A 57,671-nucleotide genomic window follows, 5' to 3' on the forward strand; every position below is an offset into this window, starting at 1 on the left:
TTACAAATGCCTTTTAAAATTTATGTGAACTAACAAAAATCAGTTAAAAATAAAGTCCCTAACCGTTACCTTTGTTAACAAACAAAGAATTATCATAATGGAATACAGAATAGAGAAAGACACCATGGGAGAAGTGAAGGTACCAGCAGACAAGTACTGGGGTGCCCAAACAGAGCGTTCTCGAAATAATTTTAAAATAGGCGCAGCTGCTTCCATGCCTTTAGAAGTTGTTTATGGTTTTGCTTATCTTAAAAAAGCTGCCGCTTACACCAATTGCGAATTAGGAGTGTTAGACCAATCTAAAAGAGATTTGATTGCTCAAGTTTGCGATGAAATTCTAGCAGGTCAGCACGATGACCAATTTCCTTTAGTGGTATGGCAAACAGGTTCTGGAACCCAAAGCAATATGAATGTTAATGAGGTAGTTGCGAATAGAGCTCATGAAATTGCCGGTAAAAAAATTGGTGAGGGCGATAAAACCATTCAACCTAATGATGATGTAAACAAATCTCAGTCTTCCAATGACACTTTCCCTACGGGAATGCATATTGCTGCCTACAAAAAGATTGTAGAAACTACCATCCCTGGGGTACAGCAATTGCGGGACACTTTACACAAAAAAGCAACTGAGTTTAAGGATGTAGTAAAAATTGGTAGAACCCATTTAATGGATGCTACTCCCCTAACCTTGGGTCAGGAATTTTCTGGTTACGTTTCTCAATTAGACCATGGATTAAAGGCGCTCAAAAACACGCTGCCACATTTAGCAGAATTAGCATTGGGCGGCACTGCTGTGGGGACTGGATTAAATACTCCTAAAGGATATGATGTATTAGTAGCAAAATATATAGCAGAGTTTACCGGGCTTCCTTTTATTACCGCAGAAAATAAGTTTGAAGCTTTGGCGGCCCATGATGCCATTGTAGAAAGTCATGGTGCGTTAAAACAGTTAGCTGTAAGTTTGAATAAAATTGCAAATGATATTCGTTTAATGGCTTCTGGCCCACGTTCTGGTATTGGAGAAATTATAATCCCTGCTAATGAACCAGGGAGTTCTATTATGCCTGGTAAAGTTAACCCTACACAATGTGAGGCATTAACAATGGTTTGTGCTCAGGTAATGGGGAATGATGTAGCCATAGCAGTTGGTGGCACACAAGGACATTATGAACTTAATGTTTTTAAACCATTAATGGCTGCCAACATTTTACAATCTGCACAACTTATTGGTGATGCGTGTGTAAGTTTTGAAGAAAATTGTGCATCAGGTATTGAACCTAACCATACCACAATTAAAAAATTACTAAATAATTCTTTAATGCTTGTCACTGCTTTAAATACTAAAATTGGATATTACAAGGCTGCTGAAATAGCAAATACTGCACACGAAAATGGTACTACTTTAAAAGAAGAAGCTATTAATTTAGGTTATGTCACAGCAGAAGAATATGATGCTTGGGTAAAACCAGAAGATATGGTTGGTAGCCTAAAGTAACATTATAACATTGTCAAAAATAAAAAGGGCATCGAATTTCGATGCCCTTTTTTAGTTAAGTAATAGTGGATAGTGCTGTTTATTTTAACTCAAACTTTGAAGTTCCTAATAGTTTTAAACCATCATCATACACATTCACCATATAATTTCCTTTTTGGAAATCGCCCGCTGGCTTATTTATATAATCACATACATCTAAAGAACCATTCTCATAGTAAAAACTAGTCCCTTTACTGTATGTAATACTTGCTCCCTTGTCATTGCTTTTAGTAAAGCTTTCTCCTAAAACATTGCCTTGTGGGTCCAATACTTCTATATAGAACTCACGGTCACCTGCTTGTGCAATAGCATTATCGGCAACTGTAAAACATACTTTAAATTTATCCGTTGCTTTTGCTCTAGATGTAGATACTAATTTACCGCTATTTCTTTCTTTTACTGCATCTACCTTAAATGTAGACAAGTTTAACGCAGAACCTCTTTCTACAGCGTCTGCTAATTGCGTATTCTGTACTACCAAAGAATCATTAAAAACGGTTTGTTTCTCTAACTCTGAATACGTACTATCCCTTTGCATTGCTAATAATGAGTTGCTTTGTGTTAAGCTATCTACCTGCTTTAAAAGTTGTTCTCTCTCTGCCTTTAATACACTAACCTGTCTTCTGTATCTAGACAAGGTAGATATATCCGCTTTCATAGCCTTTACAGAATCAATATACTTAGCAATATTATCACGTGCAGCAATTAACTCTTCATTAGTTGCATTACTTTCTAAAATTGCCTTATCGTATTCAGATTTAAGGCTATTTAAATCCTCAACTACCATATCTTTCTCCTGTGTTAATGCAGTGGTAGTTTTTTGTTTGTCTTGGTATAAGCTTACGGTATAAATAAGTGTTGCTACTAAGATAACACCCAATAGACCTGCTATTACCTTTAAACTGTTGTTGCTTTTTGTTTCACTCATAATCTTAAGTTTTAAAACGCTTTAAACAAATATACATTTGTTAGTGTCTTTTGTATATACGTTGCGGTTTAACATTTAGATCTTTTAATACATTAAAAACGTTAATTTATTTTTTATTAGTTACTATCTTAGAAAAGAAAAAACAAAAACAAAGAACTATTATGAATTGTAAATCAAGTTTTTACCTCATATTCATAGTGATGATTTTTTTATCCTACAGCGATAAAAAAAATGAAAAAAAAGTAGTAGAAAATAAGAATTCTGCTGTGACTGAAACTAAAATCATAGAAGAATCGGAAGCAATTAACATAATTCCCATAGAACATGCCAGTATGATTTTAGAGAAAAATAATGTGGTTATTTATGTTGACCCTGTTGGGGGTAGCACCAGATATAATGAACAACCTACAGCTACTATAGTGCTTGTAACAGATATACATGGTGACCATTTAAATATAGAAACCTTAGAAGGCGTGGTAAAAAAACAGACGCAACTATTAGTCCCAATGGCTGTAGCTGCTCAACTACCCGAAGCATTAAAAAACAAAGCAACGATAATTAATAACGATGAAACCAAAACGTTACTAGAAAATGTATCGGTAGAGGCAATACCAATGTATAATTTAAGAGAAGAAGCGCTAAAATTTCATGAAAAAGGAAGAGGTAATGGCTACGTAATAAATTGGGATAATGAGCGAATCTATATTTCTGGAGATACTGAAGACATTCCTGAAATGCGAGCTTTAAAAAATATAGATAAAGCATTTGTTTGTATGAATTTGCCCTATACAATGACAGTAGAGAGCGCCGCATCTGCTGTATTAGATTTTAAACCTAAACTAGTTTATCCTTATCATTATCGTGGCCCGAAAGGTTTAAGTGATATAGAGCATTTTAAAAATATTGTCAATAAGGGTGATGAAGCTATAGAGGTAACATTTTTAGATTGGTATCCCAAACCATAACGAAAAAGAAAGCCAGCAAAACTGCTGGCTTTCTTTGTTAATATGTAAGTCACTACAACCTAGCGCACTAATTTCTTGTATTTGATGCGCTTTGGCATTAAATCGCCTCCCAAACGTTTCTTTTTATTTTCTTCATAATCAGAGAAGGATCCTTCAAAGAAATAAACCTGAGAATCTCCCTCAAAAGCCAAGATATGCGTACAAATTCTATCTAAAAACCATCTGTCGTGAGATATAATTACCGCACAGCCCGCAAAATTTTCTAAACCTTCTTCTAAGGCACGTAGTGTATTTACATCCAAATCATTCGTCGGCTCATCTAATAACAAAACGTTACCTTCTTCTTTTAAAGTCATTGCTAAATGCAAACGGTTACGTTCCCCTCCAGAAAGCATATTTACCTTTTTATTCTGCTCGCTACCAGAGAAATTAAAACGACTTAAATAAGCTCTTGAATTAACCTGTTTACCCCCCATCATTACCAATTCTTGACTATCACTAAAGTTTTCCCAAATTGTTTTTTCTGGGTCTATGTTACTGTGATTTTGGTCTACGTAGGCAATTTTAGCTGTTTCCCCTACTACAAATTCTCCTTTATCTGGGGTTTCTTCACCCATTATCATTCTAAAAATGGTGGTTTTACCTGCACCGTTAGGACCAATAATCCCCACTATACCTGCTTGTGGTAGGTTAAAGTTCAATTCTTCGTATAGTAATTTATCCCCATAGGCTTTACTTACGCCTTTAGCTTCAATTACGTTAGTACCCAATCTTGGGCCGTTAGGTATATATATTTCTAGTTTCTCTTCTAACTGTTTCTGGTCTTGACTTGCTAGTTTATCGTAATTTTTTAAACGTGCTTTCTGCTTAGCTTGTCTACCTTTAGCCCCCTGTCTAACCCAATCTAACTCTCGCTCTAGAGTTTTTTGACGTTTGGAAGCTTGTTTACTTTCTTGTGCTAAACGTTTTGCCTTTTGGTCTAACCATCCAGAGTAATTTCCTTTCCACGGAATCCCTTCACCTCTATCTAACTCTAAAATCCAACCTGCAACATTATCTAAGAAATAACGGTCATGCGTTACCGCTATAACCGTCCCTTTGTATTGCGCTAAGTGATGCTCTAACCAGTGTACAGACTCTGCATCTAAGTGGTTGGTAGGCTCATCTAATAACAAGACATCTGGCTCCTTAAGTAATAATCTACACAGCGCTACTCTTCTTCTTTCTCCTCCGGACAATACACCAATTTTCTTATCTGCATCTGGTGTTCGTAACGCATCCATAGCAATCTCCAATTTAGTATCTAATTCCCAAGCATTACTGGCATCTATTTGATCTTGTAATTTAGCTTGCTGATCCATTAGCTTTTGCATCTTATCTGCATCTTCATAAACTTCTGGAAGGCCAAACATGTCATTAATCTTATTGTATTCATCTAGAATAGCAACCGTTTCTGCCACACCCTCTTTAACCACCTCTAAGACTGTTTTATCCTCGTCTAATTGTGGCTCTTGCTCCAAATAACCAACCGTGTACCCAGGAGAAAAAACAACATCTCCTTGAAAATTTTTATCAACCCCAGCAATAATTTTTAACAAGGTAGATTTACCAGAGCCATTAAGACCTAAAATGCCAATTTTGGCACCATAAAAGAAACTCAGGTAAATATTTTTTAAGACCGGCGTATTTGCATTTTTATAGGTCTTTGTGACCCCGGACATGGAAAAAATTACTTTTTTATCGTCTGACATGTTTGTATGTTGATTAATTTAAAACTACTTATTGCTACACTCTTCCTTTTAAAGCATTGAAAACCCATGCTACTGCAAAAAAACCGATTCCTACGGCAGCAAAACCATATCCTGCTACTTCATCATACTTAAAAACTCCAAGGGCTATCATCCCTAGACCTACTACAATCATTATTATGGTGGCTATCGCCAACACTTTATTCTTATCCATCATTATTCTAATTCTTTAAAAAGTCGACAAATATCCGAATTTATGACATTTTACTCAAAAGGAAATTTAACCCCAATGATTTTTCTTATTTTATCTAATAGTTCTAACAAATCTTCTGTATTTGTTAAACTCCATTGCGCACTCTCTAATTTACCTGCCCTTAAACACTCATGCACCTCTATAATTTCGTGTACGTAGCCTAATCCCTTTAGGGGTAATTTAAAAGTTTCTTTGTTTTGATCAAGCTCCATAAAATATCCTTCTGCTTTATGCCAAGACGGCAACAAGCCAATACAGCCTTTAGGACCAACAACTTTTGCACTTGCTTGTAAATCTGATGAAAAGTCGGAATGTAAAACTGCTTGCGCGTCTGGATAATCAAAAATTATGGATACCTGTTTCTCTGCTCCCGTTTTATAAAAATTGGCCGTAGCAATTATTTTAGAAGGTTTTCCTAATAATAAATAGGCAAAAAATACAGGATAAAGCCCAATATCTAATAACGAACCGCCTGCTAAATTAGGATTTAAAAGGCGTTTATTATCCCCTCTATCCAAAGCATAAAATGTAAAATCTGCATTTACGTAACTAGGTTTGCCAATTTTATTATCCTTTACTAGGCTTAGCAATTTATTTAAGGAAGGATTAAAACGTGTCCATAGGGCTTCCATTAAAAATCGGTTGTTTTCACGAGCTACTTTACGCATCGTTTTAAATTCGCTCATATTTATGGCCATTGGTTTTTCGCACAGCACATGTTTACCCGCTTGCATTGCCTTAATACTTAGTTCTGCGTGTAAATTATGAGGTGTTGCTATGTAAACTACAAAAACATCGGGGTCCTTAAACAATTCGTCATAAGAGCCATAACTAGTTTTTAAATCGTACTTACTAGCAAAATTTTGAGCGCGTTCATTACTAGTAGAAGCAACAGCAACCAAAGTTGCGTCTGGAACTAAACTTAAATCGTTCGCGAATTTATTCGCAATATTTCCAAGGCCTATTATACCCCATTTAATTTTCTCCATGTTTAGTATTTACAGACTTAAAGTTACTCAATAATCCTCCTTATCTTTACGAAGCTTATAAAAGATTTAGCACTGAATGGACATTAACTTTAATAAAAACGAGGACTATAACAAGCTTTTACTATCTGACCTAAGACGCAAATTAGCTAAGGTAAAATTAGGTGGTGGTCAAAAACGAATTGAAAAACATAAAGCAAAAGGTAAATTAACTGCAAGAGAACGCATAGATTATCTATTAGATGATGATGAGCAGGCTATAGAAATCGGCGCATTTGCAGGGGACGGTATGTACGCAGAACATGGTGGTTGTCCTTCTGGTGGTGTCGTAGTTAAAATTGGCCATGTACAAGGCAAGCAGTGTATTATTGTCGCCAATGATGCTACGGTAAAAGCTGGGGCGTGGTTTCCTATTACAGGGAAAAAAAATTTAAGAGCACAAGAAATAGCTATAGAGAATAGATTACCTATTATATATCTAGTAGATAGTGCTGGTGTTTATTTACCCATGCAAGACGAAATTTTCCCAGACAAGGAGCATTTTGGACGTATATTTAGGAATAACGCTGTCATGAGCAGTAAGGGTATTGTGCAAATAGCGGCTGTTATGGGGAGTTGTGTGGCTGGTGGTGCCTACTTACCTATTATGAGTGATGAAGCACTAATTGTAGATAAAACTGCAAGTATTTTTTTAGCAGGCAGTTATTTGGTAAAAGCAGCAATTGGGGAATCTATAGATAACGAAACCTTAGGTGGAGCTACTACACATTGTGAAATAAGTGGAGTTACAGACTATAAGGCAAAGGATGATAAAGATGCTCTAGACAAAATTAAAAACCTAATGGATAAAATTGGGGATTTTGACAAAGCAGGCTTTAATAGAAAAGAAGCAAAACTACCTAAAGAAAATCCAGAGGATATTTTTGGCATACTTCCAAAATCCAGAGGAGACCAATACAACATGCTGGATATTATCCACCGGTTAGTAGATAATTCTGAGTTTGAACAATACAAAGAAGATTACGGTAAAACCTTACTAACAGGCTATGCAAGAATTGATGGTTGGGCCGTTGGTATTATTGCTAATCAGCGTAAAGTGGTAAAAACCGGCAAAGGCGAAATGCAATTTGGAGGGGTAATTTATTCCGATTCCGCAGATAAAGCCACACGATTTATTGCTAATTGCAACCAAAAGAAAATTCCGTTGGTTTTTTTACAAGATGTTACGGGTTTTATGGTTGGCAGTAAAAGTGAACATGGCGGCATCATTAAAGATGGTGCTAAAATGGTAAATGCAGTTAGTAATTCTGTTGTGCCAAAATTTACCATAGTTATTGGCAATAGTTACGGTGCAGGTAATTATGCCATGTGCGGTAAAGCATACGACCCTAGATTAATAGTTGCATGGCCCAGTGCAGAACTTGCAGTTATGAGTGGTAACTCGGCTGCAAAAGTACTCTTGCAGATAGAAAAAGCCTCCTTAGAAAAACAAGGAGAATCCTTTGATGCCAATAAAGAAAAAGCGTTGTATGATAAAATTAAGGCACGTTATGATAATCAAATTTCTCCCTATTATGCTGCCGCAAGAATATGGACGGATGCGGTAATAAACCCTTTAGATACTCGTAAATGGATTTCTACAGGGATTGAAGCAGCTAATCATGCGCCGATAGAAAAGCAATTTAATATGGGGGTGCTACAAGTGTAACACCCTTTTATATTAATTACCCTGATGCGTTTTAACTCTAGGTATAAGTAATAATTCCGTTTGTCTACCGTTAACGTATCTATGGCCATTTTCTCCGTAGAAACCAGCTTCCTCTAGCATTATACGAATATCTCTATTCCATTCTGGAATAGTCACCGTTGTATTTAACTCTATAGCGTAAACTGTATTAGTGTTAAGCGGATAATTTTCTCCATCGTCTTTAAATACCCCACCTTGAGAATCCCACATACCTATAGTAGTACCCGCGGAGTGTCCGTAGCTACCCAGTGGATGGGTGTAAATGGCAGGCCTTAATCCTGCAGCTTTAGCATCTGCTAGAGATTTAGAAAGAATTTCATTCCCTGTTCTACCCTTCACCATGTTGCTAGTTAGAAAATCTTGTACTCTATTTCCATCCTTTAAAGCATCTACCAAAAATTTGGGAGCCACTCTTTCATTTGGTTTAAGGACGTAGGCTAATTCCTGACAATCCGTATTTAGACGCAAGTAGGTAATACCAAAATCGCAATGCACCAAATCACCAGGCATTATTACACTATCTTCTGGTTTACCCGAAAAAGAGTAAAACTTAGTATCAGAATTTTCACTACTACGTTGCACATCTACCGTTGGATGAAACCATGTTTCTAATCCCATATCAGTAACTTTTTGTCGCATCCACCAAACAACGTCTGCAGTAGTTGTATAACCAGGAGTTATTACTTTTTCTGAAAAAGCTTCCGCAATAATATCATGAGTTACATCTACCAGTTGGTTGTAAATTACCATTTCGCGCTCGGTTCTAGTTTCTATCCAACGCACAGCTAATTGTTCTGCAGAACTTATTTTAGAGTGATATTTTTTAGGTAACGCTGCTAGTAATTCGTCATAATCAGTTTTAACCAATCCATCTGCGATATTATGGTCCGTAGAATAATTTAGAGCAATAGTTTTAGGATTACGTTCTTCTATAAGCTCTACCAAGCGTTGCCATTGGTTAGGCTGCTTTTCTTTATCCCATGCAGACTCAATGCTTTTACCTATGTTGTACCGTGCAACAGCCAATTTTTCGATAGAATTTTTAGCCTTGTCTCTAAAGAAAAGTAATATGGTTCTTCTTCTAGCATTGAGCCATGTTGCGGGCAGCATAGTTTTTATTACAGGGTCTTCATTGTACTCCCTAGAAATAACCAGCCACATGTCTATATTGGTTTGGTCCATTAATTTTGGTAAGAGCACATTAAAGCGTTCTTCTAAAATTTCATCCAATAGCTCTGCGCGTTCACGTTCCGGTAAAATTTGTTGCCCTATTACAATAATAGGTACAACTAAAAGCAATGCAAATAGTTTGATTTTCATATGTAAAAGTTGGTTTTAGCGAAAGATACAAAATACCCTTAACTCAGAACCAATTCTAAAGTTCTACCTCTATTTATCTTTCCCGTCTCTGTTTCAATAAATTGAGGTGTAAAGAAAATCTTTTTGGGGTACTCCAATTTTTCAAGAGATTGAAGCGAATTTAACTTGGCTACAATTTCTTCTTCCATTGTGGGGTTCCCCTCCAATAACAATACCAGTTGGTTGCCAAAGGTATCATCGGGTAAACCCGCTACAAAAAAACGACGGCTAAGTACTTCGGCATATTTTTTTTCGATACGTTCTGGAATTAATTTAACTCCGCCAGAATTTATCACATTATCCCACCTTCCTAGCCATTTAAATTTGTATTGATTTACTAGCTCTACTATATCATTGGTGACAATAGGTGTGTCTGCAACTTTTGGGACGTTTATTACTAAACATCCTCTATCATCTTTACTTACGCTTACTTGCGGTAAACAAGTAAAATAATCTTGATTAATTTTTTTTAGGGCGATGTGTGTTATCGTTTCCGTCATACCGTAACTTTCATAGCTTTCTACAGGAAGACTTACTAGTTTTTTTCTAAGCGACTCGGAAACTGCTGCACCACCAATTAAAACCGATTCCACCCGGTGTAATTCTTTCAAAGATTGTTCTACTTGTGCAGGAATCATAGCAACAAAATCAAACCTGCCTTCCAGCGCAGCTAATGGCGTTAAACTAGGAGATACCATGCTTATATTCCACCCCAGTACCAAGGCTCTTACCAACATCATCTTACCGGCAATATATTGTGCAGGTAAACATAGTAGCGTTCTGCTATTAGGTCCTAAATTAAAATAAGCTCCTGTTGCCATGGCAGAATTTACCATATGTTTTTTTTGCAAACGGATTAACTTAGGAGCGCCTGTAGAACCAGAGGTTTGTACCTCAATAGTTGTAGAATCTGCTAACCATTGCATTAAAAAATCACCGATGTCCCTCCTATAGTCAATTTCTGAAGTTCTATAATTCTTTGCCAAGGCAAGTAAACCTTTAGCATCGTATGCAATTTCGTCTAATTTAAAGTTGGGATGAATCTCCATTTTCTAAAGCAAGAAATTCTTGTTCGCTAAGCACGCGGCCAAATAGTTTTTCTTTCCAATTCTGCCATTTGTATTTTTTACTGAATACAAAAAGCAAGAAAGGAAAAACTACAAAAACCGGAATCATTACGTCCCATCCTAGAATAGGTTCTGAAACGTCTGTATAAATTGAATCGGTCTGAAAAGCCGTCCACTCCGCGGTTACTAGTAACGCTGTGATTAAATTATTAGCAGCATGAAAACCTAATGCCAATTCTAAACCTTCATCCATGAGCGTCATAATTCCCAAGAAGAAACCTGTACCTATGTAATAAACCATAATACCAAATCCTAGTTTTTCAACTTCCGGATTAGCTATATGCATTAAGCCAAATAGTGTAGAAGTTACTATTAAAGGTACCCACCTATTTTTTGCAAATAGGCCTAAGCCTTGCATCATATGCCCTCTAAATAAATACTCCTCAAAACTCGTTTGTAGTGGTACCAGGGCAATTGCTATAATTGCCAATGGGATAAACTTTTTTAGCTCAAACGTAAGTTTGTAATCTTCTGGTGAGGCATAAACATCTACCATGGTTAATACAATAGTTATTAGACCCCAGAGGCCAAATGCAAAAAATATACGTTTCCAATCAATCTTTTTTCTAGAGGTCGTTAAGGATGTTAGGGATTGCCCATGAACAAGCCATGTCCACCCAAGAACCACAAAAAGACCAACAACCAATGGCAATAAAAGCACAATTAACACTAGGTTTTTTCCTAGTTGATTTATCATTGTTGCCATGGCATCATCCACATTAATATCCGAATTGATGGTTACAATGTAATTGAAAATCATAAAACCAATAAAACCTGCTGGTATGATAATATACTTCCACAAACCAGGAAGCTTGCTTTTATACCCTTGTTCTATGTACATAAATTATTTATTAAGTCTGCCTGCCAAGTTAACTCTTTTCTATAAAACAACTTACCATTACTTACTTCTAGAGGAGATTTAAAATTATTGGTAAACAAACTCCCTGTACCCAATCCTTGAGGCATAGTTGAGTTTAATGTAGCGGTCCACTGTGCAATAGCATTAAGCCCAATATTACTTTCTAGAGCACTGGTAATCCACCAGCCAATGTTTAATTTATTGGCTAGTTGTATCCACTCCAAACTTCCTTTAAAACCACCTATTAAACTGGGTTTTAAAATAATATACTGCGGTCTTACAGTTTGCAATAATTCTTCCTTTTTTGTTTCGTCAAAGACACCTATAAGTTCCTCGTCCAGTGCTATAGGTATTGGAGTATCCTTGCATAACGATGTCATGTTTTGCCATTGACCTTGTTTTATAGGCTGTTCTATAGAGTGTAAATTAAATACAGCTAATTTTTTTAATTTACCTATAGCCTCTTCAGGAGCAAAAGCACCATTAGCATCTACGCGTAATTCAATGGTATTAGCATCGTAAACGCTACGTATTCCTTTTAAAATGGCTAGTTCTGAATCAAAATCTATAGCGCCAATTTTCATTTTAATACATTTGAAGCCAGACTTTAACTTTTCTTCTACTTGCTGTAGCATAAAATCTGTGTCTCCCATCCAAATAAGACCATTAATAGGGATTGGGACTTCTTTCTGCGTAAAATCAGACTTAAAAAGCAAAAATGGGTCACTAGAATGGACTGACAAAAAAGCTTGTTCTAAACCAAATTGTATGGATGGAAAAGCGGTTAATTCTGCCAGCAGACTGTCTAATCCTAATTGGATATTTGCGCATACCCATTTCAACTTTTCTTCATAGTCTGGGCGGTCATCAATACTTAATCCTCTTAATAATCCGCATTCACCAATACCAATTTTAGTATCGTTTTGCAACAGGATAAACCAAGTTTCTTTTTGTGTTAGAACACCCCTAGAAGTTCCGCTAGGTCTCTTAAAATCTAAAATGTATTTTTTATAGGTAGCTTTCATAGCAAGAGCAAATTTAACTATATTCTGCAGCAAAATTGTACCATGAATAGAATTGACGGTAAAGTAGTTTGGCTAACTGGGGCATCTTCCGGAATTGGAAAAGCACTTGCACTACATTTAAGTGCTAAGAATTGTAAACTTATCTTATCTGCTCGGAATACTAATAATTTAGAGCAGGTGCGCTTAAGCTGTAGTAATCCAGACAAGATTGTTGTATTACCTTTAGATTTAGAACAAGTAGCTACTTTTCCTATAATGGCGGAAAAGGCATTATCTTTTTTTGGTAAGATTGATGTTTTGATTAATAATGCTGGCATTAGCCAACGCTCTCTTATTTTAGAGACCGAACTAAGCGTGTATAAAAAGCTTATGGATATTAATTACTTAGGTACTATAGCATTAAGCAAAGCACTACTCCCCTATTTTGTACAACAAGGATTTGGCCAATTTGCTGTAATAACTAGTTTGATGGGTAAATTTGCCTCTCCCTATAGGTCTGGGTATTGTGGTGCGAAGCATGCGCTACACGGTTTTTTCGATGCATTACGAATGGAACATGAAAAAGATGGTATACAGGTATGCTTAGTATGCCCAGGATTTGTAGCTACCGAAATTGCTAAGAATGCGGTTGTTGGTGATGGTTCTAAACAAGGTAAAAATGACGACGCAACAGCAAATGGAATGCCACCCAATAGCTTTGCAACACAAATGGTACGTGCTTTAGAAAAACAAAAATTCGAGGTATATATAGGAGGAAAAGAAACAAAAGGAATTTTCCTAAAACGTTTCTTTCCCAAGCTGTTACACAGAATAGTTTTAAAAAGTGCAGTACGTTGAACCTTTAATAAAAATTGAACCAATAACGTACCCCTTGCGTAGTACGGTCTACATTTAATTTAGATTTAAGCTGATTTACCAGACGGTTCATCAATCTAAAGCCCATAGATGAGTTACTACGCTCGTCCATGTCTTCTGGTAAGCCAATTCCATTATCTGAATATTCAAAATAGCCTTGATCCCCTTCTTTTCTAAGGTGGATATAAATTTTACCATTGTCATCTCCTTCTGGAAAAGCGTATTTGAACGTGTTAGAAACCAATTCATTTAAAATTAATCCAAACGGAATAGCACGGTCTATATCTAGCTCTGTTCCCTCTGCATCTACAGTAATGTTTATGTTATGCCCTCCTTTTTTGTAGACCGACTGTACACTATTAATCAAGCTCTCTATATAGCCTTGCATTTCAATGTATGAAAGGTCTTCATTCTGATAAAGTTTTTGGTGAATCAGGGCCATAGCCTTCACCCTACTTTTACCTTCTTCCAAAGCCTCTATAGCAGCTTTGCTTTTGGTGTTTCTAGTTTGCAAACTCAATAAGCTAGAAACCATTTGTAGATTATTTTTAACTCTATGGTGTATTTCTCTAAGTAGGGATTCTTTCTCTTTCAAAGAATCTTCTATAAAATGCTTTTGCTCTGCAATTAATCTTTGGTTTTTTATACTTTTTGCATAAGCATATACCAATCCTATCAATCCTAAAACAGTAAATACCAAGGATATAAGAACCAAATAAATACGCTCATCCTTTGCTTTAAGGTCGTTTCTAATTTTTTCGTTGGCAACTTTTTGCTCGTTAATCAGTTTTCTAGAATTTTCTAAATCAGAAGTCCCAACTATGGCCACCAACTGCTGTTTTAAAATAGATACTTCTGTAGCTTTTAATGAATCTTTTATAAAAGCATTTCGTTTATAAAATTGTGCCGCACTTTTATAGTTTTCTATCTTGTCATAATATGCAGCCAAAAGTCTATTTCTTTTGATTTGCTGCTCTACATTAATAACTTCAAACTCTTCTTCTAAAAGTTTTTTTGCTGTTTTGTTATTATCTAATTGAAGATGTGCTTCTGCCAGATTTAAAGTATTTTCTATAATCGCAGGGCTAAATTCTCCCTGATTAAACTCTTTAAAGGTTTTAATACTACTATTTAAGTTAGGTATTGCCTCTATATATTGTTTTAACAGTACTTGACTCTTCCCTATATTTCCTTCTACTTCTGCGCGTAATGCTTCCGCTTTAAATATCTCACCTTCAGATTTCTGAATTGAGATATCATTTACATATAAATTTAAAAACGATATAGATTTATTAAACTCATTTAAAGCGGTAGGTGCACTTTTATCTTGATATAAATAGTACCCAACTTTATTATAAAACTCTGCAAATGCATAATAATCATTATCCGGAATGGTAGGTTTAACATCCATTATATATTGCTTCATGGCTTGTCTATACAGACCCATACTAGCATAAATATCATAGAACGCTACATTTTCTGTGAGGCCTAATCCCTTTTTTAGTTCTCTAATCTCTATCTGCTTATCGTACATCTGCAGCTTATGGTAATTCTCATCCATAAGCTCTAATAATAAGGTCATCTTATTTAAATCGACCGTATCAGTTTTATTGTACAATTCTTTTGCTATCGCGATACTTTTATCATTATCCCCAATATCACTATACAACTTGGCCTCCATAAGTTTATATGCCATTATACCCGTGCTATCATTGGTTTTTTCTGAAGTGTTTAAGGAAACACGTACAGATTCTAACCAATCATAAGCAGAACTTTGTGTATATCTATTAGGAGTTTTAAAAAAGTAATCTAGTTTCTCCTCTGGACTAGTAAACTCTTGAAATTGATCTAGTGGATTTTCTGTTTTGTTGGTCGTTTGCGCACAAAGCAGATATCCTCCAAAAATTAAAGAGAAGAAGAAGGTTAATACTGTTTGTTTCTTTGGTTTCATATAATAGTCTACGTAATTCTGTGTTCAATTATTGTCAATTGGCATAAAAACTTGCGATAAAACGTTCACTTTTATCATTTTAAATGCCAATACATAGCTTTAGAGGGAAAATTTGCGCAAAATTAACATCCTGACGTCTATTTTAAAGCCAAAAAGTCCTTAAAAAAAGACTGTGCATGCAAGATGCACAGTCTGCCATTCAATTAATATTTAAAGATAAGATTTGGGTGTTCCTTAAGAACAGTATCAAAAGTAGGCCTATTTAGAAAGGCATCCTTTAATATGTTGTGAAAGAGAGTTATTTTGTTGTGAAAGGTAACAGCACAGAATTAGTCTTGCTTTTGGTCGGTTTTCAACGCTATAAAAAGAGCTTTTGTTTGTAATTAAAAAACAGAAAGGTCTCGCTTTACCAACGAGACCTTTCTTACGAGAACACTATATGAAAATGAAAAAATTATACTTGTTTTTAGAATTTTAATTACACTCCAAAAGTACCTACACATACCATTTTAAAATAATATATGTTGCAAAGGAATGGTAAGTTGTGGTGTAGCTTATAAAAGTTGATTTTTAAATAAAAAAAGCACCTAATTACTTAGGTGCTTTTTATACTTTTTAAGTGGTATTAGTTTACGAATTCATACTAGAGATAATGAATTCTTTAAATTCTTTGGAAATTGGGATCAATTGATTATTAATCATTATGTCTTTAGAATTAATAGCATCAATGTGGTCTACATTTACAATGTAAGACTTATGCGCTCTAAAAAACTTATCCTTTGGTAGTTTCTCTAAATAATCTTTTAGAGGCGAACGTACTAAAAACTTTTTATCTACCGTATTTACTTCTAAATAGACATTATCCGCCTTTATAAATTGAATATCGCCAAACTGAATTCTATAGTATAAATGTTGTTTCTTAACGAAAATAGAATCCTTAAGTACAGAATTAGAAGTAAATCCTTCTTCTCCTGCCTTGTTTTCTAAATCAGTTTTTTCTGCAGCCTTTTGGGCATAATTAAAATTAGATAATGCTATTTCTATAGAAGTATATAAATCTTGTTGCTCAAAAGGTTTAACCAAGTAGCCGTCTGGTTTAACCGTCTTAGCATTTTCTACGGTTGCTTTATCAGAGTTAGAGGTTACAAAAATGAATGGTATGTTATAGTTCTTACGTATATGCTTCCCTAAATCAATACCAGTTTTATCTGATGCTAAAATGATATCTATCAATACAAGATCTACGTGATTGTTCTTAAGCACTTCAACTGCTTGCTCATATACAATTACATTGTCCACAACCTCATATCCAATCTCTTCTAACATTGATTGCATATCATCTGCGATGATTACATTATCCTCTACAATAAGTATCTTTATAGGATGTTCCAAAATAGGATGGTTTTAGATATGTTTAACATCAAAATTACAAAAAATAATTCATAGCAAAATAAATTAACATTGCAAGACTAAAGGTACTCAATGCTAATTTTTTAAGCTCTGGATCTAAATCCTTAGGTGCAGCAGTTCGCCAGACTTTGCTAAGGTGCAAGCCTATAACTATATAGGGTATAAAAATCCAAAGAATTGCTACAGAATTTAAACTTAAATACCAATAGATTAGCAAACAAACAAGACTAATAAACACGAGTAAAGAATGGTAAATTTTACCGTTCCTATATCCCATTTTTACAACCAAGGTTTGTTTACCACTATTAGTATCTGAGTTTACATCTCTAAGATTATTTAAGTTGAGTACGCCAACACACAAAAATCCTATGGTTATGGCTGGTAAAACAGCAGCCCAATCTATCCCTTTTTCATACAAAAAAATGGTCCCCAATACAGCCAACAAGCCGAAGAATAAAAAAACAAATACATCGCCCATTCCTCTATAGCCATATGCATTATCTCCTACTGTATATTTAATTGCCGCCCAAACCGATGCCATACCAAGAAATAGAAAGAGTAAAACAAAAAGGAGTTCGTTTAAATTAAAGGCGCATAAAATTAAACTTACGGCTAAGACAAGACTAATTATTGCCGTTGTAATAATACCTTTTTTCAATTCCTTATCCGTCAACAAACCACTTTGTAAAGCCCTAGCTGGACCTAAACGCTCCTCATTATCCGTACCTTTTACGCCATCACCATAGTCATTGGCAAAGTTTGATAATATTTGAAATGCTATTGTAGTGAGCAAACAAAGTGTAAAAAGTAAATTGTCCTGAAAACCCTTATAATTAGCAATGGCTGTGCCAACTATTATTCCAGATACGGATAAAGGCAGCGTACGAAGGCGCGCTGCACTTAACCAAGCCTTAACTTTTTTCAATTCTAGTAGGGGTCTTCTATTTGTAATCTTTTACCATCTTGATAGGATGCCACAAAGGCATCATTAAAGCCTAAATCTACTAGTTCTTTTCTAAACTTTTGAGCTTCTTCTAGTGTTTCAAAAGTACCCAAAGAATAGGCATAAAATGGATTGGTCTTAACAAAAAGGGTGTTAGTTAATGCTTCTGATGCTAAAGTAGCGTTGTTTTCTACAAAAGACTTTATTTGAACCGAATAAATTTTTTCCTTTTCTAAGTATTGCTTGGCTAAATAAAATTCGTTAACCAAACTCAATTCTTGGTTTTGCTCTTTAAGATTATCTATTCTGGCTTTAATTGCATCTAAACTGTCTATGGAAACCAATAGGTTGTTTTGATTTCTGTTAGATTTGCTTATTCCTAAGCCAGCAGAAAAAGAAGTTATACCAATTAATCCCAAGACAAAAAGTGTAGTAATACCCACAAGAATATTACGTTGAATTCGGATTTTCTTTAAATCTTTATTCTTGAACTTAATTTGATCAAGTAATCTTTCATTTATAATTTGAGACTTTTCTATATCCTTATGTAAGTCTAATAAATCATTTTCTTCTATAAAAGGCATGTTGTTCTGGGGGTTATTCGTTCTACTCCTCTTCGCTCTCTAATATTTTATATTACAACAGCATTATGTTGCAAAATTAGAATTTTTAAGAAAAGTTAAAAAATATACTAGTCTATTTCTAAAATAATAGGTATGAATTAATTATGCAAACAAACTTAATCTTCTGCTAAAAGACGAATGCCATCTTCTTCCAAAACTATTAAACGCTTTTTATATAAAATTCCCACTCCCTTTTTAAAAGCTTTTTTACTAAGCTCCAACTCCCTTTTTATTTCATCTGGAGAAGATTTATCATGCAGTGGCAAAAAACCGTGTCCTTGCTTTAATTTAGATAATATGGTATCTGCAGCAGCATCTAAAAGCTGAACCCCAGTCGGTTGCAAACTCACATCTACCTTTTGATCCTCTCTTATTTGTTTTATATAGCCTGTTAGGCGGTCACCTACGGCAATTTGTTTAAAGACTTCATTTGCAAATATTAAACCTTGGTGTTTATCATTTATGGCTACAGACCAGCCTAATTCTGTTTTTTTATAAACCAAAATAGCTACTTCTTGCCCTATTTCTAGATTCATTTCAGCATTGTCTAAGAACCTATCAATTTTAGTACTACCTACCAGACGAAAGCTTTTTTCGTCCATAAAACAATGTACTATGTACTTTTTACCTTCCTCAACCTTGGTTTGTTGCTCTCTATAAGGGATTAATAATTGTTTTTCTAAACCCCAATCTGCAAATGCTCCAATATTATTTATTTCTACTACCTCTAATAAAGAAAAATCGCCACGCTTTATATAAGGATTTAAGGTTGTTGCAATGGGCCGTTCCATATGGTCTAAATAACAAAAAACGTTAAGCATTTGCCCTTGTTCTATGTTTTCTGGCACATATTTATTGGGCAACAGAATTTCTGTACCCTCTTCATCACCTAAAAAAATACCCACACTGGTACTTCTTAAAACCTCTAATGTATTGTAATCACCTATTTTTATCATATTTCTAAAAAAAAACCGTGCCCTTGGGCACGGTTCCAAAATTATGTAAAGTCTTTCTTAGTTGTAGATAGACTCTTTACCAAAATGCTTTGCTAATTGATAATATACTACAGCTCTGTGTTTGCTCTTTACAGATTTACCATATTTTTCTATCACTGAGTGGATTGCATCCATCAGTTCTGGGCTATCTGCAAGACCTAATTTTTTCATTAAAAAGTTCTTCTTTACCGTCTCTAGCTCCTTATCATCACTACCAGAAACTTTAGAGGCGTCATTATTATAGATAGCTGGTCCTAAACCTATTGCAACTTTAGTTAATAAGTCCATATCTGGAGTTTCTCCAAATTTCTCCTTAATGTCTGCAGCGTACTTTTCTATTAATTCGTCTCTTTTACTCATGATTGTTAGTGTTTTTAAATGTTTATCAATGCTTCTAAGATATGAAATCAAAATAATCAAGCAAAATTTTGTTGTTTTCTTCTGTAGGTGTGAAAATTTCTAACAATGCGGGTGAATTTTCCCAATCTAAAAACGAATCTATGTTATTCAACAAGGTTGTTTCATCTGCAGCACTAAAATATTCCAAACCATAATGTGCGCATAGATGCGTTGCCGCGTACTTATGTTGTGTTTCAAAATAAGTGGAAAATGTTTCAGAACCATCAAACCCTGGTAAAATTCTAAAAATACCGCCACCACCATTATTGATTACTATTACCTTAAAATCCTTCCTTAGATAATGATTCCAAAATGCATTACTATCATATAAAAAACTTAAGTCTCCAGTAATAAGTAGCGTTGGTTTTTGGGCAAATACTGCGGCACCAACTGCAGTGCTAGAACTACCATCTATACCACTTGTTCCTCTATTGCAATAGACCTCTAAATCCTTATGTACTGGAAAAAGCTGTGCATACCGTACTGTAGAACTATTAGATAAATGCACCTGTTTTGGACTGTTTAGATGTGAAAAAATGATACTGAAAGCTTTAAAATCTGAAAACGGGATTTTTTTTAGATAAGTGGTTCTTTTTTGTTGATATGCTTGCCTTTTAAGAGACCAAAATGGGTAATATTCACTTGTTGAGTACTTTGTATTAGATATCAATTGATTCAATAAACTATTAACATTCCCTTTTAAATGCCTAGTTAAGCAAAAAAAAGTATCATTAGCCTTTACACCGCCCAGATGCCAATGTTTTTTAGGTTGATATTCTCTTAAAAAAGCTTTGATTTTTTTTGAAACGACCAGCCCGCCAAAAGTGATAAGGATATCTGGTTGAAGCATTTCAGAAAGTTCAGTTCTATTACTTGATTTTTCAATTGGAAATAAAATGCTATCAATACTGTAAAAACAATTTGGATGATGCAGGTTACTCGTGGTTTCCGTAAATATGACCACAGAAGGGTCTTTTGCCAATTTATCTATCCATTCCTGTTCCACGGCATTAGGAGCATTTACCCCTACCAACACCATCTTTTTTTGACTTTTGGACCAATATGCTACATCGTCTTTAGAAAAAACTTCTGTCTCCGGAGGCTTAACTAATGATATTGATGGCACATCCTTAGTTTCTAGGGTTGTAATTCCGTATAAAGGTTCTTCAAAAGGAATATTTATATGTACAGGTAGTTTTTGTTTAAACAGCACAGAAAAAGCCTTTGCCGTTTCTTGTCTGTTATAATCCTCTACTTGCTCTTGTGTTTGTTGTAAATAGTTAGGTGCATATCTTTGCAATCGGTCTGTAGCATGGTCTACGTCTATTTTTAGATTTGCAGAGTACCCAATATGTCTATGAAAAACGTGGTCTTGTCTAATGGTTTGACCATCCCCTACGTCAATTTTATATGGAGGCCTATCCGCAGTCAACGCTAGAATAGGAACTTCACTATAAAAAGCTTCTGCTATTGCAGGATAGTAATTTAATAAAGCACTGCCAGAGGTACAAAGAATAGCCACAGGTTTAACTAATTGCTGCGCCATCCCTAAGGCAAAAAATGCTGCACTACGTTCATCTACAATACTAAAACAGGTAAAATAATTGTCTTTGGTAAAGCTAATAGTAAGCGGAGCGTTCCTTGAACCTGGAGAAATAACAATATGTTCTATTCCGTAAAACTTACAAGCTTTTACTAAGGCTTGTGCGGAAGGGATGTTAGATATTTTCATGCCATACAAAAATACAACCTACTTACTGCTTTTACTAGTAGTTTTTAGGAAAGTAATGCCCCCATTGTTTTGGACTTTGCCTGTGTTTCTTCCCATTCATTTTCTGGTATAGAGTCTTTAGTAATACCACCACCAACATAAATAGTAGCATCCGTTGCAGACAGCTGCATACAACGTAAATTCACAAAAATTTCTGTTTCTCCATGCAAAGAATTTACTGGACCTAAATAACCCGTATAGTAGGTTCTAGAATAGCCTTCATTTTGTAAAATGTATTTTTTAGCATCCATTTTTGGAATGCCGCAAACCGCAGGTGTAGGATGCAGGTCTTGCACCACTTGTAAAAGAGATTGGGAGGTTAGCAATTGCCCTTCTATATTGGTTTTTAAATGCCATAAGTTCCCTGCTTTTACGGACTGCACTTTAGAAACAGAAACAGATTTTGAAAAAGGTTTTAATGCGGCTATAATGTAATCTGTAACCATTTGCTGTTCTTCCAGTTCCTTTTGCCCCCAATTTGGCAGAGAAGAATTCTCCGCAACCCATGTGCCTGCTAAAGAAGCTGTTTTTATGGTATTGCCCTTTAACTTACATAAACGCTCTGGGGTGGCCCCTAACCAAGTGCCAACTCTCGGGTGATAAAACAAATAACAAAAAGCATTAGTATAGCTGTCTAAACAAGATTTATAGTGTGTTGTTGCATCTTTATTTAGCTGTGCTTGTATGGATCTAGATAAAACTATTTTTTGGTAGCCTCCCCCTTTAATTGCTGTTACCGCTTTTTTAATTCGATTGAGATAAGAGGTCTTATCGGATTCTAGAAAATCTGTCGTTGTGTTGCTTCGCTTTGGTTCTTCTATTTTATATTCAAAACTTAAAGTAGCATCTTTAGTTAAGAAAATAGTAGGTAATTCGGTAGTATCAAAGGGAGCAAAAACAAAGCCTTCTTTATCAAAATCTTTTAAAATGTTTAAGGCTGTATCTTTTTGTTGATATACCTTAACTAAATTAGAGTTTGGCATTCTAAAACAAACAAAAGGCAATCCTTGAGCTGCAATTTCTTTTAATTGTGACCACATAGTTACTGCTTTGGCAAGGCTATGGTAGTTAATTTGCATAAGGATACTAAGTCCCCTGCTTCATTAGTCACTTTAATTTCCCATAGTTGGGTAGTACGTCCTTTATGAATTATGGATGCTTTGGCATATACAAAACCATCCTTTACACTTTTAACATGATTTGCGTTTATTTCTAAACCCCTAATCATGTATTTATTTTGGTCCATAAAAATATATGTAGCAGCACTACCAACACTTTCTGCCAGTGCTACCGTTGCTCCACCGTGCAACACTCCATCTGGCTGATACACTTTAGATGTTACTGGCATTTTTGCCAACAAAAAATTCTCACCAACATCTATAAAAGAAATATCTAAAGTCTCCATAAGGGTGTTTTTACAAACCTCATTACAAACTTTAAGTATTTTTTCTTTATGCGTTTCCATAGGTATTTTTTGTAAAATTACGGATTAAGAAGACAAACCCAAGTACCTTTGCGTACTATGAGCACAGAAACTAGATTAGTTACCTACCAACACAGCAATCATTACCAAACCTTAAATGCTTACACTACCAAAACTAAGAACAGTTGGCTTGTTTTACATGGCATAGGGTATTTAAGTCGCTATTTTCTAAGACATTTTAATGGCTTAGAACAAGGGCAAAATTATATAGTTTGCCCAGAAGCACCTTCTAAATACTATTTAAAGGATGATTACAAATATGTAGGCGCAAGTTGGCTTACCAAAGAATACACAGATAGAGAAATGCAAAATGTAAATAGCTACCTTAATGCGGTTTGGGATAAGGAGAAGGCTAAATTTATATCTGGCAGTGTGTTTTTAGGTTTTTCTCAAGGAGTATCTGTATTACTCCGGTGGATGTCTAAGAACAAACTTGAACCCCAACATCTTTTTTTGATTGCAGGAAGTATACCACAAGAATTAAAACCTGAAGATTTTAATTATTTAAAAAACACTAAAGTAACAATGATTTATGGCGATGAAGACCAATACATTACTTCCAAAAGAGCGGTGTTAGAAAAGGAAAAACTCTACAAATTATTTGGAAATACTAGTACGATTAAAATGTTCCAGGGCGGACATAAAATGCCCGAAAATCTCTTACCGAGCTTAATTTAATCTACCTGTTTTTCTATTACTTCTGGGTAATAGGTTATTTTTCGGGTAGTATAATCATTGCCTGGTGTACAAATCTTTTTTACCCAGTTTTTGGGCGTGTTATTATCAAACTGAAAAATATATTCTTTTTTAGATGTAACGTTCCCTGCAATAATGACCTCTTTTTGAAGCACATCTTCTTTGTCATAGACAAAAGTGTGTTTTTCAATAGGTTTAAATTGTTGTTCTTTACCGTCAAATTTAAAAAGTTGGTGAGCTAATAAATTCCCTTTAGGCCCATAAACTTTTTCATTTGCTTCCATAGGTTCACCATCAACAAAATTTTTAGATAATACAATTTTATGTTTGGTTGTAGGACTCACTTTTTTATAAGAAGTTCTTATGGAGTTTTGTAACACGCCATTTTCTATATACGTAATAGTTTCTTCGTCTTTAAAAGTGGTATATTCTACCACAGTTTCATCCACAGCATTTTGATGAGACGAAATAATTTTAACCAACCTACCTTCCTTATTGTACCGGTATTCCTGAGCTTCAAAAAATTCTTTATCGTAAGAAATAACTTGTTCTACAATTTTTTTTGTTTCTGTAGTGTCTATAGAATAGATATAAGCCATAGAAGAACTCTGATCCAATGTGTTATCCTTATAACTCTCTAAACGTATTTCTTTTAGAAAACCCTCCTTAAAACGGTAATAGGTAATATCCTTATCTTGTTCACTGTAAGAAGTAGTAGACTTTACCAACTGACCATCAACATCAAAATCCAAAATTTCGCTACCGTAATCAGTAATAATTTGGCAAGATTTAACCTTACCCTTAAGCTCAAAATCTTGGGTAGAAAAAGTTTTAATTTCTTGTGCACCTACACTAAAAATCAAAAGAGTAAAAAATAATAGAGTTGCTTGGTAGTTTTTTATCATAGTTCAAAATTACAAGCAAAATTGGCATTTAAAAACATTTAGCACAGAAAGTAATCGTTATATTTTTATCCTGATACAAAACCAATTTTGATGATTTTTTGTGGATGTAAATCATTTACATTTAGCTATTTTAGCACAAATTAGGATAATTTGAATATGAAAAGAACATTATTTGGACTTGCTATTTTACTTGTTAGTTGTAATTCTTCACAACCTACCGTAAGTGAAAATAGCACTGAAACTAAAGCATTAGACCCTGTACCGTATGCAAATACTATTACGGAACAAGATTTAAAAACCCATTTATACACCTATGCCTCTGATGAATTTGAAGGTAGGGAAACTGGAACTCCAGGCCAGAAAAAAGCGATAGCCTATTTAAAAGCAGCTTATGAAGAATTAGGTATTCCTGCAGCAAAAAAAGATGGCGATTATTTTCAGAAGGTACCCTTAGCAGTAAGCAAAGTTCCAGAAGGAAGCATCACTATAGAAGGCAAAACATATAACATAAGCGCAGACTTTGTAACCATGGCAAAAGCAATTTACAATAGTGATGAAATTGTCTACGCTGGTTATGGCATACAAACCGAGAATTATTCTGATTACAATGGTTTAGACGTTACAGGTAAACTGGTACTCGTTAAAAGTGGTGAACCAAAAAACTCAGAAGGCAATTATATTATAAGTGGTAATCAAGAAACATCTACTTGGAGTAACATGTCTGAGTCTATAGGTTTACGTTCTAAGGCAGCATTTGACAATGGTGCTGTAGGCCTGTTATATTATGACCCAGTAAATTATCCGCGATTTAAGCAATATTACACTTACATGAAAACTAATAATAGCGGTAAGATGGAACTAAAAGCAGCCGTGAAAGAATACTTTCTTGTATTGCTTAATGACGACATGGTAAAGGCTATTCTTCCTAATATTGGAACAATAGACCAAACTCAGACTATTAAAAAATCCATTACCCTAGATATAAAAAGTACAGACGATACTATTGATTCTGAAAATGTAGTGGCTATACTTAAGGGTAGAACAAAACCAAATGAATATGTAGTGCTTTCCTCTCATTTAGATCACATTGGGGTTTCTGCAGATGGTCAGATTAATAATGGTGCAGACGATGATGGCTCTGGTTCTGTGGCACTTTTAGAACTGGCACAAGCATTTAAAAAAGCTAAAGACGAAGGTCATGGTCCAGAACGCTCCATTGTTTTTTTGCATGTTACAGGGGAAGAAAAAGGCCTTCTTGGTTCCAAATATTACACAGATTTCGACCCAATTTTTCCATTAAATCAAACTGTGGTAGATTTAAATATTGATATGATTGGCCGTATAGACCCAAAACGAGAAGGGAACAGAAATTACATTTACCTTATTGGTTCTGATAAATTAAGTACTGAATTGCACGAATTATCAGAAAACATCAATGAAAAGTACATGCAAATTGAATTAGATTACACCTATAACGATGAGAATGACCCTAATCGTTTTTATTATAGAAGTGACCATTACAATTTTGCTAAAAATAATATCCCAATTATTTTTTATTTTAATGGTACCCATGAAGATTACCATAAACCAGGAGATACCCCAGATAAGATAAATTACGATTTGTTAAGAAATAGAACGCAATTGGTTTTTTATACTGCTTGGGAAATTGCTAATAAACCTAATAGGTTAGTAGTAGATAAAGCAGAATAACCAAGAAAACTCAAATACTAAATAAGCCCACTCTGCAGTGGGCTTATTTGGTTTCAAAAGTTGATATAAATTAAAAAATCCTGACAACAATTGTCAGGATTTTTGTTTCACCAAGGGTGGAAGACCGGGTTCGAACCGGCGACCTCCGGAACCACAATCCGGCGCTCTAACCAACTGAGCTACAACCACCATTTAAAGCGGATGCAAAGGTAATTATTTTTTTTATTTTCTATCAAAAAAAAGAAAATATTTAAATCCAATAATTATAATGCATTAGTTTACAACTAATTAAATAACCATTTTATCCTGCCAACATTCTTAAGCAATTCTACCACATTTTAATTACTAAAAAATATGAGGTAAATACGCTGCATCAAATTAAAAAATAGTACTTTAAATCTTCTAAGACTAATTACAAACAGAACTGAATGCTATTTGGGGGAATACGTATTTTGAGTCTTTGTATTGGTTTATTCTTTTGCTTTTGTATAACCGTTAACGCTCAAACAGCAATAAGGGATAGTTTACAACTAGAAATTCAAAAACTAAAAAAGAAAAATCCTAATTACAAAAGTGACTCCACTTATTTTGAATTGCGCTATCTAATAGGTAAGACCTACCTCTACCGTAACAATGACAGCCTTAGAATTTACGGTGAAAAGCTAATTATAGATGGCAAACAGTACGCAGATAAAAATGCTATCGCACTAGGCAAACTCAATGTAGGTTTTTATCATTTCGTAAAAGGACATAAAAAAGAAGCAACACGTTTTATAGAAGACGCCATCTGTAATGCAGAAGACATAAATGCGTCCTCAACATTAGTTAAATTATACAACCTTAGACTAATTGTTGCATTTATTACCCAAGATTATACCAAAGCCTATCTCTCCGCTAAAGATGGTCTTACCATGGCTCAAAAGATTAATGACAAAGCAATGATTGCCACTTTTAACATGAATATTGGCACCATTTTTAGTCTGTTAAGAGCTTACGATAAGGCTTTGTACTACAACACTAAAGCCTTAGCCGTTTTTGATGATTACCATAATGTCTTTATTAAAGCAGAAGTTTTAAGCAATAGAGCATTTATTTTATATCACAACAAGGCTTACCATAAAGCTGAAAAAGCGGCAACAGATGCACTAACTCTATTAAATCCTTTAAATGAGATTGCATGGATAACTTTTAACTACAATAATCTTGGCTACATTTATTTATATAAAAACGATTTAGAAAAAGCTGAAAAGTATTTTAACAAAGCAAACAGTTATTTTAATCGGGTAGATAGTGGGGATCGTAAAGTAGAAAATTATTTAGGTCTTGCGGAAATATACTTAAAGAGAAGCGAATTTAATCTAGCCTCTGCAAACGCAACAAAAGCCCTAGAACTTGCTACTAAATCTAAAAATTTATTAAACAAAGTTCAAAGTATTGATCTCTGTTATAAAATTGCTTTAGCAACAAAAAATACCGAAAGTGCATTAGCCTACTTACAAGAATCAAAAAAATTATCCGATTCGCTTTTAAATTTAGAAAGCCATGCCAACATGCTCATCCTAGAAGCGAAGGAAAGTTATAAAGCAAAGCGATTAAAGGAAGAAGAAAAAGCCAATAACAAGATTGCAAACAATAAAATTTACCGGTATATTATAATTCTGCTGGCTGTACATCTAATCTTACTCTCTATTTTTATCTATGCTACCAAAAGAAAACAACAAGAAAGAAACAAAAAACTAGACCAAGAGGTAGCAAATAAGAACAAATTGCTTTCTATTATTGGTCATGACATAACTTCTCCCATATTTACCTTACAACAATCGTTAGAATTATTTAAATCTAATTATATCTCTTCTGATGATGTTTTAAAGGTTTTAGAGCGAATGAAATCTAACATTAATTACAGCTCTTTTACATTAAAAAATATACAGCTTTGGGCACAAGCCAATATGGAGAACCTAAAAACCACTAAAGTAAAAATTAATGTATACGATATATGCAACCAGATTTTAAAAGAAAGACAGACCGTATTAAAGGAAAAAAATATTAAAATTCAGTGGTTACAAAAGGATCATTTAGTGGTTAAAATAGACAAAAACCACTTGACCGTTATTATTGACAATATACTTTCTAATGCCAAAAAATACAGTGAACCGTCGTCTATCATAACTATCAAACTTATCAGTAATACTAAAGAAAAGTATATAGAAATTTGCGACTCGGGACCAGGAATTCCTCAGGAGAAAATAAATAACATTTATAAAAACATCACACTAAACCCGTTGCCAGGAACACAAAGGGAAAAAGGTACCGGAATTGGCTTACAAACATCCATTTTGTTGGCAAAAGCAAATAGTAGTACTATTCTACTTAAAAGCAACTTAGGCCAAGGTACTTGTGTGCAGGTTAAATTTAACTAATGTCTTAACAGCCAAAAAGATATATTACCTATTTTTAAAGTATTAAAACAGCAGACCATCAATGCCTAGTTGCAAAAGCTTTTTTATCTTTTTATGTTTTTTGATTTTATTTAAGAATGCTGACTTAATAGCACAGAAACAAGATACTACTGAGATAAAATATGACACCTCTTATGTAGATTTGCTCAATACAATATCTAGCAAATATCGGTTTCGCAACCCTGATAGCGTTCTATTATATGCCAACAAAGCTTTAGATATAAGTACCAAAATAGATTACAAACAGGGTACTCTTATTGCGTTAAGTAGACTTGGTGATTATTATTCTGATAGCGGCAATTATGAAAAAGCAACAACAATTTATGCAGATTTACAACAGTTTATTAAAGAGGTAGATGACCCTAATGTCCAAATTAACTTTTTGATTACCATTGCCATCCATTACACCATATCTTATGACCATGCAGATGCTCTAAAAAACTTTACACAAGCGCTTAGCATAGCAAAAGAAAATAAATTAATTAAGAAAGAAGCTTTGATTCGGCATAATATGGGTTACATGTTTACGGTGGTAGATATGCCAGAAGATGCCCATAAAGAATTTACAATAGCAGACGAGCTGTATCGTTCTATTGGCGAGCCCTTAAAAGCAGCCTACAGTAAGTCTAATATGGCATTAAATGCTCTTAATGCTGGTAAACCGGAAAAAGCTATAGGCTATGCTAGAGCCAGCTTAAAACAGTTTATTACAGAAAAAGATATGTTGTGGATGGCTCGTAGCTATGGCATTCATGGAAGGTATCATTATGAAACTAATAATTTAGATAGCGCACTTTTCTACACTACAAAAGCAGAGAAATTACTACATGTTGTAGAGAACCATAGAGATTGGCTTAAACAAGCTAATTTGCTTACCAAAATTTATTTAGATAAAAAGAACCTAAAGAAAGCCGAATTTTATGCAGATAGTTCTTTGGTTTTAGCTAATAAAATTAATGATTCTCTCTACCTATCCTTAGCCCATAACAACTTTTTTCTCCTAGAGAATTATAAGCAAAACAAAACAAAAGCTATTGAACATAAATTAGAAGCTGAACGCATAGATAAGAGACTATCTAAAAAACAGCGTATTCTAAATTTAAAATTATTACAAACTGATCTTGCTCTAAAAGCACAGCAAGAAAAAAACGATGCCACCAATTTTGCAGTAGTAAAAGATGACAACAACTTTACATTGGTATCAGTCTGTTTGTTATTATCAATTTTATTAATTGCCCTGCTAATTTTTAGAGAAGTATATGCGCTTTTAAAAACGAAAAATAGCCTACAAACGCAAAGTCAAAACCAAAATCAAATTTTTTTTAGTGCGGGCAAAGATTTAGAAAAAACAATAGATGACTTAAAAATTGTGCTGAGCACTTATGAAAATAAAGAGATTGTAGCAGAAGAAATGGAGGAACTTACCTCCTATCTAAAAGATAATTTATCTAAGAGCGAAGTAGACCTTACAGACGTTCTATACTGGGCAAAATTTAAGCTTAAAGGTATTGAACCCAATAAAAAAGAGTACTTAATAAAAAGCATTCTTTTTGATGTATTAAAGCCATACAAGACCAAGGGACTAAACTTAAAATGTAAAAACGATTGTAAAGAAGGGTTACTTTTATTTTTAGACCAACAGCATATAGAGCTTTTAGTCAAAACTATAATTCAATTATTGATTGCCAAATCACAAGAAAAGGCACAAATATTTGTACACTGTTACACTAACCAAACACATTGTATCTTGTCTTTTGAAGACAATACAAATACAGGAAAAAATCCACAAGTAAAGACACTAGAAAATTATAAGGTAAAGTTAGACCTTATAAAAGAAATTTGCTCGGTTAACGCTATAGATTTTACCATTCACTACCCTCAAAAACAGCTAGTTTCAAAAATCACATTAAACATCCCTTTATCTAAAAAAGGAATCATTTAATCGATAAACTACCCTGTTTTCCACGTTAAACAAACAAAATAAGGGGGTTCACAACAAATTTTGTTTTAATCTGTTATAAGAGTATAAGTTTACCGTATAATTAAGCTATTGAAAACTTTAAATAACATACCCCAAGTCTTTAACCAAATCATGGTGCTTATAACGTTGTTGGTAATATTCTGCCAACCAGCGAAAGCCGCTATAGAAAAGGGTGCTAAAGACAGCTTAATACATCGGGTTAGATTATTAAAGTCTAAAGGACTCCAAACGGATGCTGATGAAATAGAATATGTTAATTCTTTGGTGGCATTGGCAAAAACATACCGTTTTGTAAATGTAGATAGTCTTTATGCCTTAAATAATGAAGCTATTGGTATTATTGACGAGCTTAGGTATTCATTAGGCAAAGCTAAAGCTTATGTTAATTTTGGGCTTTACTACACCGATAAGGGTGAAGATGAAAAAGCCATATATTATTTAAAATCTGCTTTAATGATAGCAGAAGGCTTAGAAGAACAAGAATATTTTACCTGCAGTATATTTAATGATATTGGCTCTCATTATAGATACGCAGGGGATTTTGCAAAATCTTTAGATAGTTATTTAAGAGGATTAGACATTGCTAAAACGAACAACTTTTTAGACATGCAATCTGTATTAAATGAGAATATAGCTAGCTTGTATTCTTATCAAAATGAATTTGAACAATCCCTTCTTTATTATAAACAAGTACTTCGCATAAACGAAAAACTAAACGACCCTTTTGCCTCTGCTCAAACTAACAGCAATTTGGGTTCTTTATATAGTGACATGGAAGATTATGAAAAGGCCATGTACTATTTAAATAAAAGTATACACACTTTTGAAAAGTTGAAAGAATACGACTGGTTAGCATACGCATACAATGTAAAAGGTGAAATATATATAAAGCAAAAAAAATACCAATGGGCACTTTATTGGTTAGACCAAAGCCGTATTTTGCATGAAGATAAGGTAGACGATGAAAGAGGTAGAGTTCTTGTTCTCAATAATTTATCTGAATCTTACTTAGGTATAAACAAGGATAGCATTTCCAAAATATATGCGCAAAAAAGTTTTGATACTGCCAATCAGCTAAATGATTTAGAAGGTAAAATTGCCTCTGCGAAGACGCTGTACTCTTATTACAAGAAACAAGAAGATTCTAAAAATGCACTTTATTATCACGAAGTATTTAAGTCACTCACAGACACCTTAACTAGGGAAGAAAACAAGAAAAGCCTTACCATGTTAAAGACGCAAATGAATTATGAGCGTCAAAAAGAAGCTTTAATAGCTGAGAATGAAAAAAACATGGCTAGACAAAAAATATTTGTATCTCTAGGCTTTCTTATTGTAGTGATTCTGATTGGATTTTCCATTCCTTTATATGTAAATCAAAAGAAGCTTAAAAAGCTTTATCACGATTTAAAAATTAATACAGCCTATTTAGAGCAGCGAGAACAAGAATTAGAAAAATCTAATACTACAAAAGATAAATTGTTTTCCATTATTGGGCATGATTTACGGAGTCCTATAGGCGCTCTACAAGGGTTATTAGAAATGTTAGTTAACGGTGATATTGCCTTAGAAGACTCTAAGAAATTTATTGCAAGAGCTAAAACAGATGTGGACCATATGTTATTTACTTTAAATAACATTTTATCATGGGGGCAAACACAACTTAACGGAACGGTTACCCGCCCATCCCCTACCAATATTTATAAATTGGTGAATGGTAATGTTCAATTTCTACAAGAGCTTGCAGATACTAAAAACATTAAAATTATAAATGAAGTTGCTAAAGAAAGTACTGCATTTATTGATGAAAATCAGATAGATGTAGTTATTAGAAATTTAATTAGTAACGCTATTAAATTTACACCAGAAAACGGCTTAATATCCTTAGAGTCAGAAGAAAATCTAAATTACTGGACTATAAAAGTAAGAGATACAGGTATAGGGATGAATAATGAAACTAAGGAAAAAATCTTTTCTCCCAACCTCAATTATACTACCTATGGCACTAATAATGAAAAAGGTACCGGCCTAGGACTCTCATTATGCAAAGAAATGATAGAAAAGAACAACGGTAAAATTTGGGTAGAAAGCACCTTAGAAAAAGGTTCTACATTTTTCTTTACCGTGCCTAAAGTAGAAGAAATATTAAAAAAAGCTAGCTAGTTAAAGTTAGCATATAACGTTAGATAAGGCTATCTAGACTATCTACAGCTACCATTCTTTCTACCGTAAAACCTTCTGCATAAGCTACGCCTACCAACCTACCTAAATCTTGTGCTCTATAAGTTACACTTTGTAAAAAGTTTTTGCTGCTAATAGGAGTCTCTGGCTCGTCACTTTCAGGGTCAAAAAATTGTGACCCATACGCCAATATTGCTTTTTCTTTTATTTCTATATAGCCACTTATATCTACTACAAAATCTGGTTGCAAATTTTTCCATTGTATGTAATGATAGACCAATTTTGGTCTCCATGGCGCTTGGCTTTTATTATTGTGATTTGTTTCGATTTTAATTAAACCGCTTAAAAAGCAAGCATCACTAACCAATTTAGAACCTTTACCGTGGTCTATATGCCTATCATCAACAGCATTACAAAGTACTATATCTGGTTGGTATTTTCTTACCATTTTTATAATAGCTAGCTGGTGTTCTTTATCGTTGGTAAAAAAACCATCTGCAAATGCTAGATTTTCGCGTACAGTGACACCTAAAATTTCTGCTGCATCAGCTGCTTCTTTATCTCTTAATTCTGCCGAACCTCTTGTACCTAACTCTCCACGGGTTAAATCTACAATTCCTATTTTTTTACCCTTGGCTACTTCTTTTGCAATAGTACCACCAGCGCCCAGTTCAGCATCATCAGGGTGGGCACCAAAAACTAAAATATCTAACTTCATTAGTATGCTAACACTGTGTTTACACCAACAACGGCTAAGGCTTGTACTATATCTTCTTTAATATCATCTGCATCTTCAATTCCAACAGAAAAACGGATAAGGTTATCCTTTATACCTTGCTTGGCTCTATCTTCTGGAGTCATTAGGGAATGAGATGTTTTTGTAGGCAATAACATGGTACTTTCTACTCCAGCCAAACTCATAGATGGCTTAATTAATTTTAAAGCTTTTAAAAATGCAGTAGCGTCTATTTCGTCATTCAACTCAAAAGATAACATACCGCCATAACCATGCATTTGTTTTTTAGCTAATTCATGGTCTGGATGAGTTTCTAGTCCTGGATAATAAACCTGCTGTACGGCTTCTTGCGTTGAAAGCCATTCTGCCAAATTTTGTGCATTCTCATTCTGTGCTTTAACTCGTAACCCCATGGTTTTTAGACTCCGTTCTAAAAGCCATACTGTTTGGTCACTTAAACTACCACCAAAACAGATAGAGGATTCCCATATTTTTTTAATATGCTCCGCTGTAGCTGCCACAGCACCAGCACAAATATCTGAATGCCCTCCCATATATTTTGTAGCGCTATGCAACACAATATCGATACCAAAATCCGCTGGATTCTGATTCACAGGACTTGCAAAAGTATTATCAATCATACTTATGATGCCTCGCTTTTTTGCCAATTGAGCAACTGCTTCAATGTCCGTTATGGTCAATAGTGGATTAGAAGGCGTCTCAATATAAATAACCTTTGTATTTTCTTTTAACTCGCTCTCAAAATCCTCAGCGGACCAACCCTCTGTAAACGAGTATGAGATACCATATTTTTCAAACTGTGTTACCGCAAAATTATAGGTGCCGCCGTACAGTGTCTGCTGCATTACAATATGGTCTCCTGCATTTAAAAAAGCCATAAGTGCATGGCTTATGGCCGCCATTCCACTACCAAAAATCATGGCAGCCTCTGTGTGTTCTAAACTTGCAATTTTCTTATTTAACGCTTCTTGGTTAGGGGTATTAAAATACCTTGGATATCGTTTTACATCTACATCTTCATAAGCATAAGAAGAACTCATATAAATAGGAGATACTGCTCCCTTAAACTGTTCATCCTTTACTTCCCCTACATGTGTACAAATGGTATTTAAGCCTTTTTTAGTTGGTTTCATGCTGTAATCCGTTAAATGAGTTTTTAAAAGTACGAAAAAGCATATACTTTCTACTTACTTATAATATCCTGACTTAAACTAATTGCCATTGCATTTATTAAAACAATCTCCCCATTAATGACGATGGTACATATAATAAATCGCTCAATTACGGCCTTTGCTGAATTAAATTCTTGGACTAAAACGACTATCCTGGTAATTTTAAAAAATAGTGCCTAATAACATAGAGACCTATATTTCTATAGTATGCTGTTAATTCTGCTTCACTTTTCTTGTGAATACCCAAAATTGCAAAGAAAAACAGCGGTTTCTCAGTTCCATGCCAATCCTAAAATGTATATTACTTAGATTAGCAAATGACGCACACAAAATCTATAGTTCTATTCATGAAAACCAAACTGTACTTTCTATTTCTTATCATAATTGTTGTTGCCTGTAAAAATGCTACTCCACTGGTAGAAAAACCTAGTGGTTACCAAGGACAGGGAAAATCGCCTGTGGTACCTACCGCAAGTAAACCTGTGCAAAAACAGTATAAATATACATGGAGTCTAAATGATAGTACCGTCTTTTTTTCTAATCAGTTTGATGGCGCTCGGTTAAACGGACTAGTGCATGATGGCAACGACCATTATACCATTTGGATAACTGCGGAAAACACCCCAATAAATGTAAGTCCTTGGTATGCTTTCAAGGTTTGGAGCACCACCAAAAAGGAAGTCATCATTAAATTGACATATCAAGATATTCGCAGCAGATATTATCCAAAAATCAGTACAGATGGCATTCTATTTAAAGCAATAGATAGCGTCAATTATACAGAAATAAACCCTGGAGAAGGTGATTTTGGAATAAAAGCAGCTCCCGAAGCTATTGAAATTAAGGTCACAGTAACTCCGGAACCTACTTGGATTTCTGCACAGGAATTATATACGTCTACCCATGTAAAACAATGGATAGATTCCTTAACAACAAATTCTTTTACCAAAACCTATAGTATAGGGAAAACTACAGAAAATAGAGATCTTCATCTTTTAGAGTTAAATCAAAACAATAGTAAAAAGGCAATACTCATAATTTCTAGACAGCATCCACCAGAAGTTACTGGTTTTCTAGCTATGAAATCTTTTATGGAAACCCTAGCGGGAGAAAGTGAACTCGCCAAAACCTTTAGAACAAAATTTACCGTGTTTAACGTTCCTTTAATGAATCCGGATGGGGTAGACAACGGGCATTGGCGACATAACATGGGAGGAATTGACCTAAATAGAGATTGGCAAAATTTTAATCAGCCAGAAACCCGAGCCGTACGAGATTTTTTAAAGCGAAAAGAAAAAGAAGGCCACCGATTTGTTTTTGGCGCAGATTTTCATTCTACTTGGGATGATATTTATTACCCTTTAGATGCTACCATAACGGGTCCTGAAAATAACATCGTTTTTAATTGGATAGAAAATATCAGTGAACGATTACCGCAAAAACGAACGAATGTAAAACCTTCTAAAGATTTAGAACCTACCATGGTTTCTAGAACCTATTTTTATGTAGCACACCATATGCCTGCAATAGTATTTGAACTGGGAGATAATACCCCTAGGCCTTTTTTAAAGCAAAAAGGAATTGTTGCCGCAGAAGAATTGATGCAATTATTACTTAAGGAGTATCCGTAAAACTATTCTAACTTTTCTGGACCTTGCGATGGTCGATTACTTCTAATCTGCCATCTTTCATCTTGGATAGACTTGTACACAATTTTATATTCTAAGCCATCTGCCAATAATTCTGCTATGGCATCTGTAATTAACGTATAATCCTTTGCACTTTCCGCTACTTTTAAAAAAGAATAGGATTGATTGGCAGGTATGGCAATTCCAGGATTAAGAGTAGAAAATGTAAAGTTATCCAAACTATCTAGCGCACTATTTTTACTTTTTAGGTAAGTTACTATGGAGTTATCATAAGTAGTAAGAGATTCTACCTCTCCGTAATATATCATTTGTACGCTTTCTAATATGGCTGGACCAATACCATGGTTTTTAAGACTTAATTCATACACATTCCCAGAACTATGGTTACGTTCTGCAAACTGCACATAGGGTAAAATAGAAATATAGTTCTGTTTGCGCATTAAATTGGTCTGGTAAATAAAAATGACCAACGTAAGCACGCTTACAAGCATCGCAGTAAGGCTTAATAAAGTATTGGTATTTAGTTTCATTTTCACACTAGAAAAGTACTAAAAAACCATATAGACTAAAAACTTATGCTGCTTTGCTGGCGTAATATTTACGATGCTTTACCAAACTTAAAGCTCCAAGTACAAATACACCAAAAACGGTGTAATAAACAAACGTAGGTGTAATCACTTGGTCTCCACTGGCGTAACTATGTAGACCAACAAGGTAAAAGTTTACTCCAAAATACGTCATCATAATACTTGCAAAAGCAATGACAGACGCAAAATTAAACTTCCAAAAACCTCTAAAACCAGGTACCAAACGCATGTGGAGTACAAAAGCATAAATCATAATAGAAATCAACGCCCAAGTTTCTTTTGGGTCCCAGCCCCAATACCTACCCCAACTTTCGTTAGCCCACTGGCCACCTAAAAAGTTACCTATGGTAAGCATTACTAAACCTACAGTTAAGGCTAACTCATTAATGACAGTAAGTTCATTAAGGTTATGTTTCATCCTTTTTTGGTTCTTTTCTGTTGTTAACAGAATTAATAAAAGGGAAACTACTCCCAAAATCATACCTACGGTTAAAGGTCCATAACTACCTACAATAACCGCAACGTGTATCATAAGCCAATAACTATCCAAAACAGGAACTAAATTTGCAACCGCTGGGTCTACCCAACTTTGGTGGGCAATCCATAATAACATAGAGGTTACAAAAGCACTGGAAGCCAAGGTTAATTCACTTTTACGAGAGCCCAATAAAAGTCCCATACCTAAAGTTGCCCATGAAACATATAAAATACTCTCATAAGCATCGCTCCACGGAGCATGACCAGAAATATACCAACGTAAAACTAGCCCCGCAGTATGCCATAAAAAGAAAATAATTATAGTTCCTTTAAATAGATAGGACGCAGCCTTTAAAAATTCTCGCTCCTTAAATATTCTAAAGATTAATACCACAAAATATAATATACCAATTAGGGCATAATACTTATATAGCCTGTTAAAGATGTCTAGCTTGTTGTAAATAATTTCTGTCTGTACCTTTTCTTTAGAAGGCAGCACTTCTGCTCCGTGGTTTTTCTGATTTTGATAGAAAGCTTCTAACAAACGGTCTGCAGTACTATAATCTCCTGTTTTTATCGCTGCTTGGAGCGAATTTAAATAGTATGGCACACCATTTTGCATAAAGTTAGCATACAAAGAATCTTGCACCTGGTGTTGTCCAGAGCGGTATTCTACGGTAGAAATCCATTTGTTATTTTCATCATTCAAAAGCGGAAATATCTTTAAAACTTGTCCGCTCAAAGCAGCGTTCAATAAACTAAACCGCTCGTGTGCTTTTGTAAAATCTTTCTGAAATTTATTTGGATTTGTAGTTGATGTAGCCTCTTCTAAATAAGGCTTTAACTTATACATACCTGCAGCATCAAAAAAATCAGTTGCTTTTACTCTTTTCTGTGTTTTAGGTACACCAATTATTCTTCTAATACTATCATTTTGCCACTCGCCCAAGTTGATAAATTCCACATTATACCATGCAGAAGGATTGAGCATCATACTAATAAAGACTTGGTCAGAATCTAAATTTTCATATTTAGCCTTACCACTTAGTTTACGTAATAGCTCAGAGGTAAAGGTATTTAAGGGTTTCATTCTACCGCCTTCATCTTGTATAATTAAAGCGCCAAATTTATCTGCGTGTTCTTTGCTCACTGTTGTGGCTTTAATTACAGAATCTACTTGTGCTTTGGTGGGCAGTTGATTGTGGTTGTCGTGATTTTCTTGCTGTGCATTAGCGAAGGTAATTACAAAAAGTAAGGCTAACGTAGCCAAATTTTTACGCTTCTCATTTAGCTTTTCTAAACGCTTACTTAGGTCTCTAAATCGTGTTTTTCCAAAAAACATGATTCCCATCAATCCTAAATACAACAAAAAATAGCCTGCATAGGTAATCCATGTTCCCCATTGGTCATGATTAACACTCAAAACCGTGCCTTTTTCATCTGGCATAAAGCTCGATTGGAAAAAACGGTATCCTTTGTGGTCTAGAATATGATTCATGTAAATATCATAATCGAATGGGCGTTCATCCTCTATGGTCACTTTACTCATAAAAGATTTATAACTACTAACTGTGCCAGGGTATTTTTCTGCGATAAAATCGTTTAACTTAACATTAAAAGGTAGCTTATGTTCTTTTGAACCATAACGAAGCCTAAAATCCAAATTACCTACAGTGAATTTATCGCCAACGGGCATGCCACCTTTACCTCCCATTATTTTTTGTTCTACCTCTTCATCACCAACCCTAATACGTACTATAAGAGCATCTTGGCTTTCTTTGGTAATTTCATTTTCTGGTAATTCTACAATACCATATGTACCCTTTACCACGGGTTCTGGAATTACAAATTGCATATTTGCCATAGTGTAGAGCGAACGTAATTGTAAAGGCTGTAAAGAATCTTTTGTTACATGACCCTGAAATTGGTCTGCCATACGCATAAAATTTCCTTCAAAAGGGGACTTTATAGTGTATGTACTATCTGTAGTAAAAATGTTAATAGCCCCAGGTGTTTCTCTATTTAACGCAAATAGCACATTGTGTATGCTAGCAATCTTTCCGTCTTCCAAGTAATGTTCGTGCCGTTGCCCATCTCCTGCTTCTACAATTTGGAGGTAAGTATTACCGTTTTCATCTGGCACTATTCCTTTTTTAACGCCTCTTATATAACCAGAATAAGCAATGGTAAATGGTGTTCCGTTAAAATCTCCCTTCCAAGGCAAGGAACCTCTATACCCCTGTTCTGTAGCTAAGAGCTCGTCTTCCAGGGTTTTGCGCTTCCTTTCACCCTTAATCTCTCCTTCTACATATGCCGTGAGAAAAGTTTTATCAGAATAAAAAATGTTTTCCGATTGTCCTTCACGAATGGGCATCATCCCTTCAAAACTGATATACCGCGTTACAAAAGCACCTACAATAATTAATACCCAAGATAAGTGCAATACCAAAATTGGCCATTTTTTCCAGGTTAGTAATTGGTAACGTTTAATATTACCAATAAAATTAATCGCAAAAAACACCATGATTAGCTCAAACCATCGCGCATTATAAATGTAAATACGTGCAGTTTCTGTGCTATACATACTTTCTACAAAAGTGCCAATGGCCATGGCAGCAGCAAAAACAATAAATAAAACAGCCATTAATCGTGTAGAGAAGAGTGTCTTCTTAAGCGTATCTAACATAAAAGTGGTATTCTTTGGCTTGCAAAAATACGGCCTTTTTGCCACTTGCCCATTTGGTGGCATTGCAATATCAATCCAAAAAAAGTGTTAATCTTTTTCTTAGCTCCCCTATTCTATTTTGTACTTTTGAACATGCTTACCGTTGTACTTATAGGAACAGGAAATGTGGCCGGCCATTTATACCATCAGTTATTACTCAGTAATACCGTAAAATTGGTACAGGTTTTTGGCAGGAGTTCAGAAGCATTAACACCTTTTTCTGAAGTTGCAACAACTACTAATTACAAAGAATTATATGCTGCAGATGTGTGTATTATTGCAGTGAAAGACAGTGCTATTGCGGAGGTTTCCAAAGAATTAAAACATCTTAAAGGCATTATAGTACATACCTCTGGCACACAGCCTATGAGTGTTTTAAACAATGCAAAAGTTGGCGTGTTTTATCCCTTGCAAACCTTTACCAAAAACAAGCAAGTAGATTTTAGAAGCATTCCATTTTTGTTAGAAGCAAATGAGGAAACAACATTGGAAACCCTTAAACTATTAGCCCAAGAATTTACGGAGAACATACACTTGGTAAATAGTGAACAACGCAAGCAATTGCATGTGGCAGCAGTGTTGGTCAATAATTTTAGCAATCATTTGTTTTATTGGGCAGAGGATTTATGCAAAGAACAAAATTTACCCTTTGCCATTTTACTTCCTCTAATAAAAGAGACTGTTGCAAAATTAGAAACACTTTCTCCCAAAGCAGCACAAACAGGCCCTGCAGTGCGGAAGGATACTGAGACTATGCAAAAACACATTGCATTGTTAACGGAACCCTTACAAAAAAAGATTTATCAATTAATGAGCGAAAGTATTATTGCTACTTATGAAAAAAAGCTATAAAGAATATTTAAAAGACATCACAACTTTTGTTTTTGATGTAGATGGTGTACTTACCGATGGTTCTGTTATGATTACTACCACCGGAGAAATGTTGCGTAAAATGAACGTTAAAGATGGTTTGGCCTTAAAAACAGCCTTAAAAAAAGGCTATAATGTTTGTATTATTACCGGTGGCACTAATGAAGGCGTTAAAAGTAGACTACGAGGTTTAGGTATTACCGACATATACTTGGGAGCGCATTACAAGAGTGAACCCTTGGAAGAGTATATGGATATCTACAATCTTAAACCAGAAAACATATTGTATATGGGAGATGACCTCCCAGATATACCCCCAATGCAACAAGTGCAACTGGCTACATGTCCGCAAAATGCCGTGGCAGAAGTGAAGGCCATTTGCGACTATGTGTCTCACAAAAATGGTGGAGACGGCTGTGTTAGGGACATTATAGAACAAGTCCTTAAAGTTAAAGGCGATTGGGATTTAAATTTTAATGCAGGGAATGATTAAGAATCCACTAAGTAAAAAACTAGAGGGATACCAAATTATACTCGCTTCGGGTTCTCCAAGACGCAAAGCTTTCCTAGAAGAATTAGGGATTCCATACACTGTTCACGTAAAACCAGTAGATGAAGTGTACCCACCCGAGCTTAAAGGCGCAGAAATTTCGGATTATCTAGCAGTGCTTAAAGCCTCTGCATTTAAAAATCAAATAGAAACCAATCAAATTGTATTAACATCAGATACTGTGGTATGGTGTTATGACGAATCTTTAGCTAAAGCTGCCGATGAAGAAGAGGCCACACAAATGCTTAATAAATTATCTGGTCAATGGCACGAGGTGATTACTTCAGTATGTTTTACCACCCTTTCTGAACAGAAAGTGGTGCACTCCAAAACCAAGGTAAAGTTAAAAACACTTACTGCAGCAGAAATAGGGTATTACATAAACACCTTTAAACCCTACGATAAAGCGGGTGCTTACGGTATTCAAGAATGGATAGGTAGTATTGGTATTGAAGAGATTAGAGGCAGCTACAATACCGTAGTAGGCCTACCCACACATCTAGTTTACAAAACGTTAATGGACATGGCAGACTAAAGCCATACGCTTACTTTTGTAAAAATTTTTGGCTATGAAAACTGTTTTTATCGCATTTAGTACGCTGTTATCTGTATTACTTATTGGGTGTAAACAATCACTTAAGGAACAAGAAGATAAAGAACCATTGGCACTCGCTTCTGCAGAGAAGGTGGATACAACGCTAGAAAAAACAAAACAGCCTTTATCTCAAGAATTTAAAAATTATTGGTATGCTGGCAATGCAGAAATAACCAGTTATGTATTAGAACAAGCCCGTTACGGAGAATTAAGAAAAGGTAGTGCTGTACTTATCTATGTTACGGAACCTTTTTTACCAAATAAGCAAGTAAAAGCAGATGGGAACAATGCAGATAATATCCCAGTGTTAAAACTAAATACCACAAAAAACTATCTTACTGGTATATACCCTTACAGTATCATGGCAAGTACTTTTTACCCTGTGTATAACAACCAGCACGCTTTAAAAACGAGTTTCTCTGCGCAAGAATGGTGCGGTCAAGTTTATGCACAGCTCAATAATCGAGATAAATTTGAAGTGGTGAGCCACAGTTATTTTGAGAGCGAAGCAGACCAAGAAATGGAGTTACCCAAAACACATTTAGAAAATGAAATTTGGAACATCATTCGCATAAATCCTGAAACACTGCCAGTAGGAACTATAGAAATATTACCTTCATTAGAATATTTTAGATTGAAACATAAGGAAGTGAAAGCTTTGATGGCTGATGCTAGTTTAAGCAAAGAGGAAGGTGTAAGTACTTATACTTTGTCTTATCAAAATAAGGAGCGTGAATTAAAAATACAATTCAACACAGCTTTTCCACATGAAATAGTAGGCTGGGAAGAAACCTTTGTAAGTGGTTACGGTACTAACGCCAACAAAATTACTAGTAAAGCCAAAAAGTTAAAGCAATTAAAAACACCCTATTGGCGCCAGAATAGCAATAAGGATGTTATTCTAAGAGATAGTTTAGGTTTATGATTACTCTAGAACACCTTTTTACACAATATAATAATGAACTTTGGGGTACTTTTATCGCCCTAATAATTTTTATATTTCTACGATTTTTATCTATAAAAACAGTACGTAGAATTGGGAAGATTAGTGATATCAACCAAATGCGTACACGCTTGGTAATACGCTATGTGAGCTTCGGCCTGTTTATTGTCCTAGCAGTGGCGCTAATTCTAATTTGGGGCGTAAATTTTAAAGAAGTAGGTATTGTTATTTCTTCTGCTTTTGCTGTATTGGGTGTTGCTCTATTTGCTAACTGGTCTATTCTAAGCAACGTAACGGCTGGTATAATCTTGTTTTTTTATTTTCCCTATAAAATTGGGGATAGAATACGTATACAAGACAAAGATTTTCCAGAGGAGGCTGTCATTTTAGATATACAAGCCTTCAACCTTATTCTTATAAAAGAAGATACGGGAGAGCTATTAACTTACCCCAATAACCTAATTCTACAAAAAGGTGTACTCTTAATACAAAAGCAAGTAGCCACAGATCAAGATTTAGAGCAGCATTTATAGGTGTTAAAGTAACCTAAAATAGACTAGCCTTAATTTTAACAGTTTTTATATTTGATAAATTCCAAACCTAAAACCATAATGCAGCAGTTTAAAGCGTTTTTATGCCTCTGTTTTATTGTAGTTTCTTCACTACAAGCGCAGCAACCTAGCAAACTAACCTCTTCTGAAATTTATACCGAATTACAACGGTTAAATTTTTTAGGCAACGTACTCTATGTAGCCGCACATCCAGATGATGAAAATACTCGTATGATTGCCTATTTGGCAAATGAAGTTAAGGCCAACACTACTTACCTTTCCCTAACCCGAGGGGATGGCGGACAAAATCTAATAGGACCAGAACTTAAAGAATTATTAGGGGTTCTACGTACCCAAGAGTTGCTAGCCGCTAGAGCTATTGACGGTGGGCATCAACGTTTTTCTAGAGCGGTTGATTTTGGTTTCAGCAAACATCCAGATGAAACTCTGACCATCTGGGATAAAAAAGAAGTGCTATCTGATGTTGTTTTGGCGATAAGACAATTACGCCCAGATGTTATCATAAATCGTTTTGACCACAGAACACCGGGTTCTACACACGGTCATCACACCGCTTCTGCAATGTTGAGCTTTGAAGCTTTTGACTTAGCAGGAGATGCCCAAAACTATCCTAACCAACTACAGACCGTCTCTACATGGCAACCCAAAAGATTGTTTTTTAACACTTCGTGGTGGTTTTATGGCAGCAGAGAAAATTTTGAAGCAGCAGACAAGACTAACCTCATTTCCATGGATATTGGCGTGTTTTATCCAGAGTTAGGAATGAGCAACAATGAGATTGCTTCTTTAGCGCGTAGCCAACACTTGTGCCAAGGATTTGGACAAATGGGAACTCGTGGTAGTGAAACGGATTATGTTGAATTTTTAAAGGGAGATAAACCCAATTCGCAAACCGATATTTTTGAAGGTATTAACACTACATGGTCCAGATTAGCAGATGGCGAAGCCATTGGTGTTCTTTTAAACAAAGTAGAAAAAGATTTCAATTTTAAAGACCCCAGCATCCATTTACCAGATTTATTGGCAGCCTATCATTTACTTAAAAATAGTAAAGACGAATTTTGGAAAGCTAAAAAATTACCTCTATTAGAAAATATTATACTGGCAGCGGCAGGATTGTACATAGAAGCTGATACAGCCATGGGCGCAGCAAGTCCAGGTGAGGACATCACTGTAGAAATTGAAGCAGTGAACCGTTCTAATACAAACATAAGATTGAATTCAGTTAGCTTAAACAACAATGCAGCAAATAAAAAGGTTAACAAAGTTTTAGAAGACAATCAAAAGGAAACCTTTGATATAAAATTTTCCATACCCAACAATACCGATTACACTTCACCGTATTGGCTTTTAGAAAAAGGAGAACTTGGAATGTACAAGGTATCCAGTCCAACTCTTATTGGATTGCCAGAAACTCCTGCGGCATACCAAGCAACATTTAATTTTTCCATTGAGGGAAAAGAATTTACGGTTACTAGAGATGTCGTGCATCATTTTAACAAACCAGAAAAAGGAGAATTATACAGTCCATTTGTTATCTTGCCTCCTGTAACCACTAGCGTTGTAGAAGACGTTATATTATTTGCAACAACCGATGCAAAAAACGTTGCTGTTAATGTGCGTGCCGGTAAAGATAATGTAAGTGGAAACCTGTCGTTGAAAGTACCACAAGGATGGATGGTCAATGGAGAACAATCATTTAGTTTATCTAAAAAAGGAGAAGTACAAACACTAAATTTTCTAGTAACACCACCTATCAATACTTCAGAAGGCAGTATACAACCTATCGCAAGTATTAATGGGCAAAAGTATAATCTATCGTTAGTAGAGATTGAATATGACCATATTCCAAAACAGTCTGTATTACTCCCGTCGGAGGCTAAAGTGGCTCGTTTAAACATTAAAAAAGCAGGTGAGAATATCGGCTATATTGTAGGTGCAGGTGATAAAGTTCCAGAGAGTCTAAGCCAAATTGGTTATAACGTAACGTTTTTGACCGTAGAAAGCTTACAACCAGAGCATTTACAGCATTTAGATGGTGTTGTATTAGGGATACGAGCTTACAATGTTTTAGATGCCTTAGAATACAAACAAAGTATTTTATTAGATTATGTAAAAAATGGTGGCACTATGATTGTGCAATACAACACGGCTAATCGTTGGAAATCTCAATTTGAAAATATAGCTCCCTACCCCCTTACCATTTCTAGAGACCGCGTTACAGATGAATATGCTAAAGTTGAATTGTTAGCTAAGAATCACCCCATCTTAAACAAGCCAAACAAAATAGAGGCTACAGATTTTGACGGTTGGATACAAGAAAGAGGATTGTATTTTCCCAATCAGTGGAGTCAAGAATTTACGCCTATCCTATCTATGGCAGACCAAGGAGAAGAAGCGACTAAAGGGAGTCTCTTAGTAGCACCCTACGGTAAAGGTCACTACATATATACTGGTTTAAGCTTTTTTAGAGAACTGCCAGCAGGTGTTCCCGGAGCTTATAAATTGTTTGCAAATATGCTATCTTTAGGCAAATCTGATAATGCTAACGATAATGGAAGAAAAGGAAAATAAAGGCACAACATACGTGTGGAAAAAAGAATACAGTATAGTGTTGGCTTTTAATATTTTCTACATTCTACTTTTCATTTACATTATGAACGCCAATAATTAGATATGGGTACAATAGACTGGGTAGTACTAGCGAGTACATTGTTCTTTATTGTAGCTTACGGTGTTTACAAAACAAAAGGCAGTGCCAACGTTGAAGATTATGTCCGCGGAGGCAGTGATACTAAATGGTGGACTATAGGTTTGTCTGTGATGGCTACACAAGCCAGTGCTATTACTTTTTTATCTACACCAGGGCAAGCTTTCCATGATGGTATGGGCTTTGTCCAATTTTATTTTGGATTACCACTCGCCATGATTGTAATATGTATGGTATTTATTCCATTATACCATAAACTTAAAGTATACACCGCTTATGAAATGTTAGAAAGTCGTTTTGATTTAAAAACGAGAACACTTACTGCCATTTTATTTCTTATTCAACGTGGACTGGCAGCAGGTATAACCATCTTTGCACCCTCCATCATCCTATCTGCTGTATTAGGTTGGGACTTGAGTAGCTTAAATATTATTATTGGTATTCTGGTAATTATCTATACCGTCACAGGGGGTACTAAAGCTGTAAATATTACCCAAAAACAACAAATGTTTGTTATTATGGTGGGTATGTTCTTTGCCTTTTTCTTTATTCTAGGGAGTCTGCCTACCGATGTATCTTTTGGTGAAGCCTTAAAAATAGCTGGAGCCAACGAAAAACTAGAAATTTTAAATTTTGATTTTGACACACAGAACCGCTATACTTTCTGGAGTGGTATAACAGGTGGTTTTTTTTTAATGTTAGCTTATTTTGGCACAGACCAAAGTCAAGTGCAGCGCTATCTATCTGGTAAAAGCGTCCGGGAAAGTCAATTGGGATTAATCTTTAATGCCATTCTAAAAATCCCCATGCAATTTTTTATCCTTTTGGTAGGCGTCATGGTATTTGTATTTTACCAATACAATCCATCGCCCTTAAATTTTAATCCTGCCGCTCAGGATGCTATAAAAGCTTCAAATATGGCAGAAGATTATCGCCAATTAGAAAAAGGACATCTCAGTGCAGAAAAAGAAAAACGCATGGCACAAAACGACTTTGTCACGGCCTTAAAATTAAAGGACTACAATGCCATAGAACAAGCAAAGCTAAACTTAAAAGAAGCTAACACTTTAGACAAAAGAAACAGAGAGGCCGCTAAAGTTCTTATTGCGGAAGGTGCTCCCCAGGTAGAAACCAATGATAAAGACTATGTGTTTATCCATTTTATACTAACCAATTTACCTAGGGGGTTAATTGGGCTATTATTAGCTGTTATATTATCTGCCGCTATGAGTTCTACAGCGTCAGAGCTTAATGCTTTGGGGACCATTACAGCGCTGGATTTATACAAAAGAAATATTGGCAGAAACCTTTCTCAGACTCAAGAGATAAGAATGACCAAAATCTTCACTTTTATTTGGGGAATGCTTGCTATTGCAGTGGCCAACATTGCAAATTTGTTCGATAATTTAATTCAACTTGTAAATATTATCGGTTCTATCTTTTACGGTAATGTACTAGGTATATTTCTGTTAGCTTTCTTTGTAAAATTTGTAAAAGGCAATGCTGTTTTTATAGCCGCTATAGTGACACAGATAATTGTTATCATTGGATGGTACCAAGATTGGATGTCTTATTTATGGCTAAATGCTTTTGGATGCGCTTTAGTTATGCTTTTCGCCTTATTTTTAGAAATCCTAGATAGAACTTTAAAAAGTAATACTGTAGAAACATAAAAAAAAGCCCGGAAATACCGGGCTTTTTATTTTTAAAGTATAGTTTGCTTACTTAGCGCCCCATTCTTTTAAAGAATCTTGATTCATTTTTACGTAATCCGCATTGCCAGCCTTTTCTGCAACCGCTAGAGAATTTTTAGCTGCCGCAATTGCAGCTTTGGTATCTCCTAATTTAGCATAGATTAGGGATTGCTTACGCATCATCCAAAATGCTTGTGGATTTGCTGCTACCGCTTTTTCTATCCAATCTTTTGCCTTATTTAAATCCTTGCCTTCTTCCAAATAATAAGAAGCTGCTGCATAATAATCGTTACCACTAGGACCGGCCATCACTGCTTCAATGCTCTTCATAGCTTTTTCTTGTGTAGGAACATCAAACTTCACGCCTACATATACGTTTTCCCATAAAATACCCAACATTGCACCGTTATTATGAATGTCGTCTATAGTCATGGTAAATGTTTCAATCGGCATTTCTACTGGATAAACCTCTGCTTTTACAGAAGCTGCCACTTTAGATGCATCCCAATTTTGTGGAGTACCCCAGTTATTGGTATCCGCATAAAAAATAACTTCCCAAACAGCCTCACCTGGTTTTGTAAATAAAGCGTAGGAGCCAGCCTTTATTGCCTTTCCTCCTACAGTTACATCATCACTAAAAGTAACAATAGTATTCTTGTTTGCCCCAGTTCTCCAAAGTTTATCGTAAGGAACTAGGTTACCAAATACTTTTCTGCCTTTCATAGAAGGCCTAGAGTATTCTACCGTAACATCTGTTAAACCTACTTGTTGTTCCATAGTAGATAATGGGCTCGGTTGTGGGGTTGCAATTTGTGCTAATCCAGAAAAGATTACACCTAAAAGCATACCCAATAGTGCTAGTTTTTTCATTTGTAGTGTTTTTTACTTTTTAGCAAAACTAGCTATTAACAAATCTGACAAAAGTTAAGAAAAGCTTAAAAGAATTTTATCGAATTAGAAAAGGAATAACCCACCTATCATTTTCTGCATAAAACTGAGCATAATATATGGAAGGTTTTAAGAAAGAGGTGTTTATGGTGTATTCTTCTAATTCTTGCTTCTGATAAAAAGCAATTTGCCTCCCAGAGGTATCAAAAATAGAAAGACCTTGTAATAGAGTGTTAACTGGCATTTTAAAAGCTAAGGCCGAATTTCCCATTGGCTGGTAGGCCAGAGGACGCTCAATCCTTAATTGTTCTTCTGGAGCTTCCCCATCTCCCTTAGGTAAGTCTTCATTAGAATCTTCTTGCGCATCTTCTTCTTCGAGGGTCTCACTATCCAACGTAAAAGAAAATAATCTGGAGGCCGAGCTAACAAAAGGTGGATTTTGATAATTTTCACAACTTACATAATAGGTATGATTGGCATTCTTAGTAATACCCTCGGTCTGGGCAATACCTATCGGCAACTGCAATTTTTCTTGCTGTACCACAAATTGCCCCCTTTCATCCAACTCTACATTCAAAAGAAAAGGTGTAAGTATACTGGTGTATCCCAATAAGATAATTGTGTTAGCATCCTTTACATACGTAGCATCTGTCACTAAACCGTTTATAGGTATTTCTTGCACAAATTCTGCCTGATAGGAACCTGCTATTTTGGGTAAACGATAAACCGCCGTATTCATAGATTTCCATTGCTTCGTGAAGATGTACAAATAATTTTCTGTTGCTATCATTGCTTCTGCATCAAAATCACTATGCTCCTGCCCTTCAAAGTTAACTTGCTCTGGATAACTAAACCCAATGATTTCCGTAACTATTGGGCTGTTCGTTTGCAAAGCTGCCAACCTAAACTTATACACTTTTAAATCTCTTCTTGTACCAAGATTATTACCAAAATCACCTACATATCCAAATTCACCATCGATACTCAAAGCCTCCCAATCTATATTCTCTGCCATTAAGGTCTTGCGTGCAGTTATCTCTAAAGTTTCAGGATTCATTACAAATATTTCTGCACTATTTCCAGAGTCATTGCAACTTAAAACTTGCTTGTCCCAATAAGCTAATCCAGAGGTTTCTTGCAGTTCCGTTGGCAGGTCTCCAATTGCTTTGATGTTGGTTTGTGCACCAGCCCATAAAGCTGTTAAACAAAATAGTAGCTGTAATCCTCTCATATGGGTAAATATAATTGAAAACCAAATGGTTGCCTAGCCTTTTAGAACGGCATCGGAAGAACTGCGCTGTTATTAAGATGAATTACGTCGATTTTTCAAAATTGTTTAACTTTTAATGTTTTTAATTAAACAATATTAACCCTACTTTTGTTAAAAAATCAGCATGAAGGTTTATCGTTTAACCGCAAAACAAGGTTTTCCTATTAGTATGGAAAAAGCGTGGAGCTTTTTATCTGACCCTAGAAACTTAAAGGTGATTACCCCAGAACATATGGGCTTTAAAATTTTATCTGGCGCAGATAGGGATATGTATCAGGGACAAATCATTCAATATATAGTCTATCCTTTTCCTCATATACCTACAAAATGGGTTACCGAAATTACCCATGTTAAAGAAGGAGAATACTTTGTAGATGAACAACGTTTTGGTCCTTATGCATTGTGGCACCATAAGCATTTTATAAAACAAATAGATGGTGGCGTAGAAATGGAAGACATTATAGATTATAAACTTCCGCTCGGTATTTTAGGGCGATTGATGCACCCCATCATCGTAAAAAAGCAACTACAAAACATTTTTAATTATCGGGAAAAACGATTGAACGAATTGTTTGGTCATCTAGAAGGGTATCAAAATTCCATAACATTTAAATAGAAAAAAATGAGTAAAAATATTTTATTAATAGGTGGTTCTCATGGTATAGGTTTTGCTATGGCCAAAACCTTATTAGAAAACCATACCGTATATGTAGCCTCTAGAACTAAAGAGGATTTAGGTAATTTAGATGTAAACCACATTTCTTTTGATGCTACAACCGACCAATTAAACGAGGAAGAATTGCCATCAGAAATTCATGGATTTGCCTATTGTCCAGGTTCCATCAACCTTAAACCTTTTAAAATGCTTTCCTTAGAAACTTTTAAAGAGGACATGGAACTTAATTTTTTCTCCATGGTTAACATTGTAAAAACCGTTATGCCCAAGATGGCAGAAAACAGTAGTATGGTCTTTTTTAGTACCGTAGCGGTTGGCACTGGTATGCCGTTTCATACCAGCGTAGCCGCAGCAAAGGGCGCTATTGAAGGCTTTGCAAAGTCTTTAGCGGCAGAATATGCACCAAAGATTAGAGTTAATACCATTGCGCCTTCACTGGTAGATACTCCCTTAGCCACAAGACTTTTAAACAATGATAAAAAAAGAGAAATGATGTCTAAAAGACATCCGTTAAACCGTGTGGGTAAACCTGAAGACATTGCAGATTTGGCTGTATTTTTAATCTCTGATAAAAGCTCCTGGGTAACAGGACAAGTAATGGGTATTGATGGTGGCTTATCTACTTTAAATGTAAATTGATGGCAGATAAGGTTAATATTTTTTGGTTTAGACGGGATCTTAGACTGGAAGACAATGTAGGTCTTTACCATGCTTTAAACGACGAGAATCCTGTTCTCCCAATATTTATTTTTGATAAAGAGATTCTAGAACAATTACCAGAAGACGATGCTAGAGTAACCTTTATTTTTGATACCCTTCAAAACATGCGGAATACCCTGCAAGAAAAGGTTAAAAGCAGTATTGCTATGTTCCACGATACTCCAAAGACGGTTTTTAAACAGTTATTAAAGGAGTATACTATTGGTACTGTTTTTACGAATCATGATTATGAGCCTTATGCAAAAAAAAGGGACCAAAACATTAAAGAACTATTAGAAGAGCACCAGATAGCTTTTAAGACTTATAAAGATCAAGTTATTTTTGAAAAAAGCGAGGTAGTCAAAGGTGATGGCGACCCTTATGTGGTATACACACCTTACATGAAAAAATGGAAGGAAAACTTCAACGCTTCTAAACATTTGGTGGCTTATGATACCAAAGACAATTTTAAAAACTTTATTGCCCACAGTAGACTTCCAAATTTAAGTTTGAGTGATATCGGTTTTAAAACCGCTACAATTAAAGTACCAGATTATTTAGTAACGCCTCATTTAATTCAAAAATACGAAGACACTCGTAATTTCCCAGCTTTAAAGACAGGGACTTCACAGTTAGGTCCCCACTTACGTTTTGGAACGGTAAGTGTACGGAAAATGGTTAAAAAAGCGACAGAAGAAAAGAATGAAACCTTCTGGAACGAGCTAATTTGGCGAGAGTTCTTTATGCAAATTTTGTGGCATTTTCCTGAAACCGTAAACAATGCTTTTAGAGCAAAGTATGACCGTATTAAATGGCGTAATAATGAGGAGGAATTTACAAAATGGAAAGAAGGCAAAACAGGATATGCTTTAGTAGATGCAGGAATGCGACAATTGAATGAAACAGGATACATGCATAACCGGGTGCGGATGTTGGTAGCAAGCTTTTTGTGTAAACACTTGCTCATAGATTGGCGATGGGGTGAAGCGTACTTTGCCGAAAAGCTTTTGGATTATGAAATGTCTAGTAATGTAGGTAACTGGCAATGGGCTGCGGGTAGCGGTGTAGATGCTGCACCCTATTTTAGAATTTTTAACCCTATGACCCAAATAGATAAATTTGATAAGGATAAAAAATACATTAACCGATGGGTCAAGGATTTACAAGAAATGAGTTACCCAAATAAAATGGTAGACCATAAAGAAGCACGAGAACGCTGTTTAAAAGTCTATAAAGAGGCCGTGGGGTAAATCGGATTTTTTGGTATTTTTAGAGGATAACCAAAGAACTCGATAGCAAATGAAAACACCAAAACTACTCGGTTTACTCCTACTTGCAGTGCCGTTGATGGCCTCTGCGCAAAAAGTGAGTAAAAATAAACAGGCTGTAATTAGTGCTGTAGAAAATCACAAAGAACACCTAATCACCTTGAGTGATTCTATTTGGGCTTTAGCAGAAACTGCATTTGAAGAATCAAAATCAGCAGAACTTCTAGCTAGCTATGCAGAAAAAAATGGACTAATGGTGGAACGTGGTGTTGCCAACATTCCTACTGCATTTACCGCAACGTATGGCAGTGGTAAACCCGTAATTAGCATTTTAGGGGAGTTTGATGCACTTCCGGGACTATCTCAAAATACTACTCCAACTAAAAATCCTAGAGTGGAAGGTGCTCCCGGTCATGGATGTGGGCATAACATGTTCGGTGCCGCAAGCTTAGGGGCCGCAATAGCCATTAAAGAACAAATTGAAGCTGGAAAATTAAAAGGGACCGTAAAATTTTTAGGTACACCAGCAGAAGAAAAATATTTTGCCAAAGTTTGGATGGTAGAGGCTGGTCTGTGGGATGATGTGGATGTAAACATTAGCTGGCACCCAGGCGCTAACATAGAAGCAGATGTACAAAGTGGCTTATCCTTAATTGATTTTATTGTTGAGTTTTACGGCCAAGCAGCACATGCATCTGCTGACCCTTGGAATGGTAGAAGCGCTTCTGATGCTTTAGAATTGTATACTACTGGTATTAATTATTACCGTGAACATATAAAACCAACCTCAAGAATTCATTACCATATACAAGATGGCGGTCAGGTAGTTAATGTAGTACCGGACTATTCTAAAATTTGGGTCAGGGTACGGGATCCTAAACGTAAAGTTATGCTTCCTACTTATGAACAAGTAAAAAAGATGGCAGAAGGCGCGGCTATCATGGCAAATGTAGATTATAAAATATCATTGGTATCTGGTATTTATGAAACTCTGGTCAACAGGTCTGGGGGTGCCATTATGCAAAAAAATCTAGAACTTTTAGGTCCTATAAGCTATACTGAAGAGGAAATTGAATTTGGGAAAGCAATCCAAAAAGCAACCGGAAAATCAGAGGTTGGCATGGATAGTAGTATAAAACCATTAAGAGAAACCGAAGAACTGCCTGGCGGCGGGTCTACAGATGTGGGTGACGTAAGTTGGAATGTACCTAACATTAATTTAAGCGTTACCGTCGCACCAAAAGATACCCCTTGGCATTCGTGGGCCGTTGTAGCTTGTGGGGGTATGAGTATTGGGCATAAGGGAATGGTTTACGCTTCTAAAGCAATGGCTATGACTATGGTAGATTTGTTTGAAAATCCTAAATTGGTCAATCAAGTTAAAGAAGAATATAAAACAAGAAAAGGAGATGAAAAATACGAGGCTATGATAGATGGCCCACCGCCAATAGGCAAAAATTAAAACATTATATGACTAGAATTTATGTACTAGGCCTGCTAATAGCGGGCCTTTTCCCCCTTAGTGCACAAGAAAATAAACCTCTAAAAGCTTTTACCCCACTTTTAAATAAAATCTGGAAAGCAGAAGGAACATGGGGTAATGGAAGTACCTTTAAGCAAGAAATGTCTTTTAAAATAGCTCTAGATAGTAGTTTGATAATTACAGAGACCACTGGCTTTTTAGACCCTGAACAAAAGAACTATGGGCAACGTAGCCATGGTATAAGAAAATACGATACCAAAACGGGCCGTTTACGTTTTTGGGAATTTGATGTAGAAGGCAATACTACCCGTGGAAAAGTGGAAGTATACAACAAAGATATCATGTACATCTACGATTACGGTGGCACCCAAGTAACAGATTATTGGCGTTATATAGATGACTATACATACGAGTTTGTTGTAGGCATTTTAGAAGATGGTAAGTGGCAACAAACATTTTTAAAAACGCAATTTACTACCGAGCGAAAACAATTTTATTTCGACTTTAATCATTACGCCATTGTAGTCCAAGATTTAAAAAGGGCTGGAGATTTTTACAAAGAAGTATTTCAGTTAAAAGAAATTTCCCATCCAGACAACAATCCTAAGTTTAGATGGTTTTTGGTAAAAAAAGCTGCACAATTACATTTGATACAAAAAGAGGCCGCAAATTTCACCAAAAACAAGAGCATTCACCTGTCTTTAACCACCCAACAATTAGAGGCTTTTATTGCACACCTAAAACATTTACAAATAAGTTTTTACGATTGGTCAGGCACTAAAAATGAAATTTCCATACGCTCTGATGGAGTTAAACAAATCTATTTGCAAGACCCTGATGGTTACTGGATTGAGGTAAATAACGCACCATAATTTATTAGGTTTTGTTTAAGTTTATAAGAATTCTGTACTTTTATGATGACCTAACAGACCAATAAATATGTACTCATTAATCTACCGTTCGGTAGCGCAACCATCATTTTCCTTACCAGAAGTTTATTTAATGCTAAGTAAAGCAAGAGCTTTCAATAATAACCATAATATAACGGGCTGTCTCTTATACCACAACCAAACGTTTATACAGTTATTAGAGGGAGAAGAATCTGCTCTATTAGCGCTGTATGACAGTATAAAACTAGATAAAAGACATTATAATGTTACTACTTTAATAGAGCAACATATAGAGACCCCTTTATTTTTAAATTGGGATATGGCTTTTCATGAGTTTGATGAATTTGAGGACAGTAAGCATGAAAAACTAAGGCAGATAGACGCTATTTTTAGCAAGTCTTCTGCCTTTAATAAACCTAGTGAATTCGCTACTACATTTTTTAAAAATGTGCATCGAATTTTATTTCAAGAAAACTAAACTCTTACAATATCCGCTCCTATGGCTCTAAGACGTTCGTCTATATTCTCGTAACCGCGGTCTATTTGTTCAATGTTGTGGATTGTAGAAGTTCCTTTTGCAGATAAGGCCGCAATAAGCAAAGATACACCAGCTCTGATATCCGGAGAGGTCATGGTAGTTGCTTTTAAGGTTGATTTAAAATCGTGACCTATCACAGTGGCACGGTGAGGGTCACAAAGGATAATTTTAGCACCCATATCTAATAATTTATCTACGAAAAACAATCTACTCTCGAACATTTTCTGATGCACAACCACTTCTCCTCTCGCTTGTGTGGCTATCACCAATATAATACTAAGTAAATCTGGTGTAAATCCTGGCCAAGGTGCATCTGCAATGGTTAAGATAGAACCGTCTATAAAGTTTTGTATCTCATAACCATCTTTATGTTCTGGAATATAGATATCGTCTCCACGTCTTTCCATAGTAATTCCTAGTTTTCTAAAAACATCTGGAATCTGACCTAAATTTTCCCAGCTAACATTTTTAATGGTTAACTCACTGCGTGTCATTGCTGCCAAACCAACCCAGCTACCAATTTCTATCATATCTGGTAACATGGTATGCTCTGTTCCACCTAGACACTCAACCCCTTCTATAGTTAGTAAATTAGAACCAATACCAGAAATATTAGCTCCCATACGTACCATCATTTTACATAATTGTTGCAAATAAGGCTCGCATGCTGCGTTATAGATAGTAGTTGTGCCTTTTGCTAATACTGCTGCCATCACAATGTTTGCGGTACCTGTTACAGATGCTTCATCTAATAACATATAAGTACCTTGCAGCTCTTCCGCTTCAACCCCGTAAAAATGTTCTTCTTTATTATATCTAAACTGGGCCCCTAATTTAATGAAACCCTCAAAATGCGTATCTAAACGTCTACGACCTATCTTATCTCCACCCGGTTTAGGTATATATCCTTTACCAAATCTACCTAACAATGGCCCTACTAGCATAATAGAACCCCGTAGTCCTCTACCATCTTTTTTAAATTGTTCTGATTGTAGATAGTCTAGATTAACATCATCTGCCTTGAAGGTGTAAGAACCTTTACCTTTCTTTTGAATTTTAACTCCTAAATCTTCTAGTAAGGCAATAAGTTTATTAACATCTACAATGTCTGGTATGTTGTTGATAGTAACTTTTTCTGGTGTCAACAGTACAGCACAAAGAATTTGTAAAGCTTCATTCTTTGCCCCTTGTGGGGTTATTTCACCTTTTAGTTTTTTTCCCCCTTGGATTCTAAATGTCCCCATTTAATGGTGTAGGTTTTTTAGTTGCGTTTTTTATTTCTATTGTTTCTTTGGTTCTTTTTACCGTTGTGTCTACCATTGCTACGGTGTTGGTTAGATTTACCATTGTTCTTTAAAAACTGATCGCTATCGGTAAGACTTTCACCTTCTGGAGCAAGGTCTATTTCTCCATTACTTAATTCTTTAAGATGTTCAAAAATCACTCTATCTTCTACGGTGTCTTTATTCCATGTTAAAAAACATTTTTTCATGTGATTGGCAATAGCATATTCCAATCCATCTCGCATATCTCCCTTTTCCCATTTTATCGCAACATCTATCATTCTCTTGATATTGTTACCGTAAAATCTATATTTTGGATGGTTTTGCGGATATCTTAAAGGTTCTGGTCGCTGTTGTAACACTTCTTTACTTGTAATCGGAAAAGGAGAATCAACATCCAATTTAAAATCGGACATAATAAACAATTGATCCCATAGCTTATGCTGAAAATCAGGGACATCCCTTAAATGGGGTTGTAAATT

Annotated in this window: 49 protein-coding genes and 1 tRNA gene (1 of these 50 cut by a window edge); 23 read left to right on the plus strand and 27 right to left on the minus strand. The window is 35.3% G+C overall.

Translation table 11 applies throughout. From position 1 onward, the window contains the following. Nucleotides 1-97: 97 nt before the first annotated feature. Nucleotides 98-1,495: a class II fumarate hydratase gene (gene fumC, locus FBT53_RS04850; RefSeq protein ID WP_136950036.1), complete on the plus strand. Its 1,398-nt coding sequence runs from the start codon at nt 98-100 to the stop codon at nt 1,493-1,495. 79 nt (nt 1,496-1,574) lie between these two features. Here fumC and FBT53_RS04855 read toward each other — a convergent pair whose 3' ends face one another. After that, nucleotides 1,575-2,462 (minus strand): hypothetical protein, encoded by an 888-nt coding sequence (locus tag FBT53_RS04855; protein WP_136950037.1) that lies wholly within the window; start codon nt 2,460-2,462, stop codon nt 1,575-1,577. A 161-nt stretch (nt 2,463-2,623) separates the two neighbouring features. Between FBT53_RS04855 and FBT53_RS04860 the strand changes: the two genes are divergently transcribed. Continuing rightward, nucleotides 2,624-3,427, plus strand: coding sequence for an MBL fold metallo-hydrolase (locus FBT53_RS04860; protein ID WP_136950038.1), 804 nt, complete (start codon nt 2,624-2,626; stop codon nt 3,425-3,427). Between the two features lie 59 nt (nt 3,428-3,486). On the opposite strand, the gene ettA is transcribed toward FBT53_RS04860, so the two are convergent. Genes ettA through FBT53_RS04870 form a run of 3 tightly spaced genes read right to left on the minus strand, consistent with a single transcriptional unit; the run spans nt 3,487 to nt 6,417 of the window. Next, nucleotides 3,487-5,178 (minus strand): energy-dependent translational throttle protein EttA, encoded by a 1,692-nt coding sequence (gene ettA, locus FBT53_RS04865; RefSeq protein ID WP_136950039.1) that lies wholly within the window; start codon nt 5,176-5,178, stop codon nt 3,487-3,489. Nucleotides 5,179-5,212: 34 nt separating this feature from the next. Beyond that, entirely contained in the window at nt 5,213-5,389 is a 177-nt protein-coding gene (locus tag FBT53_RS16055; protein ID WP_240729766.1) for a CAL67264 family membrane protein, read from the minus strand. A 50-nt stretch (nt 5,390-5,439) separates the two neighbouring features. Continuing rightward, nucleotides 5,440-6,417 (minus strand): Gfo/Idh/MocA family protein, encoded by a 978-nt coding sequence (locus FBT53_RS04870; RefSeq protein WP_136950040.1) that lies wholly within the window; start codon nt 6,415-6,417, stop codon nt 5,440-5,442. 76 nt (nt 6,418-6,493) lie between these two features. Here FBT53_RS04870 and FBT53_RS04875 point away from each other — a divergent pair, with 76 nt between their 5' ends. Further along, the gene (locus tag FBT53_RS04875) at nt 6,494-8,122 is read left to right on the plus strand and encodes an acyl-CoA carboxylase subunit beta (protein WP_136950041.1); all 1,629 of its coding nucleotides are present in this window, start codon (nt 6,494-6,496) and stop codon (nt 8,120-8,122) included. 12 nt (nt 8,123-8,134) lie between these two features. On the opposite strand, the gene FBT53_RS04880 is transcribed toward FBT53_RS04875, so the two are convergent. Genes FBT53_RS04880 through FBT53_RS04895 form a run of 4 tightly spaced genes read right to left on the minus strand, consistent with a single transcriptional unit; the run spans nt 8,135 to nt 12,531 of the window. Then, a complete protein-coding gene (locus FBT53_RS04880) occupies nt 8,135-9,481 on the minus strand; it encodes a M24 family metallopeptidase (RefSeq protein ID WP_136950042.1) in 1,347 nt (448 codons plus the stop codon). A gap of 38 nt (nt 9,482-9,519) precedes the next feature. Beyond that, entirely contained in the window at nt 9,520-10,569 is a 1,050-nt protein-coding gene (locus tag FBT53_RS04885; protein WP_136950043.1) for an AMP-binding protein, read from the minus strand. Beyond that, on the minus strand, nt 10,547-11,488 hold the full coding sequence (locus FBT53_RS04890) for a CPBP family intramembrane glutamic endopeptidase (protein WP_136950044.1): 942 nt from the start codon (nt 11,486-11,488) through the stop codon (nt 10,547-10,549). Before FBT53_RS04890 ends, FBT53_RS04885 begins: the two co-directional genes overlap by 23 nt. Continuing rightward, nucleotides 11,479-12,531, minus strand: a complete 1,053-nt coding sequence (locus FBT53_RS04895; RefSeq protein WP_136950045.1) for an o-succinylbenzoate synthase — start codon at nt 12,529-12,531, stop codon at nt 11,479-11,481. Before FBT53_RS04895 ends, FBT53_RS04890 begins: the two co-directional genes overlap by 10 nt. A 42-nt stretch (nt 12,532-12,573) precedes the next feature. On the opposite strand from FBT53_RS04895, the gene FBT53_RS04900 reads away from it, so the two are divergent. Then, nucleotides 12,574-13,368, plus strand: coding sequence for an SDR family oxidoreductase (locus FBT53_RS04900; protein ID WP_136950046.1), 795 nt, complete (start codon nt 12,574-12,576; stop codon nt 13,366-13,368). A gap of 4 nt (nt 13,369-13,372) precedes the next feature. On the opposite strand, the gene FBT53_RS04905 is transcribed toward FBT53_RS04900, so the two are convergent. From FBT53_RS04905 to FBT53_RS04945, 9 genes are all read right to left on the minus strand, one after another. After that, on the minus strand, nt 13,373-15,337 hold the full coding sequence (locus FBT53_RS04905) for a sensor histidine kinase (protein ID WP_136950047.1): 1,965 nt from the start codon (nt 15,335-15,337) through the stop codon (nt 13,373-13,375). Between the two features lie 630 nt (nt 15,338-15,967). Further along, on the minus strand, nt 15,968-16,729 hold the full coding sequence (locus FBT53_RS04910; RefSeq protein ID WP_136950048.1) for a LytTR family DNA-binding domain-containing protein: 762 nt from the start codon (nt 16,727-16,729) through the stop codon (nt 15,968-15,970). Nucleotides 16,730-16,763: 34 nt separating this feature from the next. Continuing rightward, on the minus strand, nt 16,764-17,672 hold the full coding sequence (menA, locus tag FBT53_RS04915) for a 1,4-dihydroxy-2-naphthoate octaprenyltransferase (protein ID WP_136950049.1): 909 nt from the start codon (nt 17,670-17,672) through the stop codon (nt 16,764-16,766). 2 nt (nt 17,673-17,674) lie between these two features. Next, nucleotides 17,675-18,274 carry an SPOR domain-containing protein gene (locus tag FBT53_RS04920; protein ID WP_136950050.1) on the minus strand — a complete coding sequence of 200 codons (600 nt, stop codon included), beginning with the start codon at nt 18,272-18,274 and terminating at the stop codon, nt 17,675-17,677. A gap of 155 nt (nt 18,275-18,429) precedes the next feature. Then, the gene (locus FBT53_RS04925; protein WP_136950051.1) at nt 18,430-19,269 is read right to left on the minus strand and encodes a S1 RNA-binding domain-containing protein; all 840 of its coding nucleotides are present in this window, start codon (nt 19,267-19,269) and stop codon (nt 18,430-18,432) included. Nucleotides 19,270-19,326: 57 nt separating this feature from the next. Next, nucleotides 19,327-19,668 carry a DUF2853 family protein gene (locus FBT53_RS04930; RefSeq protein ID WP_136950052.1) on the minus strand — a complete coding sequence of 114 codons (342 nt, stop codon included), beginning with the start codon at nt 19,666-19,668 and terminating at the stop codon, nt 19,327-19,329. Between the two features lie 34 nt (nt 19,669-19,702). Then, complete coding sequence (gene menD, locus FBT53_RS04935) at nt 19,703-21,439, minus strand: 2-succinyl-5-enolpyruvyl-6-hydroxy-3-cyclohexene-1-carboxylic-acid synthase (RefSeq protein WP_136950053.1); 1,737 nt, start codon at nt 21,437-21,439, stop codon at nt 19,703-19,705. Between the two features lie 44 nt (nt 21,440-21,483). Next, nucleotides 21,484-22,518, minus strand: a complete 1,035-nt coding sequence (locus FBT53_RS04940) for a chorismate-binding protein (protein ID WP_169630311.1) — start codon at nt 22,516-22,518, stop codon at nt 21,484-21,486. 2 nt (nt 22,519-22,520) lie between these two features. Then, nucleotides 22,521-22,943, minus strand: a complete 423-nt coding sequence (locus tag FBT53_RS04945; RefSeq protein WP_136950055.1) for a PaaI family thioesterase — start codon at nt 22,941-22,943, stop codon at nt 22,521-22,523. A gap of 57 nt (nt 22,944-23,000) precedes the next feature. On the opposite strand from FBT53_RS04945, the gene FBT53_RS04950 reads away from it, so the two are divergent. Then, complete coding sequence (locus FBT53_RS04950) at nt 23,001-23,639, plus strand: alpha/beta hydrolase (RefSeq protein ID WP_136950056.1); 639 nt, start codon at nt 23,001-23,003, stop codon at nt 23,637-23,639. Here FBT53_RS04950 and FBT53_RS04955 read toward each other — a convergent pair. Further along, nucleotides 23,636-24,562: a hypothetical protein gene (locus tag FBT53_RS04955; protein WP_136950057.1), complete on the minus strand. Its 927-nt coding sequence runs from the start codon at nt 24,560-24,562 to the stop codon at nt 23,636-23,638. The two genes, FBT53_RS04950 and FBT53_RS04955, sit on opposite strands and share 4 nt — an antisense overlap. Nucleotides 24,563-24,718: 156 nt before the next feature. On the opposite strand from FBT53_RS04955, the gene FBT53_RS04960 reads away from it, so the two are divergent. Continuing rightward, the gene (locus tag FBT53_RS04960) at nt 24,719-26,272 is read left to right on the plus strand and encodes a M28 family peptidase (protein WP_136950058.1); all 1,554 of its coding nucleotides are present in this window, start codon (nt 24,719-24,721) and stop codon (nt 26,270-26,272) included. A gap of 114 nt (nt 26,273-26,386) precedes the next feature. Here the strand turns inward: FBT53_RS04960 and FBT53_RS04965 are convergent. Continuing rightward, nucleotides 26,387-26,462 (minus strand) — tRNA-His (locus tag FBT53_RS04965). A 238-nt stretch (nt 26,463-26,700) separates the two neighbouring features. Between FBT53_RS04965 and FBT53_RS04970 the strand changes: the two genes are divergently transcribed. The 3 genes from FBT53_RS04970 (at nt 26,701) to FBT53_RS04980 (ending at nt 32,875) form a co-directional block, all read left to right on the plus strand. Next, the gene (locus FBT53_RS04970) at nt 26,701-28,692 is read left to right on the plus strand and encodes a tetratricopeptide repeat-containing sensor histidine kinase (RefSeq protein WP_136950059.1); all 1,992 of its coding nucleotides are present in this window, start codon (nt 26,701-26,703) and stop codon (nt 28,690-28,692) included. Between the two features lie 100 nt (nt 28,693-28,792). Next, a complete protein-coding gene (locus FBT53_RS04975) occupies nt 28,793-30,673 on the plus strand; it encodes a tetratricopeptide repeat protein (protein WP_136950060.1) in 1,881 nt (626 codons plus the stop codon). Nucleotides 30,674-30,781: 108 nt separating this feature from the next. Further along, entirely contained in the window at nt 30,782-32,875 is a 2,094-nt protein-coding gene (locus FBT53_RS04980) for a tetratricopeptide repeat-containing sensor histidine kinase (protein ID WP_169630312.1), read from the plus strand. Between the two features lie 19 nt (nt 32,876-32,894). Here the strand turns inward: FBT53_RS04980 and bshB1 are convergent, their stop codons facing one another. Next, the gene (gene bshB1, locus FBT53_RS04985) at nt 32,895-33,611 is read right to left on the minus strand and encodes a bacillithiol biosynthesis deacetylase BshB1 (protein ID WP_136950062.1); all 717 of its coding nucleotides are present in this window, start codon (nt 33,609-33,611) and stop codon (nt 32,895-32,897) included. Further along, nucleotides 33,611-34,783, minus strand: coding sequence for a PLP-dependent aspartate aminotransferase family protein (locus FBT53_RS04990; RefSeq protein WP_136950063.1), 1,173 nt, complete (start codon nt 34,781-34,783; stop codon nt 33,611-33,613). Before FBT53_RS04990 ends, bshB1 begins: the two co-directional genes overlap by 1 nt. A 386-nt stretch (nt 34,784-35,169) precedes the next feature. On the opposite strand from FBT53_RS04990, the gene FBT53_RS04995 reads away from it, so the two are divergent. After that, nucleotides 35,170-36,453 (plus strand): M14 family metallopeptidase, encoded by a 1,284-nt coding sequence (locus FBT53_RS04995; protein WP_136950064.1) that lies wholly within the window; start codon nt 35,170-35,172, stop codon nt 36,451-36,453. Between the two features lie 2 nt (nt 36,454-36,455). Here the strand turns inward: FBT53_RS04995 and FBT53_RS05000 are convergent, their stop codons facing one another. Next, nucleotides 36,456-37,001 carry a hypothetical protein gene (locus tag FBT53_RS05000; RefSeq protein ID WP_240729767.1) on the minus strand — a complete coding sequence of 182 codons (546 nt, stop codon included), beginning with the start codon at nt 36,999-37,001 and terminating at the stop codon, nt 36,456-36,458. 43 nt (nt 37,002-37,044) lie between these two features. Beyond that, nucleotides 37,045-40,221 carry a cytochrome c biogenesis protein gene (ccsA, locus tag FBT53_RS05005; RefSeq protein ID WP_136950066.1) on the minus strand — a complete coding sequence of 1,059 codons (3,177 nt, stop codon included), beginning with the start codon at nt 40,219-40,221 and terminating at the stop codon, nt 37,045-37,047. A gap of 132 nt (nt 40,222-40,353) precedes the next feature. Between ccsA and FBT53_RS05010 the strand changes: the two genes are divergently transcribed. The 7 genes from FBT53_RS05010 (at nt 40,354) to FBT53_RS05040 (ending at nt 48,173) form a co-directional block, all read left to right on the plus strand. After that, on the plus strand, nt 40,354-41,112 hold the full coding sequence (locus FBT53_RS05010) for a Rossmann-like and DUF2520 domain-containing protein (protein WP_136950067.1): 759 nt from the start codon (nt 40,354-40,356) through the stop codon (nt 41,110-41,112). Beyond that, nucleotides 41,096-41,623, plus strand: coding sequence for an HAD family hydrolase (locus tag FBT53_RS05015; protein ID WP_136950068.1), 528 nt, complete (start codon nt 41,096-41,098; stop codon nt 41,621-41,623). The genes FBT53_RS05010 and FBT53_RS05015 overlap by 17 nt, the downstream gene beginning before the upstream one ends. After that, nucleotides 41,616-42,215 carry a Maf family nucleotide pyrophosphatase gene (locus tag FBT53_RS05020; RefSeq protein WP_136950069.1) on the plus strand — a complete coding sequence of 200 codons (600 nt, stop codon included), beginning with the start codon at nt 41,616-41,618 and terminating at the stop codon, nt 42,213-42,215. The genes FBT53_RS05015 and FBT53_RS05020 overlap by 8 nt, the downstream gene beginning before the upstream one ends. 34 nt (nt 42,216-42,249) lie before the next feature. Further along, complete coding sequence (locus tag FBT53_RS05025) at nt 42,250-43,200, plus strand: septum formation inhibitor Maf (RefSeq protein WP_136950070.1); 951 nt, start codon at nt 42,250-42,252, stop codon at nt 43,198-43,200. Next, a complete protein-coding gene (locus FBT53_RS05030; RefSeq protein WP_136950071.1) occupies nt 43,197-43,751 on the plus strand; it encodes a mechanosensitive ion channel domain-containing protein in 555 nt (184 codons plus the stop codon). The genes FBT53_RS05025 and FBT53_RS05030 overlap by 4 nt, the downstream gene beginning before the upstream one ends. Before the next feature lie 78 nt (nt 43,752-43,829). After that, entirely contained in the window at nt 43,830-46,364 is a 2,535-nt protein-coding gene (locus FBT53_RS05035; RefSeq protein WP_136950072.1) for a PIG-L family deacetylase, read from the plus strand. Nucleotides 46,365-46,466: 102 nt separating this feature from the next. After that, nucleotides 46,467-48,173 (plus strand): sodium:solute symporter, encoded by a 1,707-nt coding sequence (locus FBT53_RS05040; protein ID WP_136950073.1) that lies wholly within the window; start codon nt 46,467-46,469, stop codon nt 48,171-48,173. Between the two features lie 48 nt (nt 48,174-48,221). Here the strand turns inward: FBT53_RS05040 and FBT53_RS05045 are convergent, their stop codons facing one another. Beyond that, on the minus strand, nt 48,222-49,064 hold the full coding sequence (locus FBT53_RS05045) for a DUF2911 domain-containing protein (protein ID WP_136950074.1): 843 nt from the start codon (nt 49,062-49,064) through the stop codon (nt 48,222-48,224). A gap of 76 nt (nt 49,065-49,140) precedes the next feature. Then, nucleotides 49,141-50,313: a hypothetical protein gene (locus FBT53_RS05050; RefSeq protein WP_136950075.1), complete on the minus strand. Its 1,173-nt coding sequence runs from the start codon at nt 50,311-50,313 to the stop codon at nt 49,141-49,143. 163 nt (nt 50,314-50,476) lie between these two features. On the opposite strand from FBT53_RS05050, the gene FBT53_RS05055 reads away from it, so the two are divergent. The 6 genes from FBT53_RS05055 (at nt 50,477) to FBT53_RS05080 (ending at nt 55,846) form a co-directional block, all read left to right on the plus strand. Continuing rightward, nucleotides 50,477-50,968, plus strand: coding sequence for an SRPBCC family protein (locus tag FBT53_RS05055; protein WP_136950076.1), 492 nt, complete (start codon nt 50,477-50,479; stop codon nt 50,966-50,968). Nucleotides 50,969-50,974: 6 nt separating this feature from the next. Continuing rightward, complete coding sequence (locus FBT53_RS05060) at nt 50,975-51,667, plus strand: SDR family NAD(P)-dependent oxidoreductase (protein WP_136950077.1); 693 nt, start codon at nt 50,975-50,977, stop codon at nt 51,665-51,667. After that, nucleotides 51,667-52,977: a deoxyribodipyrimidine photo-lyase gene (locus FBT53_RS05065; RefSeq protein ID WP_136950078.1), complete on the plus strand. Its 1,311-nt coding sequence runs from the start codon at nt 51,667-51,669 to the stop codon at nt 52,975-52,977. Before FBT53_RS05060 ends, FBT53_RS05065 begins: the two co-directional genes overlap by 1 nt. A gap of 49 nt (nt 52,978-53,026) precedes the next feature. Next, nucleotides 53,027-54,457 carry an amidohydrolase gene (locus FBT53_RS05070; protein WP_136950079.1) on the plus strand — a complete coding sequence of 477 codons (1,431 nt, stop codon included), beginning with the start codon at nt 53,027-53,029 and terminating at the stop codon, nt 54,455-54,457. 8 nt (nt 54,458-54,465) lie between these two features. Further along, nucleotides 54,466-55,350, plus strand: a complete 885-nt coding sequence (locus tag FBT53_RS16265) for a VOC family protein (RefSeq protein WP_240729763.1) — start codon at nt 54,466-54,468, stop codon at nt 55,348-55,350. A 67-nt stretch (nt 55,351-55,417) separates the two neighbouring features. Continuing rightward, the gene (locus FBT53_RS05080; RefSeq protein WP_136950080.1) at nt 55,418-55,846 is read left to right on the plus strand and encodes a BLUF domain-containing protein; all 429 of its coding nucleotides are present in this window, start codon (nt 55,418-55,420) and stop codon (nt 55,844-55,846) included. On the opposite strand, the gene murA is transcribed toward FBT53_RS05080, so the two are convergent. Together murA and FBT53_RS05090 are read right to left on the minus strand one after the other, a co-directional pair. Beyond that, on the minus strand, nt 55,843-57,150 hold the full coding sequence (gene murA / locus FBT53_RS05085; RefSeq protein WP_136950081.1) for a UDP-N-acetylglucosamine 1-carboxyvinyltransferase: 1,308 nt from the start codon (nt 57,148-57,150) through the stop codon (nt 55,843-55,845). The genes FBT53_RS05080 and murA overlap by 4 nt on opposite strands. A 17-nt stretch (nt 57,151-57,167) precedes the next feature. Next, nucleotides 57,168-57,671, minus strand: partial view of a DUF4290 domain-containing protein gene (locus FBT53_RS05090; protein ID WP_136950082.1) — the 3' portion only. It continues 159 nt past the right edge of the window; only the last 504 of its 663 coding nucleotides appear in the window; its start codon lies beyond the right edge, outside the window; the stop codon is at nt 57,168-57,170.

Source organism: Flavobacterium sp. ASW18X (genome assembly GCF_005144745.1).
In the GTDB taxonomy this organism is placed as follows: Bacteria; Bacteroidota; Bacteroidia; order Flavobacteriales; family Flavobacteriaceae; genus Croceivirga.

Bases quoted from the DNA above. Each gene is read 5' to 3' on its own strand.
- fumC (WP_136950036.1), top strand. From the start codon at position 98: ATGGAATACAGAATAGAGAAAGACACCATGGGAGAAGTGAAGGTACCA.
- FBT53_RS04855 (WP_136950037.1), bottom strand. From the start codon at position 2,462: ATGAGTGAAACAAAAAGCAACAACAGTTTAAAGGTAATAGCAGGTCTA.
- FBT53_RS04860 (WP_136950038.1), top strand. From the start codon at position 2,624: ATGAATTGTAAATCAAGTTTTTACCTCATATTCATAGTGATGATTTTT.
- ettA (WP_136950039.1), bottom strand. From the start codon at position 5,178: ATGTCAGACGATAAAAAAGTAATTTTTTCCATGTCCGGGGTCACAAAG.
- FBT53_RS16055 (WP_240729766.1), bottom strand. From the start codon at position 5,389: ATGGATAAGAATAAAGTGTTGGCGATAGCCACCATAATAATGATTGTA.
- FBT53_RS04870 (WP_136950040.1), bottom strand. From the start codon at position 6,417: ATGGAGAAAATTAAATGGGGTATAATAGGCCTTGGAAATATTGCGAAT.
- FBT53_RS04875 (WP_136950041.1), top strand. From the start codon at position 6,494: ATGGACATTAACTTTAATAAAAACGAGGACTATAACAAGCTTTTACTA.
- FBT53_RS04880 (WP_136950042.1), bottom strand. From the start codon at position 9,481: ATGAAAATCAAACTATTTGCATTGCTTTTAGTTGTACCTATTATTGTA.
- FBT53_RS04885 (WP_136950043.1), bottom strand. From the start codon at position 10,569: ATGGAGATTCATCCCAACTTTAAATTAGACGAAATTGCATACGATGCT.
- FBT53_RS04890 (WP_136950044.1), bottom strand. From the start codon at position 11,488: ATGTACATAGAACAAGGGTATAAAAGCAAGCTTCCTGGTTTGTGGAAG.
- FBT53_RS04895 (WP_136950045.1), bottom strand. From the start codon at position 12,531: ATGAAAGCTACCTATAAAAAATACATTTTAGATTTTAAGAGACCTAGC.
- FBT53_RS04900 (WP_136950046.1), top strand. From the start codon at position 12,574: ATGAATAGAATTGACGGTAAAGTAGTTTGGCTAACTGGGGCATCTTCC.
- FBT53_RS04905 (WP_136950047.1), bottom strand. From the start codon at position 15,337: ATGAAACCAAAGAAACAAACAGTATTAACCTTCTTCTTCTCTTTAATT.
- FBT53_RS04920 (WP_136950050.1), bottom strand. From the start codon at position 18,274: ATGCCTTTTATAGAAGAAAATGATTTATTAGACTTACATAAGGATATA.
- FBT53_RS04925 (WP_136950051.1), bottom strand. From the start codon at position 19,269: ATGATAAAAATAGGTGATTACAATACATTAGAGGTTTTAAGAAGTACC.
- FBT53_RS04930 (WP_136950052.1), bottom strand. From the start codon at position 19,668: ATGAGTAAAAGAGACGAATTAATAGAAAAGTACGCTGCAGACATTAAG.
- menD (WP_136950053.1), bottom strand. From the start codon at position 21,439: ATGAAAATATCTAACATCCCTTCCGCACAAGCCTTAGTAAAAGCTTGT.
- FBT53_RS04940 (WP_169630311.1), bottom strand. From the start codon at position 22,518: ATGTGGTCACAATTAAAAGAAATTGCAGCTCAAGGATTGCCTTTTGTT.
- FBT53_RS04945 (WP_136950055.1), bottom strand. From the start codon at position 22,943: ATGGAAACGCATAAAGAAAAAATACTTAAAGTTTGTAATGAGGTTTGT.
- FBT53_RS04950 (WP_136950056.1), top strand. From the start codon at position 23,001: ATGAGCACAGAAACTAGATTAGTTACCTACCAACACAGCAATCATTAC.
- FBT53_RS04955 (WP_136950057.1), bottom strand. From the start codon at position 24,562: ATGATAAAAAACTACCAAGCAACTCTATTATTTTTTACTCTTTTGATT.
- FBT53_RS04960 (WP_136950058.1), top strand. From the start codon at position 24,719: ATGAAAAGAACATTATTTGGACTTGCTATTTTACTTGTTAGTTGTAAT.
- FBT53_RS04970 (WP_136950059.1), top strand. From the start codon at position 26,701: ATGCTATTTGGGGGAATACGTATTTTGAGTCTTTGTATTGGTTTATTC.
- bshB1 (WP_136950062.1), bottom strand. From the start codon at position 33,611: ATGAAGTTAGATATTTTAGTTTTTGGTGCCCACCCTGATGATGCTGAA.
- FBT53_RS04990 (WP_136950063.1), bottom strand. From the start codon at position 34,783: ATGAAACCAACTAAAAAAGGCTTAAATACCATTTGTACACATGTAGGG.
- FBT53_RS04995 (WP_136950064.1), top strand. From the start codon at position 35,170: ATGAAAACCAAACTGTACTTTCTATTTCTTATCATAATTGTTGTTGCC.
- FBT53_RS05000 (WP_240729767.1), bottom strand. From the start codon at position 37,001: ATGAAACTAAATACCAATACTTTATTAAGCCTTACTGCGATGCTTGTA.
- ccsA (WP_136950066.1), bottom strand. From the start codon at position 40,221: ATGTTAGATACGCTTAAGAAGACACTCTTCTCTACACGATTAATGGCT.
- FBT53_RS05010 (WP_136950067.1), top strand. From the start codon at position 40,354: ATGCTTACCGTTGTACTTATAGGAACAGGAAATGTGGCCGGCCATTTA.
- FBT53_RS05015 (WP_136950068.1), top strand. From the start codon at position 41,096: ATGAAAAAAAGCTATAAAGAATATTTAAAAGACATCACAACTTTTGTT.
- FBT53_RS05020 (WP_136950069.1), top strand. From the start codon at position 41,616: ATGATTAAGAATCCACTAAGTAAAAAACTAGAGGGATACCAAATTATA.
- FBT53_RS05025 (WP_136950070.1), top strand. From the start codon at position 42,250: ATGAAAACTGTTTTTATCGCATTTAGTACGCTGTTATCTGTATTACTT.
- FBT53_RS05030 (WP_136950071.1), top strand. From the start codon at position 43,197: ATGATTACTCTAGAACACCTTTTTACACAATATAATAATGAACTTTGG.
- FBT53_RS05035 (WP_136950072.1), top strand. From the start codon at position 43,830: ATGCAGCAGTTTAAAGCGTTTTTATGCCTCTGTTTTATTGTAGTTTCT.
- FBT53_RS05040 (WP_136950073.1), top strand. From the start codon at position 46,467: ATGGGTACAATAGACTGGGTAGTACTAGCGAGTACATTGTTCTTTATT.
- FBT53_RS05045 (WP_136950074.1), bottom strand. From the start codon at position 49,064: ATGAAAAAACTAGCACTATTGGGTATGCTTTTAGGTGTAATCTTTTCT.
- FBT53_RS05050 (WP_136950075.1), bottom strand. From the start codon at position 50,313: ATGAGAGGATTACAGCTACTATTTTGTTTAACAGCTTTATGGGCTGGT.
- FBT53_RS05055 (WP_136950076.1), top strand. From the start codon at position 50,477: ATGAAGGTTTATCGTTTAACCGCAAAACAAGGTTTTCCTATTAGTATG.
- FBT53_RS05060 (WP_136950077.1), top strand. From the start codon at position 50,975: ATGAGTAAAAATATTTTATTAATAGGTGGTTCTCATGGTATAGGTTTT.
- FBT53_RS05065 (WP_136950078.1), top strand. From the start codon at position 51,667: ATGGCAGATAAGGTTAATATTTTTTGGTTTAGACGGGATCTTAGACTG.
- FBT53_RS05070 (WP_136950079.1), top strand. From the start codon at position 53,027: ATGAAAACACCAAAACTACTCGGTTTACTCCTACTTGCAGTGCCGTTG.
- FBT53_RS16265 (WP_240729763.1), top strand. From the start codon at position 54,466: ATGACTAGAATTTATGTACTAGGCCTGCTAATAGCGGGCCTTTTCCCC.
- FBT53_RS05080 (WP_136950080.1), top strand. From the start codon at position 55,418: ATGTACTCATTAATCTACCGTTCGGTAGCGCAACCATCATTTTCCTTA.
- murA (WP_136950081.1), bottom strand. From the start codon at position 57,150: ATGGGGACATTTAGAATCCAAGGGGGAAAAAAACTAAAAGGTGAAATA.